Below are 55,055 nucleotides of genomic sequence, written 5' to 3'. Positions count from 1 at the left end.
GACGGTGCCGAACGGGACGCCGTCGTACACACAACCGCCGCTCGTCTCGCTCGCCCCGTAGGTCGTCACCACGCGGACCCCGGCGTCGAGCGCACGCTGCCGGAGGGGTGCCGGCGTCGCCTGTCCGCCGACGAGCACGGCGTCGAACGCCGCCAGGGCGCGGGTCGCGCGGGGATCATCGAGCACCCGCGCCAACTGCACCGGGACGAGCGACGTGTAGCGGCGCGGAGCGCCCGGCCCGGTGACGAGCCGATCGGCGGCGTCGGCGAAGGTGCCCGCGTCGAAGTGTCCCGGGGGCACGACGACGGGTGCCGTCCCGGCGGCGATCGACCGGGTCAGGACGTTGAGGCCGGCGATGTAGTGCGTGGGCAGCGCGAGCACCCACCCGCCCGGACCACCCAGTGCCGCATCGGCGGCGGCGGCCCCGGCCAGCAGCGCCTCGGAGGAGAGCGCGACGCGCTTCCCGGTCCCGGTGGACCCGCTCGTCTCGACGACCAGGGCGACCCGCTGCGGGACGGCAGCCGGAGCCGGGGTCGGCAGCGCCGGAGCGCCCTCCGCGACGGGGAGCAGCGCGGGGCCGCCGGCGAGTGCTGCCTCCAGGCCGCGGAGCACGACCGACGGGTCTGACGTGCCGGTCGCGACCAGCGGACGGGTCATCAGTAGTGCCAGGGGAAGGAGGTCCATTCGGGCGCGCGCTTCTCGAGGAACGAGTCGCGGCCCTCGACGGCCTCGTCGGTGCCGTACGCCAGCCGCGTGGCCTCGCCCGCGAACACCTGCTGCCCGACCATGCCGTCGTCGACCGCGTTGAAGGCGTACTTCAGCATCCGGATCGCCGTCGGGGACTTGCCGAGTACGATCTCGCCCCAGCGGATCGCCTCGCGCTCGAGGTCCGCGTGCGGGACGACGGCGTTCACGGCGCCCATCTCGTACGCGCGCTGGGCGGAGTACTCCTGAGCGAGGAAGAAGACCTCGCGGGCGAACTTCTGCCCGATCTGCTTGGCGTAGTACGCGCTGCCGTACCCGCCGTCGAACGAGCCCACGTCGGCGTCGGTCTGCTTGAACTTCCCGTGCTCGGCACTCGCGATCGTGAGGTCGCAGATCGCGTGCAGCGAGTGACCGCCGCCCGCCGCCCACCCCGGCACCACGGCGATGACGACCTTGGGCATCATCCGGATGAGGCGCTGGACCTCGAGGATGTGCAGGCGTCCCATCGATGCCTGGGCAGCCGCGGGGTCGACGCCCTCCGGCGGAGCGCCCTCGTCACCGACGTACTGGTAGCCGCTGCGCCCGCGGATGCGCTGGTCACCGCCGGAGCAGAACGCCCAGCCGCCGTCCTTCGGGCTCGGGCCGTTCCCGGTGAGCAGCACGACGCCGACGCGCGGGTCCTGGCGGGCGTCGTCGAGGGCCCGGTACAGCTCGTCGACCGTGCGCGGGCGGAAGGCGTTGCGGACCTCGGGGCGGTCGAACGCGACCCGGACGATCCCCTTCGAGACGTGCTTGTGGTACGTGATGTCGGTGAACTGCTCCGCGATCGGAGCCACGGTCCAGACGTCGGGATCGAACAGGTCGGAGACGGGAGCAGCCATGGCTCCACGGTACCGCTCGGGCACGGTTTGCTCGGGCTCAGACGCCCATGCCGTCCGCCGCCGAACCACCCATGTCGGTGAGGACCTCCGGAGCGACGATCACGAGCAGCACGATGAGGATCACCGGGTTGGCGAAGAACGCCACGACGACGCCGATCGCGCCGTACCAACGGCCGAACGACCCGACCGCGGCGACGAAGCCGAGGACCGCGGCGATGAGCGTCAGGAACACGACGACGAAGCAGATGCCGAACGCGAAGTCGGTGTCGCCGCCCATGAACACAGCGAAGGCGCTCGCGTCGACCGCGGCCGAGACCACCGCGAGCCCGAGCGCGATCTTGCCGACGACCGGGTTGCGCTTCCTGCGACCGGCCTGGCCCTGCTGGCGGACGTCGACCGTGTTGCGCTGCATGAGCCGCGCGAACTCGTCGGTGTCGCGGCCGGGTACCGACGGGCGCGACGCGCGCTGCTGCGGTTCCGGCACAGCGCCTCCCTCGTCCTGGTCGTGTCCCTGCTGCCGACCCTGGCCGACCGATGCATGCTAATGCCCTGCCCTGGCGGTCCCCTCCGAGGAACCGTGAGGCGGGCTGGACGTCGCTGCCAGGATGGGGACGTGCTCCCCGACCACGCCGAACTCCCCGACCTCGCCGACCTCCTGGCGGACGCGCACGTGGTCGCGCTGCCCATGCGGGTGCGGTTCCGCGGCATCACCTCGCGCGAGGCCCTCGTCCTCCGTGGCCCGGCGGGCTGGACCGAGTTCTCGCCGTTCGTCGAGTACGACGACGCCGAGGCCGCCGCCTGGCTCCGGGCCGCGATCGACTTCGGGTGGCAGCACCACGAGCCTGCCGCGGACTCCGTGCCTGTGAACGCCACCGTGCCCGCCATCGCGCCCGACGCCGTCGCCGGGTTGCTCGCCCGATACCCCGGCTGCACCACCGCCAAGGTCAAGGTGGCCGAGCCCGGCACGACGATCGACGACGACGTCGCCCGGGTCGCCGAGGTGCGTCGGATCATGGGTGCCGACGCCCGGGTCAGGGTCGACGCGAACGGCCTGTGGAGCATCGACCAGGCGGCGGTCGCCCTGGAACGCCTCGCCCCGTTCGACCTGCAGTACGCGGAGCAGCCCTGCCGCACCGTCCCCGAGCTCGCGGCGCTCCGTGCCCGGGTTTCGGGGCTCGACGTCCCGATCGCCGCCGACGAGAGCGTTCGCAAGGCCTCCGACCCCCTCGCCGTCGCGCGCGCCGGGGCTGCTGACGTGCTCGTCGTCAAGGCGCAACCCCTCGGCGGCATCACCGCCGCGCGCGCAATAGTCGCCGAGGCGGGACTGCCGTGCGTGGTGTCGAGTGCGCTCGACACGTCGGTCGGGCTCGGGATGGGGGCGTTCCTCGCCGCGTCCGCCATGAGCCCGGGGTACGCCGCCGGGCTCGGCACGGCGGCGATGTTCGGGTCGGACGTGTCGGACACGCCGCTGCTCCCCGTCGACGGGCGGGTGCCGGTGCGCCGCGTGGAGGTCTCGCCGGAGCTGCTGGCGCGGAACGCGGCATCGCCGGAGCGGACCGACTGGTGGCGGGCGCGGCTCGAGCGCGCGCACGCAGCACTGGCCGGTTGAGGCCCTGAGACCGACCAGAGACGGACGGGAGGTGGGCCCCACCAGCCGGTACCGGCGCACCGCGCCAGCGGGGTGACGGCCGTGCCTGGAGGGACGGTGCCAGCTGGCACCGCGCCTCCAGTCCGATGGCGGTCGCGTCAGCGACCCGCGCTGATCACAGTCCCGAGTAGCTGTGCAGGCCCTTGAAGAAGACGTTCACGACGGAGAAGTTGAACATCACCGCGGCGAAGCCGATGAGCGCCAGCCACGACGACCGGGCCCCACGCCAGCCGCGCGTCGCACGGGCGTGGATGTACCCGGCGTAGACGACCCAGATGATGAAGGTCCAGACCTCTTTCGTGTCCCAACCCCAGTAGCGGCCCCAGGCCCGCTCGGCCCAGATCGCGCCGGCGATGAGCGTGAAGGTCCAGAGGACGAAGCCGACCAGGATGACGCGGTAGGTCAGGACCTCGAGCCGGTCGGCGTCGGGCAGCGTCTCCATGAAGCGGAGCTTGCTCGAGGTCGAACGGCCCTGACGGTAGGTCTGGACGAGCTGCGACACCGCGAGGCCGGCGCCCAGGGCGAAGAACCCGGTGCCGGCGATCGCCACGAACACGTGGATGACGAGCCAGTACGACTGCAGCGCCGGCTGCAGCGGGACGACGGGCACCCAGTAGTTCACGGTCGCGATGCCGAGCAGGATGATCGTGAGGCCGGTGATGAACACACCGAGGAACTTCAGGTTCTGCCAGAGCTGCACGAGCAGGAAGATCAGGATGATCAGACCCGTGCCGGTCAGGGAGAACTCGAACATGTTGCCCCACGGCACACGGTCGGCCGCGATCCCGCGCAGCACGATCGAGCCGACGTGCAGCACGAGCGCGAGGATCGTCATCGCCATGCCGACGCGTTCGAACCGGGTGCCGCCGCGTCGGGCGCTCCCGCCGTCGGACGACTGGGACACCTTCTCGAGGACGACGGTACCGCCCTGCACGGTGGCGACCGTCCGCTCCGCGGTGCTGGCCTGGGGCGCGCCGACGCCGTCCGCGGCGGCCGCGACGTTGCCGGAGCGCTTCGCGACGTCCAGGGCGAACGCGATGAACGCGATGACGTAGACCGCCATGGCGGAGTACGTCAGCACGACCGAGTAGGTCGCGAGGTTCGTGGTCATGTCGTTCACTGGGGCATCCTAACTCCGAGGTCCGACGTGTGGCGCTTGGCGATGTCCGCCACGGCCCGTTCGAGGTTCGGGTCCTCACCACGTGCGAGGCCGGCGTACTCGAGGTCGTAGCCCGGCTCCGCACCGGTGCCGTCGTCCCGACGCGGGACGACCTTCACCCACACGCGACGGCGCGGGACGAAGAGCGAGGTGAGGAGACCGAGGACGCTCAGCACGGCGAAGCCGCCGACCCACAGCTGCGAAGGGTCGTGGTGCACGTCGAGCGAGACGTAGCGCTTCACGCCGTCGAAGGTGATCGATCCCGCGTCGCCCGGCAGCTTCTTGGTCTGTCCGGGCTTCAGCTCGATGCTGGCGGCGTCGGACTGACGCCCCGCGATCTGCTTCAGGCCGCTCGTGTCGAGCGTGTACACGCTCTGCGGGACACCGTCGTCGAGACCGAGGTCACCCGTGTACACCTGCAGGGTCAGCAGGGGGTTCTGGTCGTCGGGGTAGGCGCTGGCGTACGCCCCGGTGGAGAGCTTCGACGCCGTCGGGTAGAAGAAGCCGACCATGCCGAGCTGGTCCGGCGCGGCGTCGGGCACCTTGATGACACCCGTGGACGTGTAGTTCGCGTCCTCCGGCAGGAACGGGACCGTGTCCTTGAACGCCACGTTGCCGTCGCCGTCGCGCACCGTGACGTCCATCGCGTAGCCGTTGCCGAGGAGGTAGACGTTCGTGCCGCCGACGCTCACCGGGTCGTTCACGCCGAGGCGGCTCGTCTGCTTCGCGCCGTCCTTCTCCTGCGTCGTCACGGTCGCCGAGTAGTCGAGCGCCTGACCGAGGGCGTCGAGGTTCCGCTCCTCGTACTTGGTGACGAACTTGTCGAGCGTGAAGTTGTAGCCCTTGAGGTCGGTCTGCTGGAACCACCGGCCGGGGTTGAACGAGTCGTACGAGCCGAGCACGTTCGAGAACGTCTGACCCTCGACGAGGAGCCGCTGACCGGTGTAGCCGAAACCGCCGCCGACGCCGACGGCCAGGAGCACGCCGACGAGCGCCGCGTGGAAGACCAGGTTGCCGGTCTCGCGCAGGTACCCGCGCTCGGCGCTGACCGAGTCGCCGAACCGCTCGACGCGGTACCCGGAACGCTTCAGGAGTGCCATCGCGCGGGTGACGGCCTGGTCCGCTGGGACCTCGGTGTCGTCAGCGGCGACCTTCTGGTAGCCCGCGAGTCGCGTGAGTCGGACCGGGGTCTTCGGCGGCCGGGTGCCGAGCGCCTGCCAGTGGTGCTTCGTGCGCGGGATGATGCAGCCGATCAGCGAGACGAACAGCAGCAGGTAGATCGCCGAGAACCACACCGAGGTGTAGGTGTCGAAGACCTGGAGCTTGTCGAGGATCGGGTACAGCGTCGCGTGGTCCGCCTTGTACTGCACGACGCCGTTCGGGTCCGCGGTGCGCTGCGGGACGAGCGAGCCCGGGATCGCCGCGAGGGCGAGCAGCATCAGCAGGAAGAGCGCGGTCCGCATGCTCGTGAGCTGGCGCCAGAAGAATCGCAGGTACCCGACGAGGCCGAGCTTCGGCTGGTTGACCCCGTCGCCGCCACCCGCAGCGGAGGGCTCGGCCGGACCGGAGCCGTCAACGTGGTCGGACGGTCGCTGCGGGTCCGCCGAGGTGTCGGTGGAGTCGATGTCGGCGGCGTCGACGTCGGGTTCAGACTGCGGGGACAAAGCTCTGGATCACCGCCCCCGCGCTCGACATGACGGCCGACCAGATTCCGGTGACCATGAGCAGACCGATGACGATCAGGATCGCTCCTCCGATGATGTTGACGGTGCGCATGTGGCGCTTCACGGCGCGGATCGCCCCGGTCGCCCAACCGGCACCGAGCGCGACGAGGACGAACGGGACGCCCAGGCCGAGGCAGTACGCGACGCCGAGCCACATGCCCTGCCAGGCACTGCCCGACTGGACGCTGAGCAGGTTGATCGCGGCGAGGGTCGGGCCGAGGCACGGCGTCCAGCCCAGGCCGAACACGATGCCGAGCAGGGGTGCGCCGACCAGACCCGTCGCGGGCGTCCACCCGGGCTTGATGGTGCGCTGCAGGAACGTGAAGCGGCCGACGAACACGAGGCCCATCGCGATGACGACGACACCGAGGATCTGCGTGATGAGGTCACGCCACCGCACCAGCCAGAAGCCGAGCGCGCCGAAGACCGTCGTGTACGCGACGAAGACCGCCGTGAACCCGAGGATGAACAGCAGCACCCCGAGCACCACACGACCCCGGCGCTGCCCGCCCTCGGCGACGCCACCGACGTACCCGAGGTACCCCGGTACGAGCGGCAGCACGCACGGTGACAGGAACGACACCAGTCCAGCGAGCGCCGCGACGGGGAGCGCCACGGCCATCTGCCCGCTGAGGATCGCGTCGGCGAAGGGGTTGCTGGACACGGGTCAGGAGGCCTTGCCCGACAGCTCGTCGGAGACGAGGGTGTTCAGGATCCCCGGGCCGTCGACGGCGCCGAGGACACGTGCGGCGACACGGCCCTGCTTGTCGAGCACGATGGTCGCGGGCACGGCGTTCGGGGCGATCTGCCCGGACATCGCAAGCTGCATCGCGCCGGTCTTCTGGTCGAGCACCGTCGGGTAGTCGACCTTGAAGGTGCGCTCGAACGCCTCGGCCGTGGCCTGCTCGTCACGCACGTTGACGCCGATGAACTGGACGTCGTCGTCGGCGAACTGGTCGTGCACCTTGTTGAGGTACTTCGCCTCGGCCCGGCACGGCGGGCAGCCCGCGTACCAGAAGTTCAGGACGACGACCTTGCCCTTGAGTGCCTTCGACGAGACGGTGTCGCCGTCGATGTCCTTCGCCTCGAAGTCCACGGCGTCCGTGCGCTTGTCCGTGGCGACCTCGGTCACCGCGCCGTCGCCGGAGATGTAGTTCTGCGTCGTGCCGCTGCCGTACTGCTTCGACAGCGAGTCGTTGTCCGACGAGCAGCCCGTCAGGACGAGGGCGGCCGTCACCGCCGTCGCCGCGAGGACCGCGAGCCGCTTCCTGGTGCTGGTCACACTGCTCCTTCGTCGATGGCGGTCGCGCGCAGGGCCTGCGCCGGGTCCGCGTACCCGACCTCGGTGAACCGACCGGACGAGGTGGCGGGTACACGCTCGACGGTCGTGATGCTGGAGAGGTCGCAGCGCCGCTTCCTCGGGTCGTGCCAGAGCTGCTCGCCGGCGAGGCGGCGGTGCACCATCCAGATCGGCAACTGGTGGCTGACGAGGACGACGTCGCCCTCGTCGACGCTCTCCCACGCCGTGGCGATCGCCGCGAGCATCCGGTTCGCGATGGACTCGTACGCCTCGCCCCAGCTCGGCCGGAACGGGTTCGCGATCCACGGCCACTCGGCCGGGCGTCCGAGCGAACGCTTCGTGAACCCCGGGGGCTGCCCCTCGTACCGGTTGGTCGGCTCGATGAGTCGTTCGTCGAGCGCCACGTCGAGCCCGAAGGCCTCGGACCAGGGCGCCGCGGACTCCTGCGTGCGCTGCAGCGGGGAGGCCACGATGCGACGGACGTCGACCCCGGCGTCCTTCCACGCGGTGGCCGACGCGAGCGCCATCTGCTTGCCGAGGTCGCTCAGTCCGAAACCGGGGAGCCGCCCGTAGAGGACACGGTCCGGGTTGTGCACCTCGCCGTGACGGACGAGGTGGATTCGGGACGCGGGCATGGGTTCCAGTGTAGGTCGCCCAGGCGTTCCCACCGCCCGCACAGACGATTCACCGGATGCGGAAGCGCTCAGCCGAGTTTGCCGGACAGCCGCCCGTGGAGCGCGACCGAACCCGTGTTGAGGTTCACCACCTCGACGGTCGAACCGTGCTTGGCGAAACGCTGCTCGACCCCGTCCAGGGCCGCGACCGTGCTCGCGTCGAACACGTGTGCGTCGGACATGTCGATGATCACGTGCTCGGGGTCCTGCGCGTAGGAGAACCGCGTGACGAGGTCGTTGGACGACGCGAAGAACAGCGCACCGCGGACCCGGTACCGGACCGTGTGCTCGTCGAGCGGCTCGCGTACGACGGACACGACGTGCGCGGCCCGCCGGGCGAACACGAGCGCAGCGACGACCACCCCGACGAGGACGCCGGTGGCGAGGTTGTCCGTCGCGACGACCACGACGACGGTGATGACCATCACGGCGGTCTCGCCGAGCGGCATCCGGCCGAGGGTGCGGGGGCGGATGCTGTGCCAGTCGAAGGTCGCGACGCACACCATGATCATCACCGCGGTCAGCGCGGCCATCGGGATCTCGGCGACCAGGTCGTGCAGGACGATCGTCAGCACGAGCACCGAGACCCCGGCGACGAAGGTCGAGATCCGCGTCCGGGCACCGGCGGTCTTCACGTTGATCACGGTCTGACCGATCATCGCGCACCCACCCGTGCCACCGAAGAACGCGGACACGACGTTCGCGACCCCCTGCCCCCAGGACTCCCGCCACTTGCTCGACCCGGTCTCGGTGATCGAGTCGACGAGCTGCGCGGTGAGGAGCGTCTCGATGAGTCCGACGATCGCGACGCCGAACGCGTACGGCGCGATGATCTGCAGCGTCTCGAACGAGATCGGCGTCGTGATGCCGGTGAACCCCGGCAGCGCCGTCGGCAGGGATCCCTTGTCCCCCACCGTCGGTACCGCGATGCCGGCGACCAGGGTGATCGCCGTGATCACCACGACGGCGACGAGCGGGGCCGGGACCGTCTTCGTGAGGAACGGGAAGCCGACGATGATCGCGACGCCGAGGGCGGTGAGCGGCCACACGATCGCCGGGACGTCCCCGCCGAACAGGTTCGGCAACTGCGCGGTGAAGATGAGGATGGCGAGGGCGTTCACGAACGCGACGTTGACGCTCCGCGGGATGAACCGCATGAGGCGCGCGACGCCGAGGAACCCGAGCACGAGCTGGAACACGCCACCGAGCACGATCGTCGGGACGAGGTACGCGATGCCGTGGTCCCGCACGAGCGGGGCGATGACGAGCGCCACCGACCCGGCGGCGGCGGACACCATCGCGGGGCGGCCGCCGACGATCGAGATGACGACCGCGATGACCACGCTCGAGAAGAGCCCGACGGCGGGGTCCACCCCGGCGACGACCGAGAAGGAGATCGCTTCGGGGATGAGGGCGAGCGCGGTGACGATCCCGGCGAGGACCTCACGCGTCAGCATTCGGGGCGAACGCAGGGCGCTGAGGACGCTCGGGGCCGTCGGGGAGTGGGTGATCACGGACATCACGTCGAACTCTACCCTCACGTGAGGGTAGAGTTCGACGGGTGAGCACCACCATGCACATCGGGGAACTGGCCGAGCGCGCGGAGATGTCCCTCCGCACCATCCGGCACTACGACGAGGTCGGCTTGCTCGTGCCGAGCGGGCGGACGAGCGGCGGGTTCCGGGTCTACACCGAGCAGGACCTCGAGCGCCTGCTCGTGATCCGTCGGATGAAGCCGCTGGGGTTCACGCTCGACGAGATGGCCGAACTGCTCCGGGTCGTCGACGGTCTGGCGGCGAAGGACCCCGGCGACGCAGCCGCCCTCGCCGCACGGCTCGACGAGTTCCTCGTGGATGCGCGGGCGCGGCACGCGAAGCTCCTCGAACGCGCGGGCATGGCGGAGGAGTTCATCGGCACGCTCGGGACGCTGCGCGCTTCACTCCCGTGACAGTTCCCCGGCCTCGATGAGCCGCTTGCGCTCGCGACGCGCGGCACGCGTCTCCTCGAGGAACTGGATGACGTCGTCGTGCATCGCGATGAGCCGCCGCGCCTTCCACGGCCGGAACCGGTACCGGTGACGCACTTCCTGCCGCCATTCCTCACGCCGACGCTCGATGAGCACCTTGACCGGATCCTGCACCGCCATCGTCTTCTCCTCCCGTGATGAGTTCCAGCACGATCCTCCCGAAGGTCGCATCGTGATCGCGAAGAATCTGCATGTTGTACATCGTCTTGGCGCTCGCGAGACCGACCTCGCTCCGCCCCACGTCCGAGTCGCACGCCTGCTCGACCGTCCACACGAAGCGCGACCACGCCCGGTCCCGCTCCTCACGCGCCACGTCCCGCCGCCACCGCAGCACCGCCCACAGCCCGCCGACCAACCCCGCGACCGCCGTCAGCGCCACCGCCAGCGCAGCCGCGACCACCGTCGCCACCGCCGCAGGCGGCCAGGCCGCGAGCCCCTCGACCCCTGCCGTCATCCGGGGCCTCCCTCCAGCTCGCGACCCGGCCACGTCGAGAACGCTACGGAGCCGCCGGGCCCGCCCCGTGCCTCCAGGCCGACCCTGTGGACGACCCCGGACGGATGCCGGTCTGTGGAGGAACGGACGCACCCAACGACGGGCCCGGAGGCAGACCGGTAGACTCGACCACCGTGATCGAACGCACCCGCATCGCCGACCTCGCCGCACGCCCCGACGGCCCCGTCTCCGTCGCCGGATGGGTGGAGACCGTCCGAGACCAGAAGAAGGTGCAGTTCGTCGTCCTCCGCGACGAGTCCGGCGCCGCCCAGCTCGTCAACCCCGCCACGCGCGAAGCGGTCGAGGGCGACGACGCCTCCGCCGCAGCACTCGCGACGACCGAGGCGATCTCCGGCCTCGCGCACGGCACCTTCGTGCACGTGCAGGGCACGCTGAAGCACGACGAGCGCGTCAAGCTCGGCGGGCTCGAGGTCAAGGTCGGCGACCTGACCGTCGTCAGCGCCGCCATCCCGGAGACCCCGATCGCGGACGACTCCTCGCTCGACAAGCGCCTCGACTGGCGCTTCCTCGACCTGCGCAACCGCAAGCAGAACCTCATCTTCCGCATCCAGACGACGATGGAGCACGCGTTCCGCACCTACTGGGTCGAGCGCGACTACATCGAGATCCACACCCCGAAGCTGATGGCCTCGGCGTCCGAGTCGCGTGCCGAGCTCTTCCAGCTCGAGTACTTCGAGACCACGGCGTACCTCGCGCAGTCTCCGCAGAACTTCAAGCAGATGGCGCAGCCGGCCGGCTTCGGAGCGGTCTTCGAGATCGCCGACGCCTTCCGCGCCGACCCCTCGTTCACGAGTCGTCACGCGACGGAGTTCACGAGCATCGACGCCGAGTTCTCGTGGGTCGAGTCCCACGAGGACGTCATGGCCATGCACGAGGAGCTCCTCGTCGCCGGGTTCACCGCCGTCAAGGAGAAGCACGGCAAGGACATCGAGGAGGTCTTCGGCTTCGAGTTCGTCGTCCCGACCGCCCCGTTCCCCCGCGTCACCCTGGCCGAGGCCCGGAAGATCGTGGCCGACAGCGGTTACGAGGTCGTCCGCGCCGACGGCGACCTCGACCCCGAGGGCGAGCGCCGCGTGAGCGCGTGGGCGAAGGAGACCCACGGCTCGGAGTTCGTCTTCGTGACCGACTACGACGCCTCGATCCGGCCGTACTACCACATGCGCCACGCCGACGACCCGACGCTCACGAACAGCTACGACCTGCTCTTCAACGGCGCCGAGATCTCGACGGGTGCGCAGCGCGAGCACCGGGTGGAGATCCTCGAGGCGCAGGCCGTCGAGAAGGGCCTCGACCCGGAGGAGCTCGGCTGGTACCTCGACTTCTTCCGCTACGGCGTCCCGCCGCACGGCGGCTTCGGCATGGGCCTGGCGCGCGTGCTCATGCTCGCACTGCACGAGCCGTCGATCCGCGAGGTCACCTACCTGTTCCGTGGCCCGACGCGCCTGACCCCGTAGTCACCTGGTGCGCGCGAAACGGCCCCCGTTCTCTGTGAACGGGGGCCGTTCCGCTTGTGCGGGGCCAGCCTGGAGGCGCGGCTCACCGCTCCCAGTCGATGGCCGCCCGCCCCGTGACCAGGCCGCGGATCTCCGCTGCCGCGGCCTGGTGCTGCGGGTGCACCTGGTACTCGTCGAGACCGGCGAGGTCGTCGAAGGTCGCCACGACGGCGACGTCCTGGTTCTTCCCGGGGTAGGCGACGTTCTCGACGACCTCCAGCGAGCGGATCGACCCGACGGTGCCGGTCAGCCCGACGAGGAGTTCCCGGATCCGCGCGACGGACGTGGCGCGGTCGAGGTCCTCGCGCAGCGTCCAGGAGACGACGTGGTGGATCATGCGCGGGCCTCGGCCTTCTCGAGTGCACGGCGGAGCCGGTCGGCGTCGACGTGCCAGTTGCTGTGGACGCGCCCGTCGACCAGGACGACGGGGATGTCCTCCGCGTACTCCTCGCGGAGGGCGTCGTCGTCGAGGATGGACAGCTCCTGCAGGGTCGCTCCGGGGTGTTCGGCCACGACGTGTTCGACGACCGGGCGGGCGTCGTCGCAGAGGTGGCAGCCGGGCTTGGTCAGCAGGGTCACGGCGGGCATGGCACCACCATATCCGCACCGCGGAATGCGAAAGCCCGGGGAAATGCGAAAGCCCCGGCGAACCGGGGCTTGACGCTGCAGGCTCGGGGCCTACTTCTTGTTGCGACGCTGGTGGCGCGTCTTGCGAAGCAGCTTGCGGTGCTTCTTCTTCGCCATGCGCTTGCGACGCTTCTTGATGACAGAACCCATACGGACCTCACTCGGACTGATGTTGTGTGGACACCGGGCCAACGAGACCGCGGAAAAACAACCCCGCCGAGTCTAGCGGAGGGCCGACGCGATGTCGAACGGGCCGGTTCGGACCCGCCTAGCCGACGTCGGCGATGCCACCGCGCAGGACGTCCGCGACGGCGGACTCCGGGACGCGGAAGGACCGGCCGAACCGGATGGCGGGGAGTTCACCCGCGTGGACCATGCGGTAGACCGTCATCTTGGAGACGCGCATCATCTCGGCGACCTCAGCGACGGTGAGGAAGCGCACGTCGTCGAAACTGCCGGTCATGGTCCGCCTTCGGGGATTGGTGTGACCTGTGTGGTCACTGGCAACTGTAGGGGCCGGTGCGACCGGTGTCCAGATCCGGCTCAGTCCTCGTCGCCACGCCGGGTGAAGCGCTTGCGGCTGCGGTCGACGACACGCTCCCAGCCCTGCTGCGCACCGCTCAGGGCAGCGGTCGCGCGGTAGGACGCCTCGGCCATCACGCGACCGAGTTCGGTGCCCACCTCAACCGTGGCCTTGCCGGCCGTGCCGGAGCGGCGGACCGACACCGGCTGGCCGTCCATCGTCCACGCCGTCGTCGCCGGGGTGCCGTCCGCGTCGACCGCGCTCGTGAACGGGAGCACCCACTCCTCGATGCCGACGAGCGGTTCCGGGTCGAGACGGTAGTAGCGGTGCTGCCCCTCTTCACGGCTGGTCACGAGCCCCATGTCCCGGAGGACGCGGAGGTGCTTCGACACGGTGGGCTGGCTGACGCCGAGCTTCTCGACGAGCTGGCCGACGCTGAGCTCGCCGCCGGTGACGTCCGACCCGTACGAGGACAGCAGCGCCCCGAGCAGTTCACGCCTGGTGGGATCCGCCACGACGCTGAAGATGTCGGCCATGCAGCAAGGCTAGCCGGGCCGTCACGGATGTACCATGACGAACCGTCCCGCCCATGTCCCCGGAGGCATACGATGCTCGATCGTCACGAGCCGCCGTCGCGTCCGGCGGGCGCGACCCGTCGGCGGCCGTCCCGGATCGGCACCGCGCTCCGTTCGTCGCCGTCGCGCCTGGCGATCGTCGTCTTCGTCGCGTTGATCTTCGTCTTCACGAGCCTGTTCATGACCCCGTGGGCCGCGGCGGACGGACGCTCGACGCACTTCGCGGACGCGCTCTTCACCGCGGCGTCGGTGGTCTGCGTCACCGGGCTCGCCACGGTGGACATGGCGACGCACTGGTCGGTGTTCGGCAAGACCCTCGTGGTGATCGGCACGCAGATCGGGGCCGTCGGAGTCCTGACCTTCGCGTCCATCCTCGGGCTGTTCGTCACCCGGAAGCTGGGTCTCCGGGCGAAGCTCATGGCCGCCGGCGACTCGAACCCGCTCCGGACGCACCACGGCGCCGTGCCAGAGGGCCAGGCCGTCCGCCTCGGCGAGGTCGGCACGCTGCTCGCGACCGTCGCGGTGAGCACCCTGTCGATCGAGATCGTCCTCGGGCTCCTCCTGCTGCCGTCCGTCCTCATCGCCGGCATGCCGTTCTGGACGGCGGTCGGCGACTCGTTCTACTACGCGGCGATGGCGTTCACGAACACCGGCTTCGCGCCGAACGCCAGCGGACTGACGCCGTTCGCGCACGACTACTGGTTCCTGTCGCTGCTCATGGTCGGCGTCGTCGCGGGGTCGATCGGCTTCCCGGTGATCCGCGCCCTGACGAAGCAGCTCCGCTCCCCGCGCCGCTGGCCCATCCACGTGAAGCTCACGCTGGCGACGAGCGCGGTGCTGCTCCTCGGCGGCGCGGCCGTCTACATCGCGCTCGAGGCATCGAACCCGACGACCTTCGGCGAGGAGGGCGCCGGCCGCACGGCGTTCCAGGCGCTCTTCCTGTCGACGATGACCCGGTCCGGCGGGTTCTCCCTCGTCGACTTCGACCAGCTCAACGGCTCCAGCCTGCTCGTCACGGACATGCTCATGTTCATCGGCGGCGGCTCGGCCTCGACCGCGGGCGGCATCAAGGTCACGACGCTGGCGGTGCTGTTCCTGGCAGCGGTGGCGGAGGCACGCGGACGCCAGAGCATGGAGGCGTTCGGACGACGGATCCCGAGCGACGTGCTCCGCGTCGCCGTGGCGGTCGTGCTCTGGGGCGCCACGATCGTCGCCGTCGCCACGGTCGTGCTGCTCCAGATCACACACGAGTCCCTCGACCGTGTGCTGTTCGAGGTGATCTCCGCGTTCGCGACGTGCGGCCTGTCGTCCGGGGTGTCCGCGAACCTGCCCGAGTCCGGCAAATACGTGCTCGCCGCGACGATGTTCCTGGGCCGTGTCGGTACAGTGACCATCGCCGCTGCACTGGCCGCCAGCCAGAGCCGGCAGTTGTTCCGCCGTCCCGAGGAGAGGCCGATCGTTGGCTGACCGCAACCGCCCGCACCCGCTCGGTGCCGTCAGCCACGACGCCCCGGTGCTCGTCATCGGCCTCGGCCGGTTCGGCGCCGCCACCGCCGGGCAGCTCGAGCGGCAGGACCGCGAGGTCCTCGTCGTCGACACCGACGCCGGACTCGTGCAGAAGTGGTCGGACCGGGTCACGCACGCGGTGCAGGCCGACGCGACCGACATCGACGCGCTCCGGCAGATCGGCGCGCAGGACTTCCCGATCGCCGTCGTCGGCACCGGCAGCGACCTCGAGTCGAGCGTGCTCATCACGGCGAACCTGGTGGACCTCGGCATCCCGCAGATCTGGGCGAAGGCGATCAGCCGGTCGCACGGCACGATCCTGTCCCGCATCGGCGCGAACCACGTCGTCTACCCCGAGCGCGAGGCCGGCGAGCGCACCGCGCACCTGGTGTCCGGCCGGATGCTCGACTTCATCGAGTTCGACGACGACTTCGCCGTGGTCAAGATGTTCCCCCCGGCGTCGGTCCGCGGGAAGGACCTGGCGACGACGGTGATCCGCACCCGCTTCGGCCTCACGGTGCTCGGCATCAAGACCCCGGGCGAGGCCTTCGTGCCGGCCACGCCGGAGAGCGTGATCGGCCAGAACGACGTCATCATCGTCTCCGGGACCGAGAGCGCCCTGGAACGCTTCGCCGCCCTGGAGTGAGCAACGGACGGACTGGAGGCGCGGGGCGGGCCCGCACCGTGCCCCCCGTCCGTCAAGGGGTCACGTCGCGGACGCGACCCCGTGACGCAACGCGCGGAAGAGTCGGTCCAGTCCGGCGCGGTGCGCCGTCGCGACGGCGTCGCGGTCCTCGTCGGCGAGGATCCGCCGGGCGGTCTCCACGAACACCGTCGCGTAGCCGGCGACGAAGAGCGCGGCGAGCAGTGCGTCGCCCGTCGCGTCGGCGAGCGCGTCCTGCGCCCCAGCGGCGAGCTCGCGGGAGCGGGCCTGCAGCGCCGGTGACGCCGCGATCGTCCGGAAGAACGACTCCGACCCGGGGGCGAGCCCGGAGACCGGCGCACGCTCGTCGACGAGCCGCGCGGTCAGCGCCTCGAGCGCGTCGAGGACCTGTGCCCGCGGGACCCCGTCGGCCGCCGCTCGGAACAGCTCGACGGTCTCGTCCGAGCGGTCGAGGAACAGGTCCTCCTTGCGTGGGAAGTGCTTGAAGACCGTCACGCTCGAGACGCCCGCGGCCTTGGCGACCTGCGCCACGGTGACCGCGTCGAAGCCCTGCTCGGCGAACATCCCGGAGGCCGTCTCGGCGATCCGCGCGCGGGTCTCCGGCCCCCCGCGGGGTGCGCTCCTGGGCATGCGGACTCGCTTTCGGTTGACTGACTGAGTTTAGTGACTTAACTTAGACGCATGAACGCCGTCAGCACCCACTCTCCCCGATCCCTCCGCGGTTCGCGGGTCGCCCTCGCCGGACTCGCCGCGGTCTTCCTGTTCGAGATGCTCGACAACTCGGTCCTGAACGTCGCGCTGCCGACGATCGGCCGGGAGCTCCACGTCGGCGCGTCCGGACTGCAGTGGGTCACGGGCGCGTACTCGGTGGTGTTCGGCGGGCTCATGCTCGCCGCGGGTGCCGTCGCCGACCGGTACGGCCGCCGACGGGTGATGCTCGTCGGGCTCGTGCTCCTCGGGCTGGCGAGCCTGGCGACGGCGTTCGTCACCACCGCGGACCAACTCGTCGCCGTGCGCGTCGTCACCGGGATCGCGGCCGCCATGACCACTCCAGGGTCGATGGCCCTGGCGTTCCGGCTGTTCGACGACGACGACCAGCGCGTCCGGGCGATCAACCTCATCTCGACGGTCGGGCTCATCGGCCTGGCGGTCGGCCCCACCCTGGGCGGCCTCGTCCTCGCCGTCGCACCGTGGCAGGTGCTCCTGCTCGTCAACGTGCCGATCGCCGCCCTCGCGTTCGTCGGAATCCGTTCCGGCGTCGCCCGCGACGAACCCGCCGGGCTGCACCGGGCACAGATCGACTGGGCGGGGGCCGTCCTCGGCACCGCGACGATCGTGCTGGCGCTCGTCGCACCGACCCGGTTCGCCGAGGGCGGGATCGGCGACTGGACGGGTTGGGCCGCTGGTCTCGGCGCGGTCCTCGCCGGCACCGGGTTCGTGCTGCGCGAGCGTCGAGCAGAACACCCGCTGCTCGACCTCGCACTGCTCGCCCGTCCGCTGGTGTCGAGCGGTCTGGCGTACAAGGCGGCGACCGGCCTCGCGGTCGCGGGACTCGGGTACCTGGTCACCCTGCAGCTCCAGCTCGCGTGGGGATGGCCGCCCGCACTCGCCGCGGTCGGCATGCTCCCCCAGGTGGTCGTGCTCGTGGCGGGGAGCGCCTTCGTCGGACCGTTCGTCCGGCGGGTCGGACTCGAGCACGCCGCGTGGTCGAGTGCCGCCGCTGTCGTCGTCGGGCTCGGTGTCTACACGGTGCTCGGCACGCGCGGCTACGGGTGGGTCGCCCTCGCCCTGGTGCTCGTCGCGGCGGGCATGCGGGTCGTCGGGGTCGTCGCCGGCACGAACGTGCTGCGCGGGCTGCCGGAGGACCGGACGACGATCGGTGCCGCGCTCGTCGACACGTCGTCCGAGGTCACCTCGGCGATCGGCATCGCGGTCGCGGGCACGGTGCTCGCCACGGTGTTCTCCGGGCGACTGACCGCGACGCCGTGGACGCAGGCGCAGGGCCTGCAGTTCGACAGCGCCGTCGTGATCGCCGGGACCGTGCTGACGGTGCTCGCCGGTGCGCTCGTCACGTGGGCGGTGCTGCGAGCGCGGCGCTAGCCCTTCGCGAGTTCCTCGGCGCGGGCGATCGCCGCGCGGGACGCCCGCTCGAAGGTTCCCGCCAGGTCGGCGTCCTGCAGCACGGCGACGGCGCGCTCGGTCGTGCCCTTCGGGCTGGTGACGGCCTTCCGCAGGTCGGTCGGCTCCTTGCCGGACGCCGCGAGCAGCTCGACCGCGCCGCGGAGGGTGCCCTGCACCATCGCCTCGGCCTGGTCGTGCGAGAACCCGAGGGACTCGGCCGCCTGCTGCCACTGCTCCACGAGCAGGAACACGTACGCGGGACCGGACCCGGAGACGGCGGACAGTGCGTCGAGCTGCGACTCGGGGACCTCGATGACCACACCCGAGACGTCGAACACCGACGACGCGAGCGCGACCGCCTCGGCGTCGGCAGAGGGACCGGCACTGATCCCCGTCACACCGTGCCCGACGCCGATCGGGGTGTTCGGGAGCGCCCGGACGACCCGGACCCCCGCCGGCACCTTCGCCTCCATGCTGGCGATCGTCGTCCCCACCGCCACGCTCACGACGACTGTTCCCGGCTCGAGGTCCGCCGACACCTCGTCGAGCAGGTCCGCGATCACGTACGGCTTCACCCCGAGCACGACGAGTGCCGCGCCACGGACCGCCGCCCGGTTCGCGTCGGCGTCGGTGTCGGTCGCGGTGGCGTCCAGCCCGCGCTCCCGGTGCGCCGCGGCGGACTGCTCGGACTTCGTGGTGAGGGTCACCGTCGCCGGATCGAGACCGGCGGCGAGCAGGCCGTCGAGGACCGCGCCGGACATGGAGCCGACGCCGAGCAGGGCGGTACGGGGCAGTTCGATCGTCATGCTCCCGACCCTATCCAGCGCTCCCGCCTAGGATCGTGGGCGCAGGTCAGGGAGAAGGGACATCTGTGAGCGCTTCCGGAGGCACCAAGGCCATCTTCGCCGCACTCGGTGCCAACATCGGCATCGCGATCGTGAAGTTCATCGCCGCGGCGATCAGCGGGTCGGCATCGATGCTCGCCGAGGGCGTCCACTCGCTCGCGGACTCCGCGAACCAGCTCCTGCTCCTGCTCGGTGGGCGACGTGCCCGACGCGCAGCGGACGAGGAGCACCCGTTCGGCTACGGACGCGAGCGCTACGTGTACGCGTTCGTCGTGTCGATCATCCTGTTCTCCGTCGGCGGCGTGTTCTCGCTCTACGAGGGCATCGAGAAGCTCACCCACCCGCACCCCCTCGACAACTGGTGGCTCCCCGTCGTCGTGCTCGTCATCGCGATCGGCCTCGAGGGGTTCTCCCTCCGGACCGCCCTGAACGAGGCCCGACCGCAGAAGGGCCGGCAGAGCTGGGTGCAGTTCGTCCGCCGCGCGAAGGCCCCCGAGCTGCCCGTCGTGATGCTCGAGGACACCGCCGCCCTGCTCGGCCTGGTGTTCGCCCTGTTCGGCGTCGGCCTGACGGCGATCACGGGCAACGGTGTGTTCGACGCCATCGGCACGATCCTCATCGCGGCGCTGCTCATCGCGGTGGCGGTCGTGCTCGGCATCGAGACGAAGAGCCTGCTCGTCGGCGAGGGCGCGACCGCCGCCGACGTCGAGCGGATCAAGCAGGCCGTGCTGGACGGTCCCGAGGTCGACTCGATCATCCACATCAAGACCCTCTACCTCGGGCCGGACGAGCTCATGGTCGGCGTGAAGGTCGCGGTCGACGGCGACCGTCGACTCGGCGACGTCGCCGCGGGCATCGACACGGTCGAGCAGCGCGTCCGAACGGCCGTGCCGATCGCCCGGGTCATCTACGTCGAGCCCGACGTGCTCCGCACCGGTCCGCGTCCGCCGACCGAGGCGATCGTCATCCGCGCCGCAGACTAAGGGGAACCTTGCTGGCGGGTACGCCGACCGGTCATCCACGATGGTCACATGTCGGCGCTCTTCACCATCCTGCTCGTCCTGCACTTCCTCGGCCTCGCGGCGGTCATCGGCGCGTTCCTCGTGCAGGTGCGCCGCAAGGGCGGGTTCCAGACCTTCTGGCCGATCACCGGCCTCATCGTCCAGCTCGTCACCGGCCTCGGGATGATGGGGATCATCGACGCCACGAGCGACGGCGGCGCGAACCACGCCAAGCTCGGCGTGAAGCTCGTCATCGCTGCGGTCGCCCTGGTGCTGGCCTTCGTCGCCCGCGCCCGGCAGAAGCGTGCCGACGCCGGGGCTGCGAAGGCCAAGGCCGCGCTGCCGTTCTTCCACTCGGCCGGTGCGCTCGCGATCGTCAACGTCCTGATCGCGGTCCTCTGGAAGTGACGACGCTCGCTCAGCGCCGAGCGGCGAAGAACGCGTCCAGCAGCGCAGCGCACTCCCCCTCGAGCACGCCGCCGATGACCTCCGACCGGTGCGGCATCCGACGGTCCCGCGCGACGTCGTAGACGCTCCCACTCGCCCCGGCCTTCGGGTCCCACGCGCCGAACACGATGCGCGGCACACGCGCGGCCATCACCGCACCGGCGCACATCGGGCACGGCTCGAGCGTCACCACGAGGGTGAGGTCCTCGAGGTGCCAGTCACCGATCGCCGCCGCGGCCGCCCGCAGCGCGAGCACCTCGGCGTGCGCGGTCGGGTCCTGCCGCGCCTCGCGCTCGTTCCGCCCGACGGCCACGACGGTGCCGTCCCGGCCGAGGACGACCGCGCCGACGGGGACGTCCCCCGTCGCCAGGCACGCGCGGGCCTCGTCGAGCGCGCGCTCCATCGCGGGCACGAACGGGCGGGCAGCGGGTGCTTCCACGGTCTCTCCTGGCGGTCGGCAGCACGGTAGGCTCGACCCTATGCGAGTCCACGTCGCCGACCACCCGCTCATCACCCACAAGCTCTCGGTGCTCCGCGACCGTACGACGCCCTCCCCGACGTTCCGCGCCCTCACCGAGGAACTCGTGACGCTCTTGGCGTACGAGGCAACACGGAACGTGCGCGTCACCGCGACGCCGATCGACACACCGGTGGCCCACACCATGGGCGTCTCGATCGCGAAGCCGCGCCCGCTCGTCGTCCCGATCCTGCGCGCCGGGCTCGGCATGCTCGAGGGCATGGTCAAGCTCGTCCCGACGGCCGAGGTCGGCTTCCTCGGGATGGCGCGCAACGAGGAGACCCTCGAGCCGCAGACCTACGCCGAGCGTCTGCCCGACGACCTGACCGGCCGCCAGTGCTTCGTGCTCGACCCGATGCTCGCGACGGGCGGCACCCTCGCCGCCGCGATCGACTTCCTGTTCGACCGCGGTGCGGAGGAGGTCACGTGCGTGTGCATCCTCGGTGCACCGGAGGGCCTCGCCGCCGTCGAGCAGGCAGTGGGCGAGCGCAACGTCTCGATCGTCCTCGGCGCCCTGGACGAGAAGCTCGACGAGAACGGCTACATCGTGCCGGGCCTCGGCGATGCGGGCGACCGCCTCTACGGCCTGGCCGAGTAGGACGACCACCGGTCGCGACGCGACCACCTTCTCCACTGGAGGCGCGGTGCCGGCTGGCACCGCGCCTCCAGTCCGTCTTCCCCGTGGGTTCGCAGAACGCACCGTCCGCGCGGACGGTTGACACGACGTTGGTATCCCACCGATACTCGTCCCATGACTGCAACCGTGTCCACCCGCGTCCTCTCCGAGGCACAGGGGACCGCCGGCATGATGATGCCGGCCATGGCCGTCATGCGTTGTCGAATGTGTGCCTGATCGGCACCCGTTCCAGCCGGATCCCCCGCGACACCACCCCCGTCGCGCGAGCGTGATCCCCGGGTGACGACCACGTCGACGACGCGCACCACGTCACGAGGTCTGTCTCCCGTACCCCCGGGTCGGCCCCGGTCCGCAGCAGGACCGCAGGGCACCACGGCACTCGCCGAACCCGGACCGACGCATTCGACACAGCCGCGGCACCACCTCGTGCCCGCAGCCACATCGCCCGGAGAACCGCCATGTCGCTCACCATCGCTCAGCCCCGTACCACCCTCCGCACCGCAGTCCCCGCGCCGACCGACCTCGGCACCGTGACCCCGATCCGTCCGCGCCGTGAGCCGGTCGCCCCGCCCGCCGCGACCGGTGTGCCGACCAGCCCGGTGGTCGCCCCGCAACGCAACCGCGCCCTGCCCGAGGGCACCGAGGCTCGCGGCTTCGCGCTGTACGTCGGCATCGACGAGGCGAAGGCGGCCGCTGCCGGGACGACGCTCGCCGCGGTCGTCGAGCAGCTCAAGGCCCTGACCGCGCAGCTCGTCCCGTCGTCGGAGACCTACGCCGCGGTGGCCGTCGCTGCCGAGGGATCCGGTGGCCGCGACGTCGACGTCGTCCGGCTCGCCCTGCAGGACCGCTCCGCCGTGGCCGCACGCAAGCAGGCCGAGAAGCCCGAGCCCGAGGAGACCGGCGTCGTCATCGACATCTCCCGGAAGCGCGTCACCCTCGACGGCGAAGCCGCTCCCCTGACGTACAAGGAGTTCGAGCTCCTGCAGTTCCTCGTCCTCCGCGAGGGTCAGACCGTCGACCGCTCGGCGATCATCGACGGCCTGTGGTCCGACGGCGAGGACGAGACCCCGAACGAGCGCACGATCGACGTGCACGTCCGTCGACTCCGTTCGAAGCTCGGCGCCTTCGAGGAGATCGTCCGCACCGTGCGCGGTGTCGGCTACCGCTTCGACCGGCACGCGGACGTCGCGGTGCGGTACGCCTCGACGCCATCGCCCGACCTCTTCTGATCCTGATCGGTCGTTCTTGGTGAACTCGCAGCGAACGACCGCGGCGACCAGTAGCGCGCCGTTACCCGTTCGTTATACAGTCGATGGTGCAGACGGTGTTTGCTGTGGCACCGCCTGCGGAATGTGATTGCAGGACACTCTTGGTGCAAGGGAGAGGGCCGTCCACCCATCGGGTGGGCGGCCCTCGTTGCGTTCCGGGGGACATCGCTGCACGCCAGCGGCGTCGTGTGTCCCAGGCCGTCGGTAGTGTGGGATGACCGCACGACCGGAGGGAGCGCGATCGTGGACGAGACACGTCGCAGCGAGAAGGCGACCGCCGTGGCGGCCTGGGAAGCGCTGTTCCGCGCCCAGGTCACCGTGATGCGCGCACTGAACGCCGAGTTCCCCGGCGGCGAGATCTCCTTCAACGAGTACGACGTCTGCTTCAACCTGTCGACCCAGCCCGGGCGACGGTGCCGGATGCGCGAACTCACCGGGCACCTGCTCCTCACGCAACCGAGCGTCAGCCGGCTCGTCGAGCGGCTCACCGCGCGGGGCATCGTCGAGAAGCAGCCGGACCCCACCGACGCCCGCGGGGTCATCGTGGCCCTCACGGCACACGGGTTCGACGTCTACCGCTCCGTGGCCGTCCAGCACGCGCAGACCATCGCGGACCAGGTCGGTGCGGGACTGAGCGACGCCGAACTCCGCACACTGACCGAGCTGTGCACGAAGCTCCGCGTCGCAGCGGGCTCGACGGCACCCCGTCGCGGCGCACGCGCCACGGCCGCCCCGGACCCGGCCACGGTGTGAGCGGCGCACTCGTCTGGCTCCGCGACGACCTCCGACTCGCGGACAACCCGGCGCTCCGGGCGGCGATAGACCACGGCGGGGACGTCACGGTCGCGTACGTGCTCGACGACGAGTCCCCCGGCATCCGTCCGGTCGGGGCTGCGGCACGGTGGTGGCTTCACCACTCCCTCGCCGCGCTGGACGGCGAACTCCGCGAGCGCGGGTCCCGACTGGTGCTGCGCCGCGGCGCGGCTGCCGAGGCCATCGACGCGCTCGTGTCCGACGCCGACGCCGACGCGGTGTTCTGGAACCGCCGCTACGGCCGCGCCGAGCGGGACCTCGACGCCGGCATCAAGTCGTCGCTGACGGACGGCGGGACCGAGGCGCACAGCTTCGCTGCGAGCCTGCTCTGGGAACCGTGGACCGTCCTGACCGGACAGGGCGAGCCGTACAAGGTCTTCACACCGTTCTGGCGTGCCGCCCAGGCGATGCCCGAGCCCCGCCACCCGTTGCCCAAGCCGCGTGACCTCCCCGCGGCGCCCCGGGTCGCGAGCGACGACCTCGACGCCTGGGACCTGCTGCCGACCCACCCCGACTGGGCCGGCGGCCTCCGGGCCGCCTGGGAACCCGGCGAGCAGGGCGCGCACCGTCGGCTCGAACACTTCGTGCACCACGCGCTCGAGGACTACGACCAGCGCGACGAACCCGCGATGGCCGCCACGAGCGATCTCTCCCCGCACCTGCGGTGGGGCGAGGTCAGCCCGTACCAGGTCTGGCACCGCCTGCACGGACAGCTCGAGCCCGAACAGCGCAAGAACGCCTCGGCGTTCCTCCGGCAGCTGGCGTGGCGCGAGTTCAACTGGAACGAGTACTTCCACTGCGAGGACATCACCACGGTGAACGTCCGACGTGAGTTCGACGCCTTCCCCTGGCGGGACGCCCCCGACGCCGAGATCGACCGCTGGCGCACCGGGACGACCGGGTTCGACCTCGTCGATGCGGGCATGCGGGAGCTCTGGCACTCGGGTGCGATGCACAACCGGGTCCGGCTCGCGACGGCAAGCTTCCTCGTGAAGAACATGCTCGTCGACTGGCGCATCGGCGAACAGTGGTTCTGGGACACCCTCGTCGATGCCGACTCCGCCAACAACGCCGCGAACTGGCAGTGGGTCGCTGGCTCCGGGTTCGACGCGGCGCCGTACTTCCGGGTGTTCAACCCCGATCGGCAGCTCGAGCGGTTCGACCCCCACCGCGAGTACGTGCACCGCTGGGTCCCGGCCGACGAGGACCGCCCCCAGCCCATGCTGGACCTCAAGGAGACCCGGCAGCGAGCCCTCGACGCCTACGACCGGATGCGCCGGTCGTGACGGGGATCGACACGGGCACCGTCGCCGAGGTCGATGCCGTGTTCCAGGACCGGGTGGAGCGCCGCACCGCCCCGAGCAGCGTCTGGGGCGTGTTCGACCGGACCGGGCTCGTCGCCTCCGGCGGACACGGTGACCGAGGCGACGGTTCGGTCCCGGATGCCGACACCGTGTACCGGATCGCCTCGTGCACGAAGAGCGTGACGGCCGCGACCCTCCTCGCCCTCGTGGCGGACGGGCTCGTCTCGCTCGATGCCCCGGTGACGGATCTCGTGCCGGCGTTCTCGGCGGTCGCCCTCCCCACCCCGGACTCCCCCGTGCCGACCCTGCGCATGCTGCTCACGATGGCGGGCGGCTTCCCCACCGACGACCCGTGGGCGGACCGGCAGGAGTCGCTCTCCGACGCCGAGTTCGACGCGGTCCTGCGCGACGGGCTGCTCTTCGACTCGGTCCCGGGAACACGGTTCGCCTACTCGAACACCGGCTACGCGCTGCTCGGCCGGGTGATCTCGGTCGTGGCCGGGGCACCGTACCCGCAGGTGGCGGCCGACCGGGTGCTCCGCCCGCTGGGGCTCGACGACACGGTGTTCAGCGCCGCCGAGTCGCGCGGCTTCGTGGTGACCGGGGTCCGCCCGCACGCCGGCGACTGGGAGCCCCTGCCGACGACCGGTCCCGGCGCCTTCTCGTCGATCGGTGGCCTGTTCTCGACCGTGGCGGACCTCGCCCGGTGGGCCACACACCTGGCATCGGCCTTCACGGACGCACCCGAGCCGGGTCCGGTCACACCGGCCGACCGACGACTCATGCAACAGGCGATGCGCGTCGTGCCCGCCTCGGTCGTGCCGACGTCGCTCCGGCCCACGGCGTACGGCTTCGGGCTCTTCGTCGAGCAGGACCCCCGGTTCGGTGAACTCTCGTCGCACTCCGGCGGCTACCCGGGGTTCTCCGCGCACATGCGGTGGTCCGTGCGGGACGGCCTCGGAGTCGTCGCCTTCGAGAACGCCACGCAGGCGAAGGTCTCCGCGGCAGCGGACCGCGCGCTCGACATCGTCCTCGCGAACGCGAACGCGAACGCTGGCGAGTCCGGAACCGTGACCGCGGGCGCGCGCCCGGGCACTGGACGAACCACGGCCGCGACGCGGGCGGCGCAGGGAGCCGTGACGCGCCTCCTGGCCGACTGGAGCGACGACCTTGCGGACGCGATCTGCACACCGAACGTCGCCATGGACGTCCCGTACGAGCGTCGGCGTCGCGCGATCGCCACGGCGGTCGCCGCCGTCGGCGCCGACGTGTCCTCGGATCCGGTGGAGGAGTCGTCGACGGCACCGTCGCACCTGCGGTGGTGGCTCCCCGGGACCACCGGACGGCTCCGCGTCGAGATCCGCCTCGCGCCCCTCGCCACCGGACTCGTCCAGACCCTGACCGTGACGGCCGAGCCCAGCGAGCGCTGACCCCGAGCGAGCACTGACGGGCCTCGTCAGACCGGCGGTCGTCCGCCCACGAACCCGAGTGCCCGTGCCGCGACCCGGGTGCCCTCGCGCGCGGCAGCTCCGACGCGCACCGGATCGGTCGCCCATGCCCGCAGGAACCCGGCGGCGAAGGCGTCACCGGCCCCGAGGGTGTCGACGACCGTCGCCGGCGTGATCGGCACACGCTGCGGGCTGCGCCCCGGGCGTCCGAGGAGCACCCCGTCGTGGCCCATCGTCACGACGACGAGCGGCACCCTGGCGGTCAGGAGGGGCATCGCCGCCGCCACCGAGGACGTCCCGGTCAGCGCGAGGGCCTCCTGCTCGCTCGGGAACAGGACGTCGACGCCCTCGAGCGCCTCCAGGAACTCGGCGGCACCGATCGCGTGGACGATCGCCGTGGACGACGGGTCGAGGGCGACCCGGGCCGGCCCGGTGTGCGCACGCTCGACCAGGGACGCGATGCGAGCTGCCCCGCCGCCGCCGAGCATGGCCGCGCCGGTGAGGTGCACGATGTCCGCGCGTCCGGTCAGGTCGGGCGGCAGGTCGTCCTCGGAGAGCACGCCGCTGGCGGCCGGGTCGGACATCGCCGTCCTGCGGTCTCCGTTGCGGACGGACACGACCGCCCCGGTGGCGGACCGCGCGTCGTACCGGATGTGCGCCCGCACCCCGGCGTCGGCGAGGGCGCGTTCGTGCCGGTAGACGTCGTCGACACCGACCCGGGCGACGAGGTCAACCTCCGCGCCGAGCCATCCGAGCCAGGTCGCCGTGTTCCCGGCGGCGCCCGTGGGCCGGTGCCGGATCACGGCTGCCGGGTCGTGGTCGCCCAGCACCGTGGCCGTCGTCTGCACCAGGACACCGTCGAGCACGTCCCCGACGACGAGGAAGCGCTTCCCCGCCCCGCGACGCCGGCCTGCGACCGCCCGTCCGGCGCGGGGCGCGCCGGGACGCGACGGGGCCTCGGGGCGCTCGGACGACATGGACATCCCGCCCATCCTACGTGGAAACGAGCAGAACTCGGTTTCAAGCCGGCACGGAGGCTCACACGCGCACGGGACTCCCCTGGCGTTCTCGACCACGAGCCGGTAATATACTCAATGATCGTATGTGAACGGTCGAGCACCGCCCACGACCCGCTGGAGACACCATGCCCCGGAAGCCCGACCCCACCCTCAAGCCCGCGATCATCGTGAAGGTGGCCCAGCACCTCCAGGGCACCAAGCTCGAGGACGTCTCCGTCCGCAGCCTCGGACGGGTGCTCGGCACGAGCGCGTACCCGATCGTCTACCACTTCGGCACGCGGGACGCCCTCATCGACGCCGTGGTGGAGCACCTCGCCCAAGCCGTCTCGACCGCGACGCTGGAACCAGACGCCGACGACGTCGCTCTGGCCGAGTACCTCATCGCCGTGTTCGGCGGGCTCGACGACCCCGAGCGCTCCCTCGCAGCCCGGCTCACCTTCGAGCTCGGTGCGGTGGAGTCGCTCGACGGTCGCGACCGCGAGCGCGCCTTCCACCGTGAGCAGATCGCCGCGATCGCCGCGTGGTGCCGCGCGCACGGCTACCGCGAGACGGACGCCGACCGCGCGGCGCAGGGCGCCGTCCTCGCGGCCCGGGGGGCGCAGTGGGGCAGCATCCTCGACCGCGAGCACACCGACACCGACACCGCGCTCCGCACGATCGCGCACAAGCTCGTCTCCGGCGTGCAGTTCGCTGCTGCTTGAGTCGCCACCCGACACGAACGGGAGGCACGGTGCCAGCTGGCACCGTGCCTCCCGTTCGTCAGTCGGTCACCACACGAAGGTGACCCGCTGCGTGTGCGTCAGAGCGTGACGAAGCGCTGCGACTTCGCGTTCGCGAAGCGAGCGGCGACGTTCTCCCAGTCGACGATGTTCCACACGGCCTTGACGTAGTCCGCCTTGACGTTGAGGTAGTCGAGGTAGAAGGCGTGCTCCCACATGTCGAGCATGAAGATCGGCACGAGACCGAACGGCACGTTGGCCTGCTGGTCGAACAGCTGGAACGTGGTGAGCTTCTGGCCCACGGTGTCCCAGGCGAGGACGGACCAGCCGGAGCCCTGGATGCCCGTGGCGACGGCGGTGAACTGGGCCTGGAACTTCTCGAACGAGCCGAAGAACTCGTCGATCGCGGCGGCGAGCTCGCCCTCCGGGACCTTCGTGTCCGGGCCGAGGTTCGTCCAGAAGATCGAGTGGTTGACGTGGCCACCGAGGTTGAACGCGAGGTCCTTCTCGAGCTTGTTGACGTTGGCCAGGTTGCCGGACTCGCGGGCCTCGGCGAGCTGCTCGAGCGCGGTGTTCGCGCCCGTCACGTAGGTCTGGTGGTGCTTGTCGTGGTGCAGCTGCATGATCTTGCCGCTGATGTGCGGCTCGAGTGCGGCGTAGTCGTACGGCAGCTCCGGCAGGGTGTACTCAGCCATGTGAGTTCCTTTCGATCAGTGGTTGGCGGATGGTGCTCCGCGGCTCACGAGAGCCGGGAACGATCGGTGAGGGAGTGGAATTCCCGGTTGTGGTAGACCAGCGGCTCCCCGCGTTCGAGGCCGACGACGATGTCGAGGACCTCCGCCACGACCACGGTGGACGAGCCGATCGGTGTGGTCGACAGGGGTCGGCAGCGCAGAGCGCTCGCGGCACTCGGTAGGTAGCGGTCACCGGAGGGCAGCGTCCCCCAGATCGGATCGTCCGCCGCGGGGCTGCCGGTCGCCGCGAAGCGCTTCGCGAGGTCGACGCCGAGGGAGTCGACCAGGTGCACGACGAAGATCGGTGCTCCGAGGACGACGCCGGCGGAACCGGAGTTGGTGGACAGCGAGAAGACGAGGACGGGCGGGTCGACCGCGACGCTGGCGACGCTCGACGCGGTGAGGCCGGTCGGACCGTCGGGGCCGTCGGCCGTGATGACGGCGACACCGGCAGGGTGCCCGCGGAAGGCGGACTTGTACGCGTCCGCGATGGTCGCCGGTGCTTCGTCGGGCATGGGAGTCGTGGTCGTTCCTTCGGATGGGGAGGGCCGCGGCTCCGCGGCCATGTCCCAACGTAGGACCTCAACCATGGTTGAGGTCAACGATTCCCAGGTTCGACCGATCCCGGGCGCGCCGTGTGACCCCGTGTGACGTCCGCTGTGAGCTGGTCGGACGTCGGGTGAGCAGGAATCGTCTGGAGCTCGACGGCGACTCGACGATTCCTGCTCACTCGACGAACGAGGGCCGCGCGCTACCGGCGCTTCAGCATCACGACGGAGCCGGCCGCGGCTACGACCATGAGGAGCGCAGCGACCCCCGCCGTGATCGTCACGCCGGAGTCGAACGCCGCCCGTGCCGACTCGAGCAGCGCCTGCCCGGCCGACCCGCCGAGCGAGGTCGCCGCCGACACCGCGCCGCCGAGGGTCTCCTGGGCCGCGGTGTGGGCCGACGAGCTCAGGCCGCCGGGCACCACGACGTGCGCCCGGTACGCGGTCGCCAGGATCGTGCCGAGGACCGCCGTGCCGAGCACCGCACCGATCTCGTACGCGGTCTCCGACATCGCCGACGCCGCACCGGCCTTGTCCGCCGGCGCCGTCGAGATGATGAGGTCGTTCGTCACGGTCTCGGACGCGCCGATCCCGATGCCGAGCAGCACGAACGCGAACGCCAGCGCCACGATCGAGGCATCGTGGCCGAGCACCGCGACCATCGCGTACGCGGCGGCCGAGAACAGCAGGGCGACGGCGACGACCCAGCGCGGAGCGACCCGGGCGACGATCGGCACGACGACGAGTCCGGCGACGATCGTCAGCACCGACCCCGGCACGAGCACGATGCCGGACGTGAACGGGTCGAGCCCGGCGACGAGCTGCAGGTGCTGCGCGATGAAGAACAGGAACCCGGTGAGCGAGAACATCGCCGCCATGTTCATCAGGACACTGCCGGTGAACGCGGTGCTGCGGAACAGCCGGAGGTCGAGCATCGGGGTGCGCGAGCGGAGCTGTCGGCGCACGAACGCGATCCCGCAGAGCACGCCGACCGCGAGCATCGCGATCGCGAACCCGCGCTCCTCCGGGTGCACGACCGACTTGATCGCCCAGGCCGTCGGGGCGAGGGCGCCGAGGGACAGGAACATGCTCGGGACGTCGACTGGGCCGGGGTTCGGGTCGCGGGACTCCGGCACGCAGAACGGCACCGCGACGAGCGTGACGACGAGGATGGGCACCGCGACGAGGAACACCGCACCCCAGTGGAAGTGCGCGAGCAGCGTGCCGCCGACGAGCGGGCCGAGGGCGTTGCCGGCCGCGAACATCGTCGACCAGACGGCGAGGGCCATCCGCCGCTCCCCCGCGTTCGTGAAGACGTTGCGGATGATCGACAGCGTCGCCGGCATGAGCATGGCGCCGAAGACACCCATCACGATGCGGGCCGCGACGAGCATCCAGGCGTCGGTCGCGAAGGCCGCAGCGACCGAGAAGACCGCGAAGCCCGTCGCACCGATCACCAGGATCCGCCGGCGCCCGATGCGGTCGCCGATGCTGCCCATCACGACGAGGAGTCCGGCGAGCACCAGCGGGTACGCGTCGACGATCCAGAGCTGCGTGGTGGCGTCCGGGTTCAGCGCGCGCGAGATCGACGGCAGCGCGAAGCTCAGGATCGTGTTGTCGACCGAGATGAGCAGGACGGGGAGCATGAGCACGGCGAGCGCGGCGAACCGTCGGGTACGGCTGCCGGCGACCGGGGTGGGGACGGGGCTGGTGAGCAGGGCGGACACGGTGACTCCAGGGACTTCGAGCCGGACCAGGTCGACGGCGGAACAGACGAGACGGGACGCGGGGTGGGCACGCGTCCCGTCAGGACTCCGTTAGTGTACCGTCTGGACGGTGATGGTTGCAAATGCAACCAAGGGCGGACGGGAGGCACGGTGCCAGCCCGCACCGTGCCTCCCGTCCGCTGTCCGGTCCCGCCCAGGGCGGGCCGCAGTCGTCAGGCCGACTCGCGCAGGAGCAGGCGGTGGCGCACGGTGCGCTGCACCGCGTCGCCGTGGCGAGGGAGCTCACCGGCGAGCATGCCGAGAGCCAGCCCGAGGGCCTCGCGCGCGACGGCGTCGAGGTCCACCGCGAGGGTCGTGAGCGTCGGCGAGACCAGCCCACCGAGCGGTAGCCCGTCCACGCCGACCACCCGGACGTCACCGGGCACGTCGACCCCGCCTCGTCGGCAGGCCTGCAGCACGCCGAGCGCCATCACGTCGTTGAACGCCAGGATCGCGTCCTCGCGGCGTCGGCGCCGGAGGATCCGCGTCGTCTCCTCCGCGCCGCACTCGGCCGTGCCGTGCGGGGCGTGCACCAGCTCCGGCAGGTAGCCGCGTCGACGGAGTGCCTCCATCATCAGCACCCCGCGCACGCTGGTGTGCTCGGGCGACGAGTTGTCGAGGACCACGGGGTGCCGGACGCCGGTCGCCACGAGGTGGTCGGCGAGGTCCTCGATCGCGTCGGCCGGGTCGATCCAGACGGCCGCCGTGGGCGGGTCGGTGGAGGGGTCGAGCTCCACCATCGGCACCGTGCCGAGCAGGTCGTTCCAGCGCTCACGGCGGGACCCGAGGTACCCGATCACGACGTCCGTCTGGGAGCCGAGGGCCTGCACCATCCGGTCGGCGTCGCTCGCGAGGTCGACGTCGGCGAGCATCACGTTCCAGCCCTGCTCCGCGGCGAGCCGGAACACCGCGGAGGCGAGCTGCGGCGTGTACGGGTTCCGGAGGTCGTTGACGACCAGGCCCAGCTGGTGGTCTCCCCCGGTGACGAGGCCGCGACCGAACCGGGACGGCCGGTAGTCGAGCTGCTCGGCGGCCGCGAGGACCCGCTGCTTCGTCGCCGCGCTGATGCCGGACATGCCGTTCATCGCACGCGTGACGGTCTGCCGGGACACCCCGGCGGCCGCTGCGACGTCGATGATCGTCGCCCGGCCGCCGGGGGCGGGGACCGGGTCGGTCAGTCGCGGAGGTCCAGCCATGCCACCTGTTCGGGAGTGAGGTCGACGGAGAGCCCCGTCATCGAGGACCGGGCTTCCGCGATCGTACGCGGTCCGAAGAGCGGGAACGTCGGGAAGGGCTGGTTCAACACGTACGCGAGCGCGACCGCCGTCGCCGGGACCCCGAACTGCTCCCCGAGCTCCCGCGCGCGACGCAGACGTTCGAAGTTCTCGTCGGAGTAGTAGCAGCGCACGAGCTCGGCGTCGCTCGTGTCCTCCGGCTTCGCACGGCCCGTGAAGAAGCCACGCGCCTGGGACGACCACGGCAGGAGCGGGACCTGACGCTCCTCGAGCCACTGCTTCGACGCAGCGTCGGTCGCGTGCCGGCACCCCGCCCACGGCACGTCGTACGCCTCGGCGAGGCCGAAGTGGTTGCTGAGGACCTCGAACTCGTGCTTGCCGTTCGCGCGGGCGTACTCGTTGGCCTCGTCGAAGCGGGCGGTGCTCCAGTTCGAGCCGCCGTACACGCGGATGCGGCCCGCGCGGCGGTGCTCGTCGAGGACGTCGACGAACTCCCCCACCGGGATGTCCTCGTTGTCGCGGTGCATCATGTAGATGTCCGCGTAGTCGGTGCCCTGGCGCTCGAGGCTCTCCAGCAGCTGGCGGGACAGGGACTCCGGGTCGCAGAACGGCGTGTGCGCGCCCTTGGTGATGACGACCACGTCCTCGCGCACACCGCGGTTCTGGATCCACTTGCCGAGGCGCCCCTCGAGCACGCCGCCGCCGTAGATGTACCCGGTGTCGAAGACGTTGCCGCCCTGCTCGACGAACAGGTCGAAGATGGCGCTGGCGTGGGCCAGGTCGGGCTGGTTGTCGACGCCCATGACCAGACGGGACATCCGCTTGCCGACGCCGGGGACCTCGCCGTAGCGCATCGGGTTGCCGTCCTGCACCCGCAGGGGTTCCCCGCTCACGGTGGGGATGTCGGCCGTCTCCGCCTCGAACGGGAAGCGGAGGCCGATCGCGGCACGCCACTTGTCGAGCGTTCGGGCGGCGGCGAGCGACTCGTCGAGGGTGAACTCGGGGGCGTCGACCCGGCCGGCGGCGAGCGCGGCGGTGGTCGCGTCGGCCTCGAGCTCGTAGGGGCGCGCACCGGCGAAGGAGAGCGTGCGCGGGTCCTCGTCGACGGTGCGGACCTCGATCGTCGGGTCGTCGCCCAGGGTCCACGGGTCGGTCAGCGTGATCTTCCCGGTGGTGCCGTGCACGACCACGGCGTTCTCGTCCTGCACGCGGACGCCGGTGCGGACGTTCGCCGTGATGCCGTTCCTGTAGGTGAGCTCGGCCACGGTCCACTCGTCGACGCCGGTCGGGCCGAGGGTCCCGGTCGCCGTGAGCTCGGTCGGCTCGGACACGTGCTCGCCGCTGGCAGCCTGCACGATCGCCGCGGCCATCGTCACCGGGTACCCACCGACGTCGAGGATGCCGCCGCCCGCGGTGTCGACGTCGAACAGCCGGCCGGTCCGGCTGCCGGCACGGAACGCGAACGAGGCGTCGATGTGGGTGACCTCGCCGATCGCGCCCTGGCGGACGAGGTCGAGCAGGGCCGCGGTCTGCGGGTGGAAGCGGTACATGTACGCCTCGACGAGCGGCAGGCCGGCCTGGCGTGCGGCGTCGGCGAGCGCCATCGAGGTGCCGTGGTTCGGCGAGAGCGGCTTCTCGCACAGCACGGCCTTGCCGGCGGCGAGCGCGGCGAGCACCAGGGCTGCGTGACCGGTGTGCACCGTGGAGACGTACACGGCGTGCACCCGCGGGTCGGCGAGGACCTCGTCGTAGGTCAGGGCGGCGACGTCGGCGAAGCCGTGCTCGGCCGCTTCGTCCGCGAACGCCTGCGCACGCTCGGTCGACGAGCTGCCGGCGGCCACGAGGGTCGCCCCGGCGGTGCTCGACGACAGCTGCGAGAGGAAGCGGCGGGCGATGCTGCCCGGCCCGAGGACGGCCCAGTTCTGGGTGCTGGTGGCGGTGGTCGCGGTCTGCGCTGACATGCGGATCCCTATCGTGTCGTGAACCTTCACGGTCGCAATGACCGTAATGCCCTGATGCCGCCGTTGCAATGATGTTGTTGCTTGACACGGCGTGTCGGTCGGGGCATGCTCTGCACCACTTCGTGAGCGTTCACGGTCGAACGCTCCGGATGTCTCCACCGCGATCTCAATGACGAGAGCAGGTACTCCGTGACAGCAGCACCATCGACCAGTCTCAGCCGGCGGGGGTTCCTCGCCGGTGCGGGCGCCCTCGGCGCCCTCGCCACCACGGCGCTCCTCGCCGGGTGTTCCACCGGCACCGCCATCTCCAAGGACCCCGACGAACTGGTGCTCTGGTACTGGAACCGGTCCCTCGACCCGAAGTTCCTGCAGCAGGCCGCCGGCGGCATCAGCGGGCACGAGCCGAAACGTCTCCGGCCCGACCTGATCGGCGGCGCGTCGTACGACACGAAGTTCCGGACGGCGCTCGCCGGCAACGCGTTCATCCCCGACGTGCTCATGGTGAACTCGAACTGCTGGCTGTACTTCCCCGACGAGGACCTGTTCACCGACTTCGACGACCACGGCGGCCGGGCCAAGCGGAGCGAGTACTACGACTGGAAGAGCGCGCTCGGCCGCACCCCGAGCGGTCGACAGTGCTTCTGGCCGGTCGACACCGGGCCGACGGGGTTCTTCTACCGGCAGGACGTCCTGGCGAAGGCCGGGCTGCCGACCGACCCGGACGAGGTCTCCGACGCCATCGCGACCTGGGACGGGTTCCGGTCGTTCGGCGCGAAGATCCGCAAGGGGGCCGGCGCCGCGACCGTGATCACCGCCACCCAGCTCTTCAACCAGTACGTCTTCGCCAGCCCCACCCGGTACTTCGACCGCGACGACCGGCCGGTGTTCGAGCAGGACGACAGCTCCGTGCGCCGGGCGTGGGAGAACGCCGTGGCGTGCATCCGGTCCGGGCTCACCGGGAACCTGCAGTCCGGCACCGACCAGAACGCCGGATGGGTGTCCGGTCGGGTCGCCGGCCAGATCGAGGGGGCCTGGTGGACCCAGGTCATCCACGACACCGCACCGGACGCCGCCGGGAAGTGGCGGATCGCCCGGCAGCCGGAGCGGCCGGGCAACAGCGGCGGCTCGTTCCTCGCCGTCCCGAAGACCTCGAAGGACCCGGCTGCCGCCGCCGCGTTCGCACAGTGGATCACGTCACCCGAGGTGCAGTCGCACACGTACAACGACGTGCAGCTGTTCCCCTCGACACCGGCGTCGTTCTCGAACGGGCTCATGAAGAACCCCGGCAACTACTTCGGCGACCAGGACCCGCTCGGGTTCTTCAACGCCTCCGCCATGGACGTCCCCGTCACGTACATCTCGAACTCGGAGCGCTTCATCGGCGCGTTCGCGACCGAGATCACGAACGTCGAGTCCGGCAAGTCGCCGGACCGCGCCTGGCAGGACGCCGTCGACCAGACCAACCGGGTACTCGAGAAGCGCGGGGTGCAGGCATGAGCACGAAGCAGGCACCCCCGACGACGAGCATCCCCGCCGTCGTGGGCACCCCGACGGCGTCCATCACCACGGCCGCGACCGGCGGGCGGTCCGGTCTCCGCCGCTTCTGGCCGCAGTACGTCGCGATCGCGCCGTTCTACGTCCTGTTCCTGGTGTTCGGGCTGTTCCCGATCGTCTTCTCGATCGTGCTGTCCTTCACCGACTGGGACGGTGTCGGCTCCCCCGCGTTCGTCGGGCTGGCGCAGTACGAGTACCTGCTCGGCGACCCCCGGTTCTGGAACGCCGTCGCCAACACGTTCCTGATCTGGATCATGTCCACCGTGCCGATGCTGTTCCTGGCGCTCGTGCTCGCGTTCCTGCTGCACGGCGACATTCGCGGCAAGGGCCTGTACCGGGTGGCGTTCTTCATCCCGAACGTCACGAGCATGGTCGCGATGGCGATCGTCTTCGGCTCGGTGTTCTCCGACGGCTTCGGCCTGGTGAACGCCGCGATGAAGGCACTCGGGGCCGACCCGGTGGGGTGGCTGTCGTCGTACTGGGGCATCAAGGTCACGATCTCGGTGATGGTGATCTGGCGCTGGACCGGGTACAACGCGATCATCTACCTCGCGGGCCTGCAGTCGATCTCCACCGAGCTCTACGACGCGGCGAAGGTCGACGGGGCGAACACGTGGCAGATCTTCTCGCGGATCACGGTGCCGCTCCTCCGGCCGGTGATCCTGTTCACCGTCATCACGTCGACGATCGGCGGGCTGGGGCTCTTCACGGAGCCGCAGATCCTGTTCAACGGCCAGGCGGTCGGTGGCCCGGACGAGGCCGGCATGACGATCGTGCTCTACCAGTACGAACAGGCGTTCAACCAGTTCGACTTCGGGTACGGCTCGGCGATCGCCTGGGTGCTGTTCATCTTCTCGGTGGTCTTCGCGATCATCAACTGGCGACTGCTCAGTGAACGCGACGGCCTCAAGACCCCGCGGCGACTGCGGACCCCGCGCGCCGTCCGCACCGCTCCGAAGGGGGTCGACGCATGACCGCGACACCGACCACGACGACGACCAACACCGCTGCGGCGCTCGGCCGACCGGGTGCCGCGGGCCAGGACCGCGGTCACGCGTTCCGCCGTGGATGGGTGGGCACCGCCGTCACGCACCTGTGCCTGATCGTCGGTGTCGTGCTGTCGATCTTCCCGTTCTACTGGCTGCTCGTGATGTCCACGTCGACGAACGCGGAGATCTTCGGGTACCCGCCGTCGCTGTGGTTCGGCGGCAACGCGCTGGCGAACGTGGCGTCGGTGTTCAGCAACGTCGACATGCTCCGGGCCCTGCTCAACACGGTCATCGTGGCGGGTGGCACGGCAGTGCTCGTGATGCTGTTCGACTCGCTCGCCGCGTTCGCCTTCGCGAAGTACGAGTTCCCGTTCAAGCGGTCCCTGTTCACCGTGATGCTCGCCACGTTCCTCGTCCCCGGCAGCCTGTCGCTGGTGCCGAGCTTCGTGCTGATGGCCCACCTCGGGTGGATCGGCGGCCTGCAGGCGTTGATCATCCCCGGCGCCGCGAACGCGTTCGGGATCTTCCTCCTCCGGCAGTTCGCGACCGGGTCGATCCCGAACGAGGTGATCGACTCGGCCCGGGTCGACGGAGCCGGGTTCTTCCGGACCTGGTGGTCGATCGCGGTCCCGATGCTCCGGGGTGGTCTGGCGTTCCTCGGGATCTTCACGTTCATCACGGCGTGGAACGACTACGTCTGGCCGCTCATCGTGCTCATCGACCCGAAGGGCCAGACGCTGCAGGTGGCGCTGGCCGGGCTGAGCTCGGTGAACGCGACCGACCTCGGTGCCGTGATGGCCGGCGCGGTGATCAGCGTGTTCCCGTTGATCGGGGTGTTCATCATCGGTTCGCGACACTTCATCGCGAACATCGCAGCCGGTGCGCTGAAGGGATGAGGCCGTGGGCGGCAGCGCGTGTCCCGCGCTGCCGCCCACGAATCCCTAGACTCACCCCATGGCAAGTGCTCGCGACCGTGTCCTCGACAGCTTCGTCGCCATCGTGTGCGAAGAAGGGGAACGCCCGGCGACCCTCGACGCTGTGGCCGCCCGCGCCGGTGTCTCGAAGGGCGGATTGCTGTACCACTTCGGGTCGAAGGCCGCGCTCGTCGAGGGCCTGTGCGAGCGCCTGTCCGACCTGTCCGCCATCGACGTCGAGCGGATGCGGGACGCCGAGGACGGCGCTGCGCGCTACTTCGTCCGCAACTGCCAGTTCGTCGGCAGCGAGCTCGACCTCGCCCTCCTGGCGGCCAGCCGACTGCAGCAGGCCGGGTACGAAGAGGCCGGCCGGACCCTCGACGACACCGAGAACGCCTGGCTGGCGACGCTGGTCGACTCGCTCGGTGACGCGCCGACCGCCCAGGCGATCAAGCTCATGGGCGACGGGCTGTACCACGCAGCGTCCCTCGGTGCAGCGAGCGCCGGCCGACCCGACCGCGCGAGCGTCGACATGGAGCCGCTCCTCGCCGTCGTCGACCGCTTGATCGCCACCCGACCCGGCGCGTGAACGACGTTCCCCGCTCCTGGGGATAGACTGGGTGCGATCCACCCGCCTGACATCCGGAGGTACCACTGTGGGCCGCGTCATCGCCGCTGTTTTCTCGATCCTGCTGCTGCTGGTGTCGATGTACCTGTTCGGTTTCGCGTTCCAGGTGAGCTCGGGTCAGGCATTCGTCTTCATGGGCGGTCTCGTGCTCATGTGCCTCTCGTTCTTCCTGCCGATCCACGTCTTCGGCAAGCGGTAGTCAGCACCGCAGACACGAACGGCCCCGCACCTCTCGAGGTGCGGGGCCGTCGTCGTTCCGTGCGCTGGCCGCGCGCGCGTCGGGATCGCGCCCCGTGACGAACAACGCGCCCCGACAGAACGGGGCGCGATGTCCGGAACGGGGCGCGACGTCCGCCGCACGGCGCCCGGCACCGGCCGTGGCGGCGCTCCGGCCTGGAGGCACGGATCACCCCTGTCAGGACGTCCCGGCCCGCACGCACCGGGATCGCGCCCCGCAACGAACATGGCGCCCCACCAGAACGGGGCGCGACGTCCGCAACGGGGCGCGATGGTCGCCTCAGCCGGCGACGCCGCCACCAGCGTGCGACGCAGGCATCAGTCGGCGACGCCGCCACCAGCGTACGACGCAGCCACCAGCGTGTGAGGCCGCCACCAGCGTGCGACCGCCTACGCGAGCACGCGCAGCCGCCGCAGCGTCACCGCCGTCGACACCGCGGCGTGCACGGCCTCGGCGCCCTTGTCCTCCTTCGACCCGGGCAGCCCGGCACGGTCGATCCCCTGCTGCTCGTCGTCCAGGGTCAGCACGCCGAACCCCACGGGCTTGCCGGTGTCGATCGCCACGCGGGTGAGCCCGCTCGTGGCCGCGTCCGACACGTACTCGAAGTGCGGGGTCCCGCCGCGGATGATCACACCGAGGGCGACCGCCGCGTCGAACCCGGACTCGAGCGCAGCCTTCGCCACGACGGGCAGTTCGAAGCTCCCCGGGACGGGGATGATCTCGGCCGTGGCACCGAGCCGTTCGACCTCGCGCTGCGCCCCGGCGAGGAGCCCGCCAGCGATCTGGTCGTGCCACTGCCCGGCGACGATCGCCACCCGGATCCCGGTGCCGTCGACCTGGTCGCGGTCCGCCGCGCCTGCTCCGCTCATCGTGTCGTTCCCTCCGTGGACAGGACTTCCGCCGCTGCCCGGTCTGCCGCGTCGAGCCACTCGACGAGTGCGGCGATGGTGATGACGGGCACGCCTTCTCGGTGCCCGAGTTCGACGAGCCGCGGCAGGCGCATCATGCTGCCGTCCTCGTCGACGATCTCGCAGATCGCCGCCGCGGGACGCAGCCCGGCGGCGGTGACGAGGTCGATCGCTGCTTCGGTGTGGCCCGCACGCTCGCGGACTCCGCCCGGCCGTGCGCGCAGGGGCACGACGTGGCCCGGACGGTGCAGGTCGTCGCGCACGGAGGCCGGGTCGGCGAGGACCCGCAGCGTCCGGGCGCGGTCGTGCGCGCTGATCCCGGTGGTCACCCCGACGGCCGCATCGACGGTCACCGTGTAGGCGGTGCCGCGGACGTCCTCGTTGTGCTGCACCATCGGCGGCAGGTCGAGCGCGTCCGCGATCTCGACGCTCACCGGGGCGCAGATGAACCCGGACGAGTGTGCGACCGTCCAGGCGATCCACTCGGGGGTCGCGAGTTCGGCGGACAGGATGACGTCGCCCTCGTTCTCACGGTGCTCGTCGTCCGCGACGATGACGGGACGGCCGACCGCGATCGCGGCGAGGGCGTCCTCGATGCTCGACAGCGCGTCCACCTAGACCGCCTCGGCGACCCGGTCGAGCCGCAGCATCCGTCGGACGTGCCGCGCCAGGACGTCGGTCTCGATGTTGACCCGGTCCCCCGGTACGCGGGCGCCGAGGGTCGTGGCCTCGAGGGTCTCCGGGATGAGGCTCACCTCGAACCAGGCGTCGTCGACCGGGGTGTCCTCGTCGGAGACGGCGCTCACCGTGAGCGAGACGCCGTCGATCGCGATCGAGCCCTTGTCGACGACGAGCGGGCTGAGCTCCGGCGCCAGCGAGAACCGCACGCGCCGCCAGCCGTCACCGTCGTCGGTCTCGAGGACCGTGGCGGTGCCGTCGACGTGCCCCTGCACGATGTGGCCGCCGAGCCGGTCGCCCACGGAGGCCGCACGCTCGAGGTTCAGGCGGTCGCCGACGGCGAGCGAACCGTGCGCGCTCATGTCGAGCGTCTGCTTCATGACGAAGGCCGTGAAGGTCTCCGGGGTCTGCTCGACGACGGTCAGGCAGACGCCCGAGGTGGCGATGGAGTCGCCGTGCCGCGCGTCCGCCACGACGAGCGGGCCGCGGACGGTGAGCGCGACGGAGTCGCCGTGCTGCTCGACGGCGGTGACGGTGCCGAGTTCCTCGATGATGCCGGTGAACACTGGTGTCCTCTCAACGGGACTCCGGGGGCGTTCGACGATCGTCGGCATCGACGGACGGGTCGCACCCACGGTTCGTGGGACGTCTCGTCCGCCAGCGCGCCTCCCATCCGGACTCTCACCGTCGGTCCCGGAGTTCCACCGGGTCAACCTCTGCCGGGTTCGCACCCGTCATCAGTTCGTGGACTGTCACCACCGGTTCGGAATTACACCGACCCCGGAGCGCTTGCGTACCCGGAACGATACCCCACACGGATGACGAGGACACCGCACCGGTCGTGCGGACGTAACGGGGCGTCGTGGAGGCGCGCTGCGCCGGACGGGAGGCACGGGGCGGGCCCGCACCGTGCCTCCCGTCCGCCGTGTGGTCCCGTGGGCCGCGGGACGGACGCGTGGTCCGCTCAGCCGCGACCGCGCGCCAGCGCGACCGCCTGCCGGAGCGACAGGTCGGGCAGGTAGGCGCGGACGACCGCGATCCCGATCGCCGGCAGCGCGACCGGGTCCGGGTACGCGAGCACCAGCGGGTGCAGGTCCGGCCCGAACTTCAGCTTGAACCGCAGGAGCGACCGGAACCCGTACACCGGCTCGAGCACGCCGCCGACGAGGCCCAGCAGGTCCTGCACACCCTCGTTCGCCGGTGAGCGCTCGGAGGCCTGGGCGAGCGGCGCGGCGGACAGGCTGAGCCGTTCGACCCCGTCCTCGCGCATCTGGTCGGCCGCACTGGCGACGAGGAACTCCATGACCCCGTTCGGCGCAGCGCCGGTCCGGCGCATGACGTCGAGCGTCCAGCCGACGACCCGCCCCTCCCGGTGGCTCGGCAACCAGCTCGTGACCGCGAGCACCGTGCCGTCGGGGTCCTGCGCGACGAGGGTCCGGACGGCCGGGTCCCGCATCTCGTCGACGCCGCCGAGCGTGAACCCCATCTCGGGCAGCTCGCGCTCGGCGACCCACTCCTCGGAGATCGCCTCGATCTGCCGCGCGGTCGACGACGGCAGGTCCTGCCAGCTCGACCACGTCGCGGTGAGGCCCTCGCGCTTCGCCTTGTTCACCGAGGTCCGGACGTCCTGCTTCTTCTTGCCGCTCGTCGTCCAGGTGCGGGGGTCGAGGTCGGCGTCCTCCGCGACCGGCAGCGTTCCCCAGCCCTGCGCGGTGAGTGTGCCGGCGGCATCCGTGCCGATGCCGTAGAAGACGGCCGTCCACCCGTTGTCGTCGCACCACCGGGCGAACGCGGTCATCGCCCCCTGACGGGCGTCGGGCCAGCCGAACGGGCCGCCGACCGTGACCGCGACGCGGCCGTTGCGGCGGAACGCGACGCCGGCCCGGCCGTCGGCGGCGAACCAGTAGGCGTTGCCGTGCCACGTCGTCATCCAGCCGAACGCGTCGCCGCCACCGGCTTCGAGGAGGGCTCGGGCACGCTCCCGGTCCCGGCGCGTGCCGTCCGCGTCGGCGTCCGGTTCCACGGCGCCGGTCGGGCGGACGGCCGCGAATGCGATGACGAACCAGAGCACCGGGCCGGCGAGTCCGATCACGACACGGAGCATCGGGTGCAGCGACGGGAGCCGGTCCCAGAACGTCACCGGGGCGATCGGTCCGAGTGCCGCGACGGCCAGGCGGAGCGGGTCCTCGACGTGCTGGGGCGACGACGCCGCGGTCACGAGGACGACGGCGACGATGGTCCCCGCCGCAGCCGCCACGGTCACCGCGAATGCCACGACACGGCGGCGGGAGGGCAGCACCGTGAAGGACCGCCGGAGCAGCACGAGGACGACGGCGGTCGCGAGCGGGACGACGATCGACGCGGCGATCGACACCCCGACGATGAACTGGTCCTCGCTCCCGTGCAGTCGCTCGACCTTCCCGGGGACCGCCCCGTACGTGACGGCCGCGGCGAGCGCCGTCACCACGTCGACGACGACCACGAGCCACACGGCGAAGCGGCTGCCGCGGAACAGCCCGAGGCCCGCGACGACGAGGACCAGCAGCGGTGCCGCGGCGAGGACCAGGCTCCAGGGGTCGGTCGCGCGGTACGCGAGGAGGGAGCGGAGGCACTCCCCCGCGACCCCGTCCGCCCGGCAGCCCCGCACGGGTGTGACCGGTCCGGCGCCGACCACGGCCGCGAGCGGGGCGAGGATGCCGACCCGGGCGCGGGAGACGAGCGCGATGACCGGTCCGACCGCCGACACGAGGACGACGGTGCCGAGCAGCACCCGGGTCTCGCGGTGGGAGCTCCGGGCCCAACCGTTCCGCTTCGGCGTCCGGCGCAGGAGCTCACCGAGGACCCAGCCCGCGCCGGCGGCGAGGACCGCGTAGAGGTCCGAGGCGTGTCCCGCGTAGAGCAGGAGCGCCGCGACCACCGCCAGCGCGTTCACCCGGATGCGGCGGCGCCAGAGCGGACCGGCGAACGCGCTCGCTGTGACGATGGTCCCGACGATCGCGGTCCACGGGTCGAAGCTCGTCGCCCGCCCGAGCAGCAGGGGCCCGACGTCGCGGCCGTCCGTGTCGACGAAGGCGCTCAGCGCACCGACCCCGGTCCCGACCACCGTCGTCACAACGAACGCGAACGCCGTCCGCCACGATCCCATCAGGCGTTCGGCGGCACCGACCAGGACCACGACCCCGGCGAGCGTCAGCAGGAGCGCCAGCACCCCGGTCGAGACCGCGAAGACCCGGAACGGCCCGTACGAGACCGGCCCGCCGCCGTGCAGGATCCGGAGGACCACGGCGGTGACCGACGTGGCGAGCACGAGGAGGACGATCGTCGTCGTCACGGGGTTCCGGCGGACCGCCTGCCAGGCGCGGCGGACGGGCGTCACAGCGCACCCGGCATCGCGGGGAGCCCGAGGTGTGCGATGACCGTCGGCAGGCCGTGCGCGAGCACGTACCGCACCGTGTTCCAGTCGTGCGCGGACCCCGGCGACACCACGAGCGAGGTCTGCATGCCCTCCCGCTCGGCGACCGTCCGCAGCGCTGCGGTCGAGGCCCGGTACGGCGCGTCGTCCTGCCCGACCCCGAAGACGGTCAGGTGGTCCCGGTACGGGCCGTGCGCCGCCATGATCGCGCTCGGCGCAGCCGCCCGGTACGCGGCGACCGATCCGCCGAAGCCCTCGGCGATGGTGTTCTGGATGCTGCCGGTGCGCGGCGCGAGTTCGCTCGAGATCGCCAGCGCGGAGCCGAACACGTCGGGGTGGGCAGTCGAGAACTGCATCGCGCAGGTCGCCCCCTCGGAGAACCCGACGATCCCCCAGGCGCTCGGGGCCGCCGCCACGGGCAGGTGCGCTCGGATCCAGTCGACGGTGTCGGTCATGACGTAGGTCGCGCTCTTGCCGAGGCGCCGGGAGTCGACGCACATCGGGTTGTGCGCGGGGGCGCCGAGCTGGTCCGGCGCGACGACGATCGGCGCGAGTCCGTGGTGCGCGTCGGCATACCGGTCAAGGTACCGGCCGAGGTCGCCGGTCTGGAACAGGTCGGACGGCTCTCCGGGCTGCCCGGACAGCGCGACGAGCACCGGCAGCGTGGGCGGGTGGGCGGTCCGCGCGGCCGGCGGGAGCCAGACCACGGCCTTGCGCGCCCGGAAGTGCGACACGGTCCCGGGGATCCGGACGCTGAACGCCTCGCCGTCGCGGGGCATCCCCGCCGGAGCCCGCCACCCCGCGGCGTCGACCACCTGGTGGGGCTTCGTGGCGTCCGGCCGTGCGCTCAGCGACCGGGTCGAGTACGGGTTCGTCGCGACCGCCTGCTCGACGTCCTTGTAGAACCCGAAGTCCACGTTCACCCCGAGTCCGGCGGAGAGCGCGACGACCGCGGCTGCACCGACGGCGACGACGCGAAGGGTCCAGCCGCCCTGTACGAGGACCACGACCAGCAGCGCGGTCGCGGCGAACGCGAAGGCGATCCACATCCGGGTCACGGGGGTGAAGGACACCCCGAAGAGGTCGAGCACGTCGCCGGTCCACCACACCACGACGAGACCGATCCCCGCTCCGACCACCAACGACGCCGTCCGGACGAGCACCGCTCGGACCGGGTGCTCGCGCGTCCGACGGAGCACTGGAGCGACCACGACGAACGCGGTCAGCAGGGCAGCGGCGACGTCGATCGGGACGAGCACGTCGAGGCCGGTGATGGGGATCCGCAGGAGGTCGTGGAGCACGGTCTCATCGTGGCGTCGACTGGCTCCCGGAGGGCCTCGGAGCCGCTTCCACTGTGCTCAGGTTCGACATCGAGGCTTCCCAGTTGCGGGTCAGCGACCTCCCAGTATCGGGCACGGGGACGAGGGGCACCGCACGGCGGTGCCCCTCGTCCCCGGGTTCCGTCAGTGCCGCTTGCGCAGCACCGTGGTCCCCGCTCCGGCCAGCAGCAGGAGCAGTGCGATGCCCGCGGGCACGACCGGCGAGGTCGCTCCCGTGTAGGCGAGGGCGGGCTGGGTGCCCGAGGCGCCGACCGTGCGGGCGACGGTCTGTGCGACCGTCGAGGCGCCGGTGGCCGTCGCGAGCACGGTCCCCGTCCTGGAGGCACCGGTCGCCGCCGACACGTCGGCCGCGGTCACCGGGGTGATCACCGTTCCGGGCGTGCTGCCGTCGCCGACGCCGGTCCCGTCACCGGGGTCCGTACCGCCGCCGGGCGTGGTGCCGTCACCGGGGTCCGTGCCGTCACCGGGGTCCGTGCCGTCACCGGGATCGGTGCCGTCGCCCGGGTCGGTGCCGCCACCGGGGTTCGTGCCGGTTCCCGGGGTGGTGGTGCTGGTGCCGTCGCCGACGATGCCGATCCCGTTGCCGCCGATGGTGATCGGGAGGCTGATCACCGGGGTCAGCTGGGTCCCGGAGAGGAGGCCGCCGTCACCGGAGGTCGACCCACCGGCGACCGGCGTCGTGCCCGTGGAACCCGTCGACGGGGCCGTCGGCGTCGTCGAGCCGCTGCTCGGGCCGTCACCGACCAGGCCGATGCCGTTCCCGCCGATCGTCACCGGCAGCGAGACCACCGGGGACACCTGCGAACCCGAGGCGATCCCGTCCGAACCGGAGGTCGATCCTCCGGCGGCCGGGGCCGTGCCCGCCGCACCCGTCGCCGGGGTCGTCGAACCGGCGCTCGTGCCGTCACCGACCAGGCCGATGCCGTTGCCCGACACCGTGATCGGGACCGAGACGACCGGCGCGACCTGGGTGCCCGACGCGGTGCCGTCCGAGCCGGAGGTCGACCCACCGGCGACCGGCGTCGTGCCTGCCGAACCCGTGGCCGGGGTCGTCGGGGTCGTCGAACCGGTGCTCGTGCCGTCACCGAGGAGCCCGATGCCGTTCCCGCCGATCGTCACCGGCAGCGAGACCACCGGGGACACCTGCGAACCCGACGCGATCCCGTCCGACCCCGAGGTCGAACCGCCCGCAGCCGGGACCGTGCCCGTCGAACCCGTCGAACCCGTCGCCGGGCTCGTCGACCCCGCCGAGGCGCCGTCACCGAGGACACCGATGCCGTTGCCCGACACCGCGATCGGGACCGAGACGACCGGAGCCACCTGGGTGCCCGACGCCGTCCCGTCGGAGCCCGACGTCGTCGGAGCCGACGACGCTGCCGGAGCAGCCGGGGTCGTGGCGGGGACAGCCGGCGTCGACGCCGAGGTGGCGTCTCCCCCGACCGCGATCGCGTTGCCGGCGGCTGTCACCGGGGCGGTGACGGCACCGGCGACCTGGGTGCCCGACGCGATGCCGTCCGAACCGGACGTGGCCGGCGCAGCAGCCGGTGCCGGAGCAGGGGCTGCGGGGGCCGGAGCAGCAGCGGGGGCCGGAGCCGCGGCAGCAGCGTCGCCACCGACGGCGACCGCGTTGCCGGAGACGTGCACGGGGGCCGTGACCTCCGGGACGACCTGGGTCCCGGACGCGACGCCGTCATCACCCGAGGTGGACGGAGCCGCGGCGGGTGCAGCGGGTGCTGCCGGGGCCGCCGGAGTTGATGCCGGCGTGCTGCTCGTGACCGAGGACACCGCGTGCCCGAGGACTCCGAGTGCGTTGCCGGTCGCGGACACCGGCGCTTCGATGGACGGTGCCACCTGGGTGCCCGAGGCGGCGCCGTCCGCGCCGGAGGTCGTCGCTGCGTTCGCCGCAGCAGCACCCCCGAGCGTCAGCCCGCCGACGAAGAGGGCGAACCAGAGCCCTCTGGAGACGTACTTGTTCATGATCGTTGCTCCCTGATCGAGATGTGAGGCCGACCGCGGTGGCGGCCGGTGGTGCGTGCCTGCCGTGTCGGACAGGCGCACCGATCTCAGTCAGGAGCGACGTCGTGCTCGCCGACGACCGACGCGGGGACGGCGTCGTCGGAGAGGGCGCCGCGTGACCCCGCGGCGAGGGAGATCTGTCCGCCGGTGGAACCGACGATGCCGACGGCGGCTGCGGCGCCCGCCGAACCCGCGGCGCTGCCGCCGAGGACCCCGGGACCGCTCCCGTCGAACGGGCCGTCACCGTGGCCGGTGCCGTGCCCCTCGGGAACGAGGAGCGCGCGGCCGCCGTACGTGACGTCCTGCGCAGCCTGCGCGGCACCGGCGATGACCGTGGCCCGCACCGCGGGCGCCGAGGCGGTCCGAGCGGAGTCGGACCGCTGCGCCGCTGCGGGCGTCACCTCCGCAGCCGTGGCTGCGACGCGCACACCAGTGGCCGACGTCGTCGGCCCGGACGGCGTGGTGGAGCTGCCGCCAACCGGGCCGGAGGGGGCTCCGGGGAGGGGATCCGTGCCTCCAGGCAGGGTTCCGCCGATCGCCGGGGGCAGGCCGTCCACCACGCCGGGGAGGGAACCGACCGTCGTCCCGACGCCGCCGAGGGTGTCGTCGACGAGCCCGGTGACCGGGCGGGTGACCGTTCCGAGCGTGTCGCCACCGAGGACGGTGCCGACGATCGGCAGGCTGCCGACGACCTGGTCGAGCGTGTGGACGACGGTGGTCACGGGGCGCGCGTCGGTGAGCGACTGCACGGTGCCGGTGACGGGCCGCAGCACGGTCACGACCGCGTCGGTGAGCGGCCTGGAGGCGCTGCTCGCCTCCGTCGGTTCGGCCGTCGTCGCGGGGGTGGTCGGTGTCGTTGTGGTCGGCGCTGGCGCGCTCGGAGTGGTGGGTGCCGGAGCGGCCGCGGGAGCTGTGCTCGACGGCGCCGGAGCCGGTGCCGCCGGCACCGCCGGCGCTGCTTGCACAGGCGCTGCCGGGGCGGGCGCTGCGGCGACCGGCGCGGGTGCGGCAGGTGCCGGAGCAGGTGCCGCCGGAGCTGGAACTGGAGCGGGTGCTGCCGGGGCGGGTGCTGCCGGAGTGACCGCCGTCCGGACCGGTGCGACGACGTCCTGCACGACGTGTCCGACCCCGCCGGTGACGCCGTGGACGGTGTCGCCGAGGCCCTGGACCAGGCCACCGACCAACCCACGCTGCTGCGGCTGCTGGGTCTGGGGTGCGGTCGCGGGCGTCGCGGCCGAGGCCGGGCGGGCTCCGAGGACGAGTGTGAGCAGCACGAGGGCAGCGGCGATCCCGACACCGAGGACGGCGTACCGGACGATCGCGCGCCAGGGTGCGCGCAACGGCTGGTCCATGCGCTCACCTCCTGATCTCGGCTGCGCACGTAGAGTGGTTGATCGGCACAGTACGCCGCTCCGCTCCGGAACGCATCCTGTTTCGGAAGAAATCGTCAGGAAAGGCCGGTCTTGGTCTCGCTCTTCAACGCTCCGACCCGCAACCTCGACATCGTGACGCTGCACGAGATCCTGCGCCTCCGGCAGGACGTCTTCGTCGTCGAGCAGGGGGCCGCGTACCCCGACATCGACGGTCGCGACCTCGAGCCGGGCACGCTGCAGTTCTGGGCGGGGCAGGGGTCCGTCGACGCCACGCTCCGACTCCTCCGCGAGCCGGACGGCACCGAGCGCATCGGACGCGTCGCCACCGCTGCCGCCTCCCGCGGGCAGGGGCTCGCGGCGCAGCTCATGGAAGCGGCGATCGCCGAGGCCCGCTCCCCGCGGATCGCGATCGACGCGCAGGCGCACCTCGAGCAGTGGTACGCCCGCTTCGGGTTCGTGCGCTCCGGCGAGGACTTCTCCGAGGACGGCATCCCGCACCTGCCGATGGCGCGGACGCGCTGACCGTCAGGCGCTGATCGTCAGGCGCGCCAGCGGCGGAGCTCGTCGAACGACCGGCCCTGGTGCGCCCGGTCGGCGACGAGTCGCTCGAACACGATGTTCGTCTGCGTCGTGGCCACCGACGGGTCTCCACTGAGCTCGTCGGCCACGAAGTCGCGGAGCTGTTCGGTGGACGTGCAGGCGATGTGCACCAGGAAGTCCTTGTCGCCGGCGAGGAACGACACGTCCTGCACGACGGGCACCCGGAGCAGGCGCTTCGCGAAGTCACGGAGCTCGTGCCGAGCCGCTGCGTGCACACGGACCGAGACCATCGCCTCGATCGCGAACCCGAGCCGGGCGACGTCCACCTCGGCGCGGTAGCCGCGGATGATCCCGGCGTCCTCGAGGGCGCGGACCCGTGTCAGGCAGGTCGACGGTGCGATGCCCACCGCCGCCGCCAGCCGGTTGTTCGGGATCCGGGCGTCGGCGGCCAGGGTCCAGAGGATCCGCTCGTCGACCTCGTCGAGGCGCGGAGCGGGGTCGGGGCGACGAACGGGACGATCGGACACGTCTCGACGCTACCGGGTCACTCCGCGGATCGCGCTGCCGTCGTCCCGCTGAGCAGGGCCCGCAGAGCGTCCTCGAGCGGACCGGCCACTGACGCGGCGTCCGCGGAGGCGAGCGGTTCGACCTGCGTCGACGTCCGCAGCATCGACATGCCGAGCACCACCGCGAGCGCGATCTCGGCGCGGACGAGGAGGTCGTCGGTGACCTCGCGGCCGACGACACCGGCCAGGCGTTCGGCGTACCGGCGCAGCGTCTCGCGGCGGATGGCGTCGGCGGCGTCGTCGCCCGAGGAGCGGAGCAGCAGCATGAGCTGCATCGAGTCCTCGTCCGTCGGGGACTGGACGATGTGCCCGATCAGATCACCGAGGGCACGGTCGAGGTCGGGGCCCTGTCGTTCCTCGACGTCGCCCTCGGAGCGGAGGTCGCGCACGACGCGGTCGAGGCAGGCGCGGAAGAGCCCCTCCTTCGAGACGAAGTAGCGGTTGATGAGCGCCACGTTCACCCCGGCGTCGGCGGCGATGTCCCGGACGGTGGTCGCCCGGTAGCCGTCGAACGCGAAGCGACGTCTGGCCGCCTGCACGAGCAGCAGTCGGGTGGCCGCGGCGTCCTTGCTCATGGTCGAAGCGTACCGGCTCCGACCGCGATGTAAGCAAATGTTGACATCGGCGTGGAACCGCGTACCCTCGTCAAGTCAGCAACTGTTTACATCGACCGTACGGAGCACGATGACCGAGACCATGGCGGCCCCGCGGACCGGGTCCCACCCCACCACCGACGGACGTCGGCCGAACAGCACGGCGATCATCGTCTACCTGTCCCTCGGCGGCCTGTCCTTCGCGGTGCTGCAGTCGCTCGTCGCCCCGGCGCTCTCCACGATCGGCCAGGACCTCGGCGCCTCGACCAGCGCCACCAGCTGGGTCCTCACCGCCTACCTGCTCTCGGCCTCCGTGCTGACGCCGATCCTCGGCCGGCTCGGGGACATGGTCGGCAAGCGCAAGGTCCTCATCGTCGTCCTGTCGATCCTGCTCGTGGGCGCCGTGCTCGCCGCCCTCGCACCGAACCTCGGCACGCTGATCGTCGGCCGCGCGCTCCAGGGAGCCGCCGGCGCCGTGATGCCGCTGTCGATCGGCATCGTGCGCGACGAGCTCCCGAAGGAGAAGGTCAGCGTCACGATCGGCCTGCTCTCCGCGATCTTCGGCATCGGCGCCGGCGTCGGCATCGTCGCCGCCGGCCCGATCGTCGAGCACCTGTCGTGGCACTGGCTGTTCTGGCTGCCCGCCGTGCTCGTCGTCATCGCCCTGCTCGGCGCGGTCTTCGGCATGCCGGAGTCCCCCGTGCGGAAGCCCGGCCGGCTCGACATGGTCGGCACGTTCGTCCTCGCGGTCTCCCTCGTGGCGATCCTGCTCGCGATCAGCGAGGGCGAGACCTGGGGCTGGGGCGACGGCAAGACCGTCGGCCTGCTGATCCTCGGTGCCGTCGCGCTCATCGCGTTCGTCCTCGTGGAGCTCCGTGTCGCCGAACCCCTCATCGACGTCCGACTGTTCGCGGTGCGCGGTGTCTGGACGGCTCACGTCGTCGCGCTCGTCTTCGGCTTCGCGATGTTCGGCACGTTCGTCCTCGTCCCGACCCTGCTGCAGCTGCCGACCGCCGTCGGCTACGGCTTCGGCAAGGACGTCACCGAAGCCGGCCTCTTCCTGCTGCCGACCGTGGTCATGATGATCGTCGCCGGACCGATCGCCGGCATCCTGGTCCGCAAGGTCGGGCCGAAGCCGCCGATGCTGCTCGGTGGGATCGCCATCGTCGCCGCGTTCCTCATCCCCGCGATCTCGCACGCCGCCATCGCCGAGGTCGTCGTGTCCGGCGTCCTGACCGGCATCGGCATCGGTCTCGCCCTCGCAGCGTGCTCGAACGCGATCATCGAGAGCGTCCCGGCGAACCAGACCGGCGAGGCCATCAGCGCGAACACCGTCGTCCGGACCATCGGCTCCAGCGTCGGCACCGCCGTGATCGCGGCGCTCATCACCTCGCACAGCACCCCGCAGGGCCTGCCGACCGACGACGCCTTCACGATCGGGTTCTGGGCCTGCACCGGCGTCGCGGTGCTCGCCGTCGTCGGCGCGCTCATCGCACCGTCGATGCGCGCACGCCGCGCCGCGGCGGCCGCCCGTGGCATCGACGACCTGGACGAGGTCGCCTCCTGACGCCCTGGTGGTGACCATCCCTGCCAGGCCCGGCCCGCGTCGACGACGCGAGCCGGGCCTCCAGGCAGTTGCGCCCACTCCACCCGCACGCGCGCCAACCTGCGAGGTGCCCGAGCATGCACGCAGACGACGTGACGATCCTCGGAGTCGCAGCGTCCCACCGACGGACGCGGAGCACCGCGCCCGGACAGGAGAACCCATGAGCACCACCGACCACGACGAGACCTCGACCGGCAAGCCGTCCTTCCGCGACACCGTCACGGCGGGACTCGTGCAGAAGGCCCTCGAACCGGTGCTGCGCGCCGTGCGCGACGAGGTCGCCTCAGCGCGTCGGGAGATCTCCGAGCGGGCGAACGGCGCGAAGACCGGCCTGGTGCTCGCCGGGATCGCGGTGGGCTTCGCCCTGACGACGCTCGTCCTGCTCGCCGGGCTCGTGGTCGCACTGATCGCCCTCGCGCTGCCGGTCTGGGCCGCGGTGGGCATCACGTTCGTGGTGTTCGCGATCGTCACGGCGATCCTCGGTGTCGTCGGCCTCCGTGGCATCCGCCGTGGTGTCCCACCGGTGCCGAAGGACACGATCCACGAGGCGAAGGAGCGCGTGACGAACCGCTGACGCGTGCCGCGGGCTACATCGCGAGCGTCATGCCGACCACGGCGACCGTCATCGCGAAGACCTCGCCGCTCCGGACCGCACGTCGGTCCTCACGTGCCCACTCGTACCGGAGCAGCCACCCGCTGAACGCCGAGTAGCCGATCACGCCGGCTCCGAGCACCGCGGTCAACGCGATCCCGTGACCGGCGTGTCCGTCGGCGATGCCGGTCGCGTGGCCCATCAGGAGCATGCCCGCCATCACGACGGCGGAGAGCGCGCGGTGCACGTCCATCGGTTCGGCCCGGCGACCGTCCGCACGACGACGGCGCATCACCGGCAGCGGCGCGAGCAGGAGCAGCAGCGTCGCCGCGATGAGCGTCCACACGGCCCCTGCGTGCACGACGGGCATCAGCATCGCGACGAGCATCACGGCGGCCGGGACGATCACGCCGGGCCGCGGACGGTAGCGGTCACCGACGATGCAGCACACCGACGCGAACTGCGGCACGACGAGCATGGCGTCGGCGACGGTCTCGTGCACGGCGTGTCCTCGGGTGCGGCGGCTGGTGCGGGGTCGGTCAGTCCTCGGCGCGGGAAGCGGCCTTCGCGGCGCGCTCCTGCTTCACACGGGCGTTCTCCGCGTGCACCGCGGCCTGGGTCGCACGCTCACGGACGAGCCACTCGGGCTTCTGCTCGAGCAGCGTCTTGATCTCGGACGTGGTCAGCGGCTCATCGATGCCAGCACGGGTCAGCCCCGAGATCGACACGCCGAGCTTCTGCGCCACGACGGGTCGCGGGTGCGGGCCGTCGCGACGGAGGTCCTCGAGCCAGGTCGGGGGTTCCGTGCGGAGTTCGTCGAACGCGGTCCGGCTGATCGGCGCGCTCTGGAAGGTCTCCGGGGCGGCCGCCAGCAGGATGCCGAGCTTCTTCGCGGCCGTCTCGGGCTTCATGGTCTGTTCCTGCGCCATACCCCCAAGGGTACGGCCCCTATGCTCGGTTGCATGACCGCGGCCCTCACCATCGCCTTCGTACCAGGGGTGTCCCCGGCGAAGTGGGCCCGCGTCTGGCGCGACCGCTTCCCCGAGATCGACCTCCGCCTCCGCCCGATCGGCGCCGACGAGGTGGTCGACGCACTCGCCGACGAGGCCGACATGGCCTTCGCCCGCGCCCCGTTCCCGGACGGGCACAACGCCATCCCGCTCTGGACCGAGACGGCGGTCGTCGCGGTCCCGAAGGACTCCCCGCTCGCCGACCTCGCCCAGATCGACCTCGCCGAGGCCGACGTGCACGTCGTCGACGCCGGGCCCGTCCCGGCCGACGTCGATGCCGCCCTCGACCTCGTCGAGGCCAACGTCGGTGCCGTGGTGCTCCCCCAGTCGCTCTTCCGCGCGGCGAGTCGCAAGGACCTCGTCGCGCGCCCGCTCGTCGACGCGCCGGGCACCCGGATCGCGCTCGTCTGGCGCGACGAGGACGCCTCCGACACGACGGAGGAGTTCATCGGCGTGGTGCGCGGGCGGACCGCCAACAGTTCGCGGGGTGCTCAGGACCAGCCTGGAGGCACGGATCAGGCCGCGGACGCCGGCTCGCGTCCGTCGGGTGGCGGCAAGGCCACAGCCTCCAACAAGAAGACCGTCGCGAAGCGGGGTGCCACGAAGGGCACCGGCGCGAAGAGCGGCGGGGGCAAGAACTCCACAGGGCGCGGCCGGGTGCAGCGTGGCATGAAGGGCAAGCCGAAGCGCGGGTCGAAGGGCAACCGCTAGGTCCCGCGCCCGCGCCCGCGCTTGCGCAGCGTCAGTGCATCACGGCTGCTGCTGCTCGTGCGACCCGTTCGCCTCGGGCATCCTCGGCGGCCGCTCGGGCAGCGGTGACCACCCGGGTGTCGGCACGCACGGCGGACCCGGCGTCGAACGGCGGCTGCGGGTCGTACTCGATCTGCAACTGGATCGCCTCGGCCGCGGGCTGCCCGGCGAGCTCGGCCGCGAGCCACAGCGCCATGTCGATGCCCGCGCTGACCCCCGCCGCGGTCACGATCGCACCGTCGTCGACCACGCGGTCCTCGACGGGCTGCGCACCGAACGCCGCGAGCATGGGCTTCGACGCCCAGTGCGTCGTCGCACGCTTCCCCGCCAGGAGGCCCGCACCGCCGAGCACGAACGCCCCCGTGCAGACCGACGTCACCCAGGTGGCCCGTTCAGCCTCGCGCCGGACGAAGCCGATCACCTCGGGGTCGAGCATGGCGTCGAACGCGCCGTCGCCACCGGGCACCACGAGGACGTCGGCGGGACCGGCCTCGGCGATCGTCGTGGTCGGCACGAGCGCCAGACCGCAGTCGCTCGGCACCGGGTCGAGCGTCGCCGCGACGTACTCGACCCGCGCGCCGGGCACCCGGGACAGCACCTGCGCGGGGCCGGTCAGGTCGAGCTGCGTGAGGTCCGGGAACAGCAGGAACGAGATCCGGACCTCGTCGGGATCGTGCGCGGGCGTGACTGCGTCGTCGCTCGGCTCGGGCACCGGGACCTCGGTGTCGACCGGCACCTCGACCACCTCGGCGTCGACCGGGTGGACGGGGCGGACGCGCGGGTTCTCGGAGCTCATGTCGCGACCCTAGCGCTGCGGCGTGACCCGCGTTCCGGTCAGGACCAGACGCCGGAGGTCCCTCGGCGGTGGCTGCCGACGAGGTGCGTGTCGACGATGCCGAGTGCCTCCATCAAGGCGTACATCGTGGTCGGCCCGACGAAGGCGAAC

General features: G+C 71.6%; 60 protein-coding genes, 1 pseudogene and 1 riboswitch (2 of these 62 running past the window's edge). Of the genes and pseudogenes, 23 read left to right on the top strand and 38 right to left on the bottom strand.

Going from position 1 to position 55,055, the window contains the following annotated elements:
* The 3 genes in view from FS532_RS07370 to FS532_RS07360 are tightly spaced (at most 37 nt apart) and all read right to left on the bottom strand, a layout consistent with a single transcriptional unit that may run on beyond the window.
* A protein-coding gene (locus FS532_RS07370) for an AMP-binding protein (protein WP_144752040.1) crosses the window boundary here: on the bottom strand, positions 1–657 show its 5' portion. Its footprint begins 474 nt before the window's first position; the window shows 657 of its 1,131 coding nt (coding positions 1–657); its start codon is at positions 655–657; the stop codon falls past the left edge of the window.
* Entirely contained in the window at positions 657–1,586 is a 930-nt protein-coding gene (locus tag FS532_RS07365; RefSeq protein WP_144752037.1) for a 1,4-dihydroxy-2-naphthoyl-CoA synthase, read from the bottom strand. The genes FS532_RS07370 and FS532_RS07365 overlap by 1 nt, the downstream gene beginning before the upstream one ends.
* A gap of 37 nt (positions 1,587–1,623) precedes the next feature.
* Complete coding sequence (locus FS532_RS07360) at positions 1,624–2,070, bottom strand: hypothetical protein (protein WP_144752034.1); 447 nt, start codon at positions 2,068–2,070, stop codon at positions 1,624–1,626.
* A gap of 129 nt (positions 2,071–2,199) precedes the next feature.
* On the opposite strand from FS532_RS07360, the gene FS532_RS07355 reads away from it, so the two are divergent.
* Complete coding sequence (locus FS532_RS07355) at positions 2,200–3,195, top strand: o-succinylbenzoate synthase (protein ID WP_260852604.1); 996 nt, start codon at positions 2,200–2,202, stop codon at positions 3,193–3,195.
* 154 nt (positions 3,196–3,349) lie between these two features.
* Here the strand turns inward: FS532_RS07355 and ccsB are convergent, their stop codons facing one another.
* The 6 genes from ccsB to FS532_RS07325 all read right to left on the bottom strand — a co-directional run bounded on the left by ccsB (position 3,350) and on the right by FS532_RS07325 (position 9,611).
* A complete protein-coding gene (ccsB, locus tag FS532_RS07350; protein ID WP_144752657.1) occupies positions 3,350–4,345 on the bottom strand; it encodes a c-type cytochrome biogenesis protein CcsB in 996 nt (331 codons plus the stop codon).
* A gap of 5 nt (positions 4,346–4,350) precedes the next feature.
* Positions 4,351–6,018: a cytochrome c biogenesis protein ResB gene (resB, locus tag FS532_RS07345; RefSeq protein ID WP_440130708.1), complete on the bottom strand. Its 1,668-nt coding sequence runs from the start codon at positions 6,016–6,018 to the stop codon at positions 4,351–4,353.
* 22 nt (positions 6,019–6,040) lie between these two features.
* Complete coding sequence (locus FS532_RS07340; protein ID WP_079238981.1) at positions 6,041–6,739, bottom strand: cytochrome c biogenesis CcdA family protein; 699 nt, start codon at positions 6,737–6,739, stop codon at positions 6,041–6,043.
* Between the two features lie 45 nt (positions 6,740–6,784).
* The gene (locus tag FS532_RS07335; RefSeq protein WP_144752028.1) at positions 6,785–7,399 is read right to left on the bottom strand and encodes a TlpA family protein disulfide reductase; all 615 of its coding nucleotides are present in this window, start codon (positions 7,397–7,399) and stop codon (positions 6,785–6,787) included.
* Positions 7,396–8,052 carry a histidine phosphatase family protein gene (locus FS532_RS07330; protein ID WP_144752026.1) on the bottom strand — a complete coding sequence of 219 codons (657 nt, stop codon included), beginning with the start codon at positions 8,050–8,052 and terminating at the stop codon, positions 7,396–7,398. The genes FS532_RS07335 and FS532_RS07330 overlap by 4 nt, the downstream gene beginning before the upstream one ends.
* A gap of 68 nt (positions 8,053–8,120) precedes the next feature.
* Positions 8,121–9,611 carry a SulP family inorganic anion transporter gene (locus FS532_RS07325; RefSeq protein WP_144752022.1) on the bottom strand — a complete coding sequence of 497 codons (1,491 nt, stop codon included), beginning with the start codon at positions 9,609–9,611 and terminating at the stop codon, positions 8,121–8,123.
* A 53-nt stretch (positions 9,612–9,664) separates the two neighbouring features.
* Between FS532_RS07325 and FS532_RS07320 the strand changes: the two genes are divergently transcribed.
* Positions 9,665–10,039: a MerR family transcriptional regulator gene (locus FS532_RS07320; RefSeq protein ID WP_144752654.1), complete on the top strand. Its 375-nt coding sequence runs from the start codon at positions 9,665–9,667 to the stop codon at positions 10,037–10,039.
* Here FS532_RS07320 and FS532_RS07315 read toward each other — a convergent pair.
* A complete protein-coding gene (locus tag FS532_RS07315; protein WP_144752019.1) occupies positions 10,028–10,237 on the bottom strand; it encodes a hypothetical protein in 210 nt (69 codons plus the stop codon). The genes FS532_RS07320 and FS532_RS07315 overlap by 12 nt on opposite strands.
* Complete coding sequence (locus FS532_RS07310; RefSeq protein WP_144752016.1) at positions 10,191–10,571, bottom strand: hypothetical protein; 381 nt, start codon at positions 10,569–10,571, stop codon at positions 10,191–10,193. The genes FS532_RS07315 and FS532_RS07310 overlap by 47 nt, the downstream gene beginning before the upstream one ends.
* Positions 10,572–10,744: 173 nt before the next feature.
* Between FS532_RS07310 and aspS the strand changes: the two genes are divergently transcribed.
* Complete coding sequence (aspS, locus tag FS532_RS07305) at positions 10,745–12,085, top strand: aspartate--tRNA(Asn) ligase (RefSeq protein WP_144752012.1); 1,341 nt, start codon at positions 10,745–10,747, stop codon at positions 12,083–12,085.
* 82 nt (positions 12,086–12,167) lie between these two features.
* On the opposite strand, the gene FS532_RS07300 is transcribed toward aspS, so the two are convergent.
* The 5 genes from FS532_RS07300 to FS532_RS07280 all read right to left on the bottom strand — a co-directional run bounded on the left by FS532_RS07300 (position 12,168) and on the right by FS532_RS07280 (position 13,810).
* On the bottom strand, positions 12,168–12,461 hold the full coding sequence (locus FS532_RS07300; RefSeq protein WP_144752009.1) for a Dabb family protein: 294 nt from the start codon (positions 12,459–12,461) through the stop codon (positions 12,168–12,170).
* Complete coding sequence (locus FS532_RS07295) at positions 12,458–12,712, bottom strand: glutaredoxin family protein (RefSeq protein WP_144752006.1); 255 nt, start codon at positions 12,710–12,712, stop codon at positions 12,458–12,460. Before FS532_RS07295 ends, FS532_RS07300 begins: the two co-directional genes overlap by 4 nt.
* Before the next feature lie 90 nt (positions 12,713–12,802).
* Complete coding sequence (locus tag FS532_RS07290) at positions 12,803–12,901, bottom strand: 30S ribosomal protein bS22 (RefSeq protein WP_003792170.1); 99 nt, start codon at positions 12,899–12,901, stop codon at positions 12,803–12,805.
* Positions 12,902–13,019: 118 nt separating this feature from the next.
* Positions 13,020–13,214 carry a helix-turn-helix domain-containing protein gene (locus FS532_RS07285; RefSeq protein ID WP_022902482.1) on the bottom strand — a complete coding sequence of 65 codons (195 nt, stop codon included), beginning with the start codon at positions 13,212–13,214 and terminating at the stop codon, positions 13,020–13,022.
* 80 nt (positions 13,215–13,294) lie between these two features.
* Entirely contained in the window at positions 13,295–13,810 is a 516-nt protein-coding gene (locus FS532_RS07280; protein ID WP_144752002.1) for an ArsR/SmtB family transcription factor, read from the bottom strand.
* Between the two features lie 72 nt (positions 13,811–13,882).
* On the opposite strand from FS532_RS07280, the gene FS532_RS07275 reads away from it, so the two are divergent.
* Together FS532_RS07275 and FS532_RS07270 are read left to right on the top strand one after the other, a co-directional pair.
* On the top strand, positions 13,883–15,316 hold the full coding sequence (locus tag FS532_RS07275; protein ID WP_144752000.1) for a TrkH family potassium uptake protein: 1,434 nt from the start codon (positions 13,883–13,885) through the stop codon (positions 15,314–15,316).
* The gene (locus FS532_RS07270; protein ID WP_175473676.1) at positions 15,309–16,001 is read left to right on the top strand and encodes a potassium channel family protein; all 693 of its coding nucleotides are present in this window, start codon (positions 15,309–15,311) and stop codon (positions 15,999–16,001) included. Before FS532_RS07275 ends, FS532_RS07270 begins: the two co-directional genes overlap by 8 nt.
* 60 nt (positions 16,002–16,061) lie before the next feature.
* Here FS532_RS07270 and FS532_RS07265 read toward each other — a convergent pair whose 3' ends face one another.
* Entirely contained in the window at positions 16,062–16,649 is a 588-nt protein-coding gene (locus FS532_RS07265; protein WP_144751997.1) for a TetR/AcrR family transcriptional regulator, read from the bottom strand.
* Positions 16,650–16,700: 51 nt separating this feature from the next.
* Between FS532_RS07265 and FS532_RS07260 the strand changes: the two genes are divergently transcribed.
* The gene (locus tag FS532_RS07260) at positions 16,701–18,119 is read left to right on the top strand and encodes an MFS transporter (protein ID WP_144751994.1); all 1,419 of its coding nucleotides are present in this window, start codon (positions 16,701–16,703) and stop codon (positions 18,117–18,119) included.
* On the opposite strand, the gene proC is transcribed toward FS532_RS07260, so the two are convergent.
* Entirely contained in the window at positions 18,116–18,946 is an 831-nt protein-coding gene (gene proC / locus FS532_RS07255; RefSeq protein WP_144751991.1) for a pyrroline-5-carboxylate reductase, read from the bottom strand. The two genes, FS532_RS07260 and proC, sit on opposite strands and share 4 nt — an antisense overlap.
* Positions 18,947–19,011: 65 nt before the next feature.
* Between proC and FS532_RS07250 the strand changes: the two genes are divergently transcribed.
* Together FS532_RS07250 and FS532_RS07245 are read left to right on the top strand one after the other, a co-directional pair.
* A complete protein-coding gene (locus tag FS532_RS07250) occupies positions 19,012–19,968 on the top strand; it encodes a cation diffusion facilitator family transporter (protein WP_144751988.1) in 957 nt (318 codons plus the stop codon).
* 48 nt (positions 19,969–20,016) lie between these two features.
* The gene (locus FS532_RS07245) at positions 20,017–20,394 is read left to right on the top strand and encodes a hypothetical protein (protein WP_144751985.1); all 378 of its coding nucleotides are present in this window, start codon (positions 20,017–20,019) and stop codon (positions 20,392–20,394) included.
* A 10-nt stretch (positions 20,395–20,404) separates the two neighbouring features.
* On the opposite strand, the gene FS532_RS07240 is transcribed toward FS532_RS07245, so the two are convergent.
* Positions 20,405–20,836, bottom strand: a complete 432-nt coding sequence (locus FS532_RS07240; protein WP_144752651.1) for a nucleoside deaminase — start codon at positions 20,834–20,836, stop codon at positions 20,405–20,407.
* 76 nt (positions 20,837–20,912) lie between these two features.
* Between FS532_RS07240 and upp the strand changes: the two genes are divergently transcribed.
* The 5 genes from upp to FS532_RS07215 all read left to right on the top strand — a co-directional run bounded on the left by upp (position 20,913) and on the right by FS532_RS07215 (position 26,402).
* Positions 20,913–21,548, top strand: a complete 636-nt coding sequence (gene upp, locus FS532_RS07235; protein ID WP_144751982.1) for a uracil phosphoribosyltransferase — start codon at positions 20,913–20,915, stop codon at positions 21,546–21,548.
* Positions 21,549–22,045: 497 nt separating this feature from the next.
* Entirely contained in the window at positions 22,046–22,816 is a 771-nt protein-coding gene (locus FS532_RS07230) for a winged helix-turn-helix domain-containing protein (protein WP_144751979.1), read from the top strand.
* Positions 22,817–23,098: 282 nt separating this feature from the next.
* Complete coding sequence (locus FS532_RS07225) at positions 23,099–23,608, top strand: MarR family winged helix-turn-helix transcriptional regulator (RefSeq protein WP_144751976.1); 510 nt, start codon at positions 23,099–23,101, stop codon at positions 23,606–23,608.
* On the top strand, positions 23,605–24,954 hold the full coding sequence (locus FS532_RS07220) for a cryptochrome/photolyase family protein (protein ID WP_144751973.1): 1,350 nt from the start codon (positions 23,605–23,607) through the stop codon (positions 24,952–24,954). Before FS532_RS07225 ends, FS532_RS07220 begins: the two co-directional genes overlap by 4 nt.
* Positions 24,951–26,402 carry a serine hydrolase domain-containing protein gene (locus FS532_RS07215; RefSeq protein ID WP_186321948.1) on the top strand — a complete coding sequence of 484 codons (1,452 nt, stop codon included), beginning with the start codon at positions 24,951–24,953 and terminating at the stop codon, positions 26,400–26,402. The genes FS532_RS07220 and FS532_RS07215 overlap by 4 nt, the downstream gene beginning before the upstream one ends.
* A gap of 26 nt (positions 26,403–26,428) precedes the next feature.
* Here FS532_RS07215 and FS532_RS07210 read toward each other — a convergent pair whose 3' ends face one another.
* Entirely contained in the window at positions 26,429–27,403 is a 975-nt protein-coding gene (locus FS532_RS07210) for a carbohydrate kinase family protein (RefSeq protein ID WP_186321947.1), read from the bottom strand.
* 161 nt (positions 27,404–27,564) lie between these two features.
* On the opposite strand from FS532_RS07210, the gene FS532_RS07205 reads away from it, so the two are divergent.
* Positions 27,565–28,140: a TetR/AcrR family transcriptional regulator gene (locus tag FS532_RS07205; protein ID WP_144751963.1), complete on the top strand. Its 576-nt coding sequence runs from the start codon at positions 27,565–27,567 to the stop codon at positions 28,138–28,140.
* Positions 28,141–28,238: 98 nt separating this feature from the next.
* Here FS532_RS07205 and FS532_RS07200 read toward each other — a convergent pair whose 3' ends face one another.
* From FS532_RS07200 to FS532_RS07180, 5 genes are all read right to left on the bottom strand, one after another.
* Complete coding sequence (locus FS532_RS07200) at positions 28,239–28,853, bottom strand: superoxide dismutase (RefSeq protein ID WP_079236628.1); 615 nt, start codon at positions 28,851–28,853, stop codon at positions 28,239–28,241.
* Between the two features lie 44 nt (positions 28,854–28,897).
* Entirely contained in the window at positions 28,898–29,407 is a 510-nt protein-coding gene (locus FS532_RS07195; protein ID WP_144751960.1) for a flavin reductase family protein, read from the bottom strand.
* 236 nt (positions 29,408–29,643) lie between these two features.
* Positions 29,644–31,167, bottom strand: a complete 1,524-nt coding sequence (locus FS532_RS07190) for an MFS transporter (protein WP_144751946.1) — start codon at positions 31,165–31,167, stop codon at positions 29,644–29,646.
* Positions 31,168–31,379: 212 nt separating this feature from the next.
* A complete protein-coding gene (locus FS532_RS07185; RefSeq protein ID WP_144751943.1) occupies positions 31,380–32,402 on the bottom strand; it encodes a LacI family DNA-binding transcriptional regulator in 1,023 nt (340 codons plus the stop codon).
* Entirely contained in the window at positions 32,381–34,402 is a 2,022-nt protein-coding gene (locus tag FS532_RS07180; protein WP_144751940.1) for an aldo/keto reductase, read from the bottom strand. The genes FS532_RS07185 and FS532_RS07180 overlap by 22 nt, the downstream gene beginning before the upstream one ends.
* 189 nt (positions 34,403–34,591) lie before the next feature.
* On the opposite strand from FS532_RS07180, the gene FS532_RS07175 reads away from it, so the two are divergent.
* The 5 genes from FS532_RS07175 to FS532_RS18655 all read left to right on the top strand — a co-directional run bounded on the left by FS532_RS07175 (position 34,592) and on the right by FS532_RS18655 (position 38,686).
* The gene (locus FS532_RS07175; RefSeq protein WP_144751937.1) at positions 34,592–35,899 is read left to right on the top strand and encodes an ABC transporter substrate-binding protein; all 1,308 of its coding nucleotides are present in this window, start codon (positions 34,592–34,594) and stop codon (positions 35,897–35,899) included.
* A complete protein-coding gene (locus tag FS532_RS07170; RefSeq protein ID WP_144751934.1) occupies positions 35,896–36,930 on the top strand; it encodes a carbohydrate ABC transporter permease in 1,035 nt (344 codons plus the stop codon). The genes FS532_RS07175 and FS532_RS07170 overlap by 4 nt, the downstream gene beginning before the upstream one ends.
* On the top strand, positions 36,927–37,841 hold the full coding sequence (locus FS532_RS07165; protein ID WP_079236635.1) for a carbohydrate ABC transporter permease: 915 nt from the start codon (positions 36,927–36,929) through the stop codon (positions 37,839–37,841). Before FS532_RS07170 ends, FS532_RS07165 begins: the two co-directional genes overlap by 4 nt.
* Positions 37,842–37,899: 58 nt before the next feature.
* Positions 37,900–38,448 carry a TetR/AcrR family transcriptional regulator gene (locus FS532_RS07160; protein WP_079236636.1) on the top strand — a complete coding sequence of 183 codons (549 nt, stop codon included), beginning with the start codon at positions 37,900–37,902 and terminating at the stop codon, positions 38,446–38,448.
* 67 nt (positions 38,449–38,515) lie between these two features.
* Entirely contained in the window at positions 38,516–38,686 is a 171-nt protein-coding gene (locus FS532_RS18655) for a hypothetical protein (RefSeq protein WP_186321946.1), read from the top strand.
* Between the two features lie 428 nt (positions 38,687–39,114).
* On the opposite strand, the gene ribH is transcribed toward FS532_RS18655, so the two are convergent.
* The 7 genes and pseudogenes from ribH to FS532_RS18900 form a co-directional block, all read right to left on the bottom strand.
* Positions 39,115–39,594, bottom strand: coding sequence for a 6,7-dimethyl-8-ribityllumazine synthase (gene ribH, locus FS532_RS07155; RefSeq protein WP_144751931.1), 480 nt, complete (start codon positions 39,592–39,594; stop codon positions 39,115–39,117).
* A gap of 29 nt (positions 39,595–39,623) precedes the next feature.
* A pseudogene (ribB, locus tag FS532_RS07150) lies at positions 39,624–40,247 on the bottom strand (3,4-dihydroxy-2-butanone-4-phosphate synthase); the annotation flags it as partial.
* Entirely contained in the window at positions 40,248–40,877 is a 630-nt protein-coding gene (locus FS532_RS07145; protein ID WP_144751924.1) for a riboflavin synthase, read from the bottom strand.
* Between the two features lie 91 nt (positions 40,878–40,968).
* Positions 40,969–41,103: riboswitch (FMN riboswitch) on the bottom strand.
* 172 nt (positions 41,104–41,275) lie between these two features.
* Positions 41,276–43,687, bottom strand: coding sequence for a bifunctional lysylphosphatidylglycerol flippase/synthetase MprF (locus FS532_RS07140; protein WP_144751921.1), 2,412 nt, complete (start codon positions 43,685–43,687; stop codon positions 41,276–41,278).
* Entirely contained in the window at positions 43,684–45,024 is a 1,341-nt protein-coding gene (locus FS532_RS07135; RefSeq protein ID WP_144751918.1) for an alpha/beta hydrolase, read from the bottom strand. Before FS532_RS07135 ends, FS532_RS07140 begins: the two co-directional genes overlap by 4 nt.
* Before the next feature lie 162 nt (positions 45,025–45,186).
* Positions 45,187–47,040 carry a beta strand repeat-containing protein gene (locus FS532_RS07130; RefSeq protein ID WP_144751916.1) on the bottom strand — a complete coding sequence of 618 codons (1,854 nt, stop codon included), beginning with the start codon at positions 47,038–47,040 and terminating at the stop codon, positions 45,187–45,189.
* An 86-nt stretch (positions 47,041–47,126) separates the two neighbouring features.
* Positions 47,127–48,431, bottom strand: coding sequence for a hypothetical protein (locus FS532_RS18900; RefSeq protein WP_222121952.1), 1,305 nt, complete (start codon positions 48,429–48,431; stop codon positions 47,127–47,129).
* A gap of 111 nt (positions 48,432–48,542) precedes the next feature.
* On the opposite strand from FS532_RS18900, the gene FS532_RS07120 reads away from it, so the two are divergent.
* Entirely contained in the window at positions 48,543–48,974 is a 432-nt protein-coding gene (locus FS532_RS07120; RefSeq protein WP_144751913.1) for a GNAT family N-acetyltransferase, read from the top strand.
* Between the two features lie 17 nt (positions 48,975–48,991).
* Here the strand turns inward: FS532_RS07120 and FS532_RS07115 are convergent, their stop codons facing one another.
* Positions 48,992–49,519, bottom strand: a complete 528-nt coding sequence (locus tag FS532_RS07115) for an Lrp/AsnC family transcriptional regulator (protein WP_079236647.1) — start codon at positions 49,517–49,519, stop codon at positions 48,992–48,994.
* Between the two features lie 17 nt (positions 49,520–49,536).
* Positions 49,537–50,133, bottom strand: a complete 597-nt coding sequence (locus FS532_RS07110) for a TetR/AcrR family transcriptional regulator (RefSeq protein WP_144751910.1) — start codon at positions 50,131–50,133, stop codon at positions 49,537–49,539.
* A gap of 109 nt (positions 50,134–50,242) precedes the next feature.
* On the opposite strand from FS532_RS07110, the gene FS532_RS07105 reads away from it, so the two are divergent.
* Positions 50,243–51,718, top strand: a complete 1,476-nt coding sequence (locus FS532_RS07105) for an MFS transporter (protein WP_144751907.1) — start codon at positions 50,243–50,245, stop codon at positions 51,716–51,718.
* Between the two features lie 199 nt (positions 51,719–51,917).
* Positions 51,918–52,331, top strand: a complete 414-nt coding sequence (locus FS532_RS07100; RefSeq protein ID WP_144751903.1) for a phage holin family protein — start codon at positions 51,918–51,920, stop codon at positions 52,329–52,331.
* A 13-nt stretch (positions 52,332–52,344) separates the two neighbouring features.
* Here FS532_RS07100 and FS532_RS07095 read toward each other — a convergent pair whose 3' ends face one another.
* Positions 52,345–52,851 carry a hypothetical protein gene (locus tag FS532_RS07095; protein ID WP_144751900.1) on the bottom strand — a complete coding sequence of 169 codons (507 nt, stop codon included), beginning with the start codon at positions 52,849–52,851 and terminating at the stop codon, positions 52,345–52,347.
* A 37-nt stretch (positions 52,852–52,888) separates the two neighbouring features.
* On the bottom strand, positions 52,889–53,278 hold the full coding sequence (locus FS532_RS07090; protein ID WP_079236652.1) for a DUF5997 family protein: 390 nt from the start codon (positions 53,276–53,278) through the stop codon (positions 52,889–52,891).
* A gap of 33 nt (positions 53,279–53,311) precedes the next feature.
* On the opposite strand from FS532_RS07090, the gene FS532_RS07085 reads away from it, so the two are divergent.
* Positions 53,312–54,070, top strand: a complete 759-nt coding sequence (locus FS532_RS07085) for a LysR family transcriptional regulator substrate-binding protein (protein WP_186321945.1) — start codon at positions 53,312–53,314, stop codon at positions 54,068–54,070.
* 31 nt (positions 54,071–54,101) lie between these two features.
* On the opposite strand, the gene FS532_RS07080 is transcribed toward FS532_RS07085, so the two are convergent.
* Entirely contained in the window at positions 54,102–54,905 is an 804-nt protein-coding gene (locus FS532_RS07080) for a DJ-1/PfpI family protein (protein WP_144751894.1), read from the bottom strand.
* Positions 54,906–54,943: 38 nt separating this feature from the next.
* Positions 54,944–55,055, bottom strand: the end of a protein-coding gene (locus FS532_RS07075) for a DNA-3-methyladenine glycosylase I (RefSeq protein WP_144751890.1). 503 nt of this gene lie beyond the right edge of the window; the window shows 112 of its 615 coding nt (coding positions 504–615); its start codon lies beyond the right edge, outside the window — the gene reads right to left on this strand; it ends in the stop codon at positions 54,944–54,946.

Source organism: Curtobacterium pusillum, from assembly GCF_007673235.1.
GTDB lineage: Bacteria > Actinomycetota > Actinomycetes > Actinomycetales > Microbacteriaceae > Curtobacterium > Curtobacterium pusillum_C.
The sequence above is the reverse complement of the archived record's forward strand: the minus strand, read 5'-3'. Positions and strand labels throughout refer to the sequence as shown.

Coding starts and splice junctions, on each gene's coding strand:
- FS532_RS07365 (WP_144752037.1), bottom strand. CDS start 1,586: ATGGCTGCTCCCGTCTCCGACCTGTTCGATCCCGACGTCTGGACCGTG.
- ccsB (WP_144752657.1), bottom strand. CDS start 4,345: ATGACCACGAACCTCGCGACCTACTCGGTCGTGCTGACGTACTCCGCC.
- FS532_RS07340 (WP_079238981.1), bottom strand. CDS start 6,739: ATGGCCGTGGCGCTCCCCGTCGCGGCGCTCGCTGGACTGGTGTCGTTC.
- FS532_RS07330 (WP_144752026.1), bottom strand. CDS start 8,052: ATGCCCGCGTCCCGAATCCACCTCGTCCGTCACGGCGAGGTGCACAAC.
- FS532_RS07325 (WP_144752022.1), bottom strand. CDS start 9,611: ATGTCCGTGATCACCCACTCCCCGACGGCCCCGAGCGTCCTCAGCGCC.
- FS532_RS07320 (WP_144752654.1), top strand. CDS start 9,665: ATGCACATCGGGGAACTGGCCGAGCGCGCGGAGATGTCCCTCCGCACC.
- FS532_RS07315 (WP_144752019.1), bottom strand. CDS start 10,237: ATGGCGGTGCAGGATCCGGTCAAGGTGCTCATCGAGCGTCGGCGTGAG.
- FS532_RS07310 (WP_144752016.1), bottom strand. CDS start 10,571: ATGACGGCAGGGGTCGAGGGGCTCGCGGCCTGGCCGCCTGCGGCGGTG.
- FS532_RS07300 (WP_144752009.1), bottom strand. CDS start 12,461: ATGATCCACCACGTCGTCTCCTGGACGCTGCGCGAGGACCTCGACCGC.
- FS532_RS07295 (WP_144752006.1), bottom strand. CDS start 12,712: ATGCCCGCCGTGACCCTGCTGACCAAGCCCGGCTGCCACCTCTGCGAC.
- FS532_RS07290 (WP_003792170.1), bottom strand. CDS start 12,901: ATGGGTTCTGTCATCAAGAAGCGTCGCAAGCGCATGGCGAAGAAGAAG.
- FS532_RS07285 (WP_022902482.1), bottom strand. CDS start 13,214: ATGACCGGCAGTTTCGACGACGTGCGCTTCCTCACCGTCGCTGAGGTC.
- FS532_RS07280 (WP_144752002.1), bottom strand. CDS start 13,810: ATGGCCGACATCTTCAGCGTCGTGGCGGATCCCACCAGGCGTGAACTG.
- FS532_RS07275 (WP_144752000.1), top strand. CDS start 13,883: ATGCTCGATCGTCACGAGCCGCCGTCGCGTCCGGCGGGCGCGACCCGT.
- FS532_RS07265 (WP_144751997.1), bottom strand. CDS start 16,649: ATGCCCAGGAGCGCACCCCGCGGGGGGCCGGAGACCCGCGCGCGGATC.
- FS532_RS07260 (WP_144751994.1), top strand. CDS start 16,701: ATGAACGCCGTCAGCACCCACTCTCCCCGATCCCTCCGCGGTTCGCGG.
- proC (WP_144751991.1), bottom strand. CDS start 18,946: ATGACGATCGAACTGCCCCGTACCGCCCTGCTCGGCGTCGGCTCCATG.
- FS532_RS07245 (WP_144751985.1), top strand. CDS start 20,017: ATGTCGGCGCTCTTCACCATCCTGCTCGTCCTGCACTTCCTCGGCCTC.
- FS532_RS07240 (WP_144752651.1), bottom strand. CDS start 20,836: ATGGAGCGCGCGCTCGACGAGGCCCGCGCGTGCCTGGCGACGGGGGAC.
- upp (WP_144751982.1), top strand. CDS start 20,913: ATGCGAGTCCACGTCGCCGACCACCCGCTCATCACCCACAAGCTCTCG.
- FS532_RS07230 (WP_144751979.1), top strand. CDS start 22,046: ATGTCGCTCACCATCGCTCAGCCCCGTACCACCCTCCGCACCGCAGTC.
- FS532_RS07210 (WP_186321947.1), bottom strand. CDS start 27,403: ATGTCCATGTCGTCCGAGCGCCCCGAGGCCCCGTCGCGTCCCGGCGCG.
- FS532_RS07205 (WP_144751963.1), top strand. CDS start 27,565: ATGCCCCGGAAGCCCGACCCCACCCTCAAGCCCGCGATCATCGTGAAG.
- FS532_RS07200 (WP_079236628.1), bottom strand. CDS start 28,853: ATGGCTGAGTACACCCTGCCGGAGCTGCCGTACGACTACGCCGCACTC.
- FS532_RS07195 (WP_144751960.1), bottom strand. CDS start 29,407: ATGCCCGACGAAGCACCGGCGACCATCGCGGACGCGTACAAGTCCGCC.
- FS532_RS07185 (WP_144751943.1), bottom strand. CDS start 32,402: ATGGCTGGACCTCCGCGACTGACCGACCCGGTCCCCGCCCCCGGCGGC.
- FS532_RS07180 (WP_144751940.1), bottom strand. CDS start 34,402: ATGTCAGCGCAGACCGCGACCACCGCCACCAGCACCCAGAACTGGGCC.
- FS532_RS07170 (WP_144751934.1), top strand. CDS start 35,896: ATGAGCACGAAGCAGGCACCCCCGACGACGAGCATCCCCGCCGTCGTG.
- FS532_RS07165 (WP_079236635.1), top strand. CDS start 36,927: ATGACCGCGACACCGACCACGACGACGACCAACACCGCTGCGGCGCTC.
- FS532_RS07160 (WP_079236636.1), top strand. CDS start 37,900: ATGGCAAGTGCTCGCGACCGTGTCCTCGACAGCTTCGTCGCCATCGTG.
- ribH (WP_144751931.1), bottom strand. CDS start 39,594: ATGAGCGGAGCAGGCGCGGCGGACCGCGACCAGGTCGACGGCACCGGG.
- FS532_RS07130 (WP_144751916.1), bottom strand. CDS start 47,040: ATGAACAAGTACGTCTCCAGAGGGCTCTGGTTCGCCCTCTTCGTCGGC.
- FS532_RS18900 (WP_222121952.1), bottom strand. CDS start 48,431: ATGGACCAGCCGTTGCGCGCACCCTGGCGCGCGATCGTCCGGTACGCC.
- FS532_RS07110 (WP_144751910.1), bottom strand. CDS start 50,133: ATGAGCAAGGACGCCGCGGCCACCCGACTGCTGCTCGTGCAGGCGGCC.
- FS532_RS07105 (WP_144751907.1), top strand. CDS start 50,243: ATGACCGAGACCATGGCGGCCCCGCGGACCGGGTCCCACCCCACCACC.
- FS532_RS07100 (WP_144751903.1), top strand. CDS start 51,918: ATGAGCACCACCGACCACGACGAGACCTCGACCGGCAAGCCGTCCTTC.
- FS532_RS07090 (WP_079236652.1), bottom strand. CDS start 53,278: ATGGCGCAGGAACAGACCATGAAGCCCGAGACGGCCGCGAAGAAGCTC.
- FS532_RS07085 (WP_186321945.1), top strand. CDS start 53,312: ATGACCGCGGCCCTCACCATCGCCTTCGTACCAGGGGTGTCCCCGGCG.
- FS532_RS07080 (WP_144751894.1), bottom strand. CDS start 54,905: ATGAGCTCCGAGAACCCGCGCGTCCGCCCCGTCCACCCGGTCGACGCC.